The organism is Stutzerimonas stutzeri, from assembly GCF_024448955.1.
In the GTDB taxonomy this organism is placed as follows: Bacteria; Pseudomonadota; Gammaproteobacteria; order Pseudomonadales; family Pseudomonadaceae; genus Stutzerimonas; species Stutzerimonas stutzeri_AQ.
Genome location: NZ_JAMOIH010000006.1, coordinates 172,439 through 229,360 on the forward strand (window position 1 = coordinate 172,439; position 56,922 = coordinate 229,360).

54 protein-coding genes and 3 pseudogenes (2 of these 57 only partly in view) are annotated in these 56,922 nt (G+C 57.8%); 32 read left to right on the plus strand and 25 right to left on the minus strand.

Annotated features, from left to right (window positions below; translation table 11 throughout):
• From NA645_RS08730 to trxA, 4 genes are all read left to right on the plus strand, one after another.
• Window positions 1-78, plus strand: partial view of a YbaY family lipoprotein gene (locus tag NA645_RS08730; RefSeq protein ID WP_423836469.1) — the 3' portion only. 351 nt of this gene lie to the left of the window's left edge; 78 of the gene's 429 nt are visible here — the last part of the coding sequence; its start codon lies beyond the left edge, outside the window; it ends in the stop codon at window positions 76-78.
• Complete coding sequence (locus NA645_RS08735) at window positions 75-740, plus strand: class I SAM-dependent methyltransferase (RefSeq protein WP_256048477.1); 666 nt, start codon at window positions 75-77, stop codon at window positions 738-740. Before NA645_RS08730 ends, NA645_RS08735 begins: the two co-directional genes overlap by 4 nt.
• 84 nt (window positions 741-824) lie before the next feature.
• Window positions 825-1,355, plus strand: a complete 531-nt coding sequence (gene thpR / locus NA645_RS08740; protein ID WP_256048478.1) for an RNA 2',3'-cyclic phosphodiesterase — start codon at window positions 825-827, stop codon at window positions 1,353-1,355.
• An 83-nt stretch (window positions 1,356-1,438) separates the two neighbouring features.
• Window positions 1,439-2,308 (plus strand): thioredoxin, encoded by an 870-nt coding sequence (trxA, locus tag NA645_RS08745; RefSeq protein WP_256048479.1) that lies wholly within the window; start codon window positions 1,439-1,441, stop codon window positions 2,306-2,308.
• Window positions 2,309-2,463: 155 nt separating this feature from the next.
• On the opposite strand, the gene NA645_RS08750 is transcribed toward trxA, so the two are convergent.
• The 3 genes from NA645_RS08750 to NA645_RS08760 all read right to left on the minus strand — a co-directional run bounded on the left by NA645_RS08750 (window position 2,464) and on the right by NA645_RS08760 (window position 4,844).
• Window positions 2,464-3,057: an HAD family hydrolase gene (locus NA645_RS08750; RefSeq protein WP_256048480.1), complete on the minus strand. Its 594-nt coding sequence runs from the start codon at window positions 3,055-3,057 to the stop codon at window positions 2,464-2,466.
• Window positions 3,054-3,923, minus strand: coding sequence for an acyl-CoA thioesterase II (tesB, locus tag NA645_RS08755; protein WP_256048481.1), 870 nt, complete (start codon window positions 3,921-3,923; stop codon window positions 3,054-3,056). The genes NA645_RS08750 and tesB overlap by 4 nt, the downstream gene beginning before the upstream one ends.
• Before the next feature lie 345 nt (window positions 3,924-4,268).
• Window positions 4,269-4,844 (minus strand): GNAT family N-acetyltransferase, encoded by a 576-nt coding sequence (locus tag NA645_RS08760; RefSeq protein ID WP_256048482.1) that lies wholly within the window; start codon window positions 4,842-4,844, stop codon window positions 4,269-4,271.
• Between the two features lie 66 nt (window positions 4,845-4,910).
• On the opposite strand from NA645_RS08760, the gene NA645_RS08765 reads away from it, so the two are divergent.
• Both NA645_RS08765 and NA645_RS08770 read left to right on the plus strand, forming a co-directional pair.
• Window positions 4,911-5,831: a histone deacetylase family protein gene (locus tag NA645_RS08765; protein WP_256048483.1), complete on the plus strand. Its 921-nt coding sequence runs from the start codon at window positions 4,911-4,913 to the stop codon at window positions 5,829-5,831.
• Between the two features lie 107 nt (window positions 5,832-5,938).
• On the plus strand, window positions 5,939-7,204 hold the full coding sequence (locus NA645_RS08770; RefSeq protein ID WP_256048484.1) for a TIGR03862 family flavoprotein: 1,266 nt from the start codon (window positions 5,939-5,941) through the stop codon (window positions 7,202-7,204).
• Between the two features lie 64 nt (window positions 7,205-7,268).
• Here the strand turns inward: NA645_RS08770 and NA645_RS08775 are convergent, their stop codons facing one another.
• Window positions 7,269-8,213, minus strand: a complete 945-nt coding sequence (locus NA645_RS08775; RefSeq protein ID WP_256048485.1) for a helix-turn-helix domain-containing protein — start codon at window positions 8,211-8,213, stop codon at window positions 7,269-7,271.
• 395 nt (window positions 8,214-8,608) lie between these two features.
• Here NA645_RS08775 and NA645_RS08780 point away from each other — a divergent pair, with 395 nt between their 5' ends.
• On the plus strand, window positions 8,609-9,373 hold the full coding sequence (locus NA645_RS08780) for an SDR family NAD(P)-dependent oxidoreductase (RefSeq protein ID WP_256048486.1): 765 nt from the start codon (window positions 8,609-8,611) through the stop codon (window positions 9,371-9,373).
• 254 nt (window positions 9,374-9,627) lie between these two features.
• Here NA645_RS08780 and NA645_RS08785 read toward each other — a convergent pair whose 3' ends face one another.
• The 5 genes from NA645_RS08785 to NA645_RS08805 all read right to left on the minus strand — a co-directional run bounded on the left by NA645_RS08785 (window position 9,628) and on the right by NA645_RS08805 (window position 14,056).
• Window positions 9,628-10,647, minus strand: a complete 1,020-nt coding sequence (locus NA645_RS08785) for a CNNM domain-containing protein (protein ID WP_256048487.1) — start codon at window positions 10,645-10,647, stop codon at window positions 9,628-9,630.
• Window positions 10,648-10,816: 169 nt separating this feature from the next.
• Complete coding sequence (locus NA645_RS08790; protein ID WP_256048521.1) at window positions 10,817-11,131, minus strand: AzlD family protein; 315 nt, start codon at window positions 11,129-11,131, stop codon at window positions 10,817-10,819.
• The gene (locus NA645_RS08795; RefSeq protein WP_256048488.1) at window positions 11,128-11,838 is read right to left on the minus strand and encodes an AzlC family ABC transporter permease; all 711 of its coding nucleotides are present in this window, start codon (window positions 11,836-11,838) and stop codon (window positions 11,128-11,130) included. Before NA645_RS08795 ends, NA645_RS08790 begins: the two co-directional genes overlap by 4 nt.
• A gap of 225 nt (window positions 11,839-12,063) precedes the next feature.
• The gene (locus NA645_RS08800; RefSeq protein WP_256048489.1) at window positions 12,064-13,392 is read right to left on the minus strand and encodes a DEAD/DEAH box helicase; all 1,329 of its coding nucleotides are present in this window, start codon (window positions 13,390-13,392) and stop codon (window positions 12,064-12,066) included.
• 187 nt (window positions 13,393-13,579) lie between these two features.
• Window positions 13,580-14,056 (minus strand): NYN domain-containing protein, encoded by a 477-nt coding sequence (locus NA645_RS08805; protein ID WP_256048490.1) that lies wholly within the window; start codon window positions 14,054-14,056, stop codon window positions 13,580-13,582.
• 274 nt (window positions 14,057-14,330) lie between these two features.
• Here NA645_RS08805 and NA645_RS08810 point away from each other — a divergent pair, with 274 nt between their 5' ends.
• Together NA645_RS08810 and NA645_RS08815 are read left to right on the plus strand one after the other, a co-directional pair.
• On the plus strand, window positions 14,331-15,029 hold the full coding sequence (locus tag NA645_RS08810; RefSeq protein WP_256048491.1) for a YciC family protein: 699 nt from the start codon (window positions 14,331-14,333) through the stop codon (window positions 15,027-15,029).
• Window positions 15,030-15,078: 49 nt separating this feature from the next.
• A complete protein-coding gene (locus NA645_RS08815; protein ID WP_256048492.1) occupies window positions 15,079-15,513 on the plus strand; it encodes a VOC family protein in 435 nt (144 codons plus the stop codon).
• Between the two features lie 217 nt (window positions 15,514-15,730).
• Here NA645_RS08815 and NA645_RS08820 read toward each other — a convergent pair whose 3' ends face one another.
• Entirely contained in the window at window positions 15,731-16,573 is an 843-nt protein-coding gene (locus tag NA645_RS08820) for an SDR family oxidoreductase (protein WP_256048493.1), read from the minus strand.
• Window positions 16,574-16,781: 208 nt separating this feature from the next.
• On the opposite strand from NA645_RS08820, the gene NA645_RS08825 reads away from it, so the two are divergent.
• Window positions 16,782-17,528: a substrate-binding periplasmic protein gene (locus NA645_RS08825; protein WP_256048494.1), complete on the plus strand. Its 747-nt coding sequence runs from the start codon at window positions 16,782-16,784 to the stop codon at window positions 17,526-17,528.
• Between the two features lie 14 nt (window positions 17,529-17,542).
• On the opposite strand, the gene hrpB is transcribed toward NA645_RS08825, so the two are convergent.
• The 5 genes from hrpB to NA645_RS08850 all read right to left on the minus strand — a co-directional run bounded on the left by hrpB (window position 17,543) and on the right by NA645_RS08850 (window position 24,204).
• Window positions 17,543-20,077, minus strand: coding sequence for an ATP-dependent helicase HrpB (gene hrpB / locus NA645_RS08830; RefSeq protein WP_256048495.1), 2,535 nt, complete (start codon window positions 20,075-20,077; stop codon window positions 17,543-17,545).
• Between the two features lie 212 nt (window positions 20,078-20,289).
• Window positions 20,290-20,568 (minus strand): BPSL0761 family protein, encoded by a 279-nt coding sequence (locus NA645_RS08835; protein ID WP_015275580.1) that lies wholly within the window; start codon window positions 20,566-20,568, stop codon window positions 20,290-20,292.
• A 73-nt stretch (window positions 20,569-20,641) separates the two neighbouring features.
• Window positions 20,642-21,826: a UvrD-helicase domain-containing protein gene (locus tag NA645_RS08840; RefSeq protein ID WP_003292679.1), complete on the minus strand. Its 1,185-nt coding sequence runs from the start codon at window positions 21,824-21,826 to the stop codon at window positions 20,642-20,644.
• Entirely contained in the window at window positions 21,819-23,477 is a 1,659-nt protein-coding gene (locus tag NA645_RS08845; RefSeq protein WP_015275579.1) for an ATP-dependent nuclease, read from the minus strand. Before NA645_RS08845 ends, NA645_RS08840 begins: the two co-directional genes overlap by 8 nt.
• Window positions 23,478-23,955: 478 nt before the next feature.
• Complete coding sequence (locus tag NA645_RS08850; RefSeq protein ID WP_101153433.1) at window positions 23,956-24,204, minus strand: hypothetical protein; 249 nt, start codon at window positions 24,202-24,204, stop codon at window positions 23,956-23,958.
• A gap of 63 nt (window positions 24,205-24,267) precedes the next feature.
• Between NA645_RS08850 and NA645_RS08855 the strand changes: the two genes are divergently transcribed.
• Together NA645_RS08855 and tnpC are read left to right on the plus strand one after the other, a co-directional pair.
• Window positions 24,268-24,444 carry a hypothetical protein gene (locus tag NA645_RS08855; protein WP_003292677.1) on the plus strand — a complete coding sequence of 59 codons (177 nt, stop codon included), beginning with the start codon at window positions 24,268-24,270 and terminating at the stop codon, window positions 24,442-24,444.
• Window positions 24,441-24,803, plus strand: a complete 363-nt coding sequence (gene tnpC, locus NA645_RS08860) for a Tn3 family transposase post-transcriptional regulator TnpC (protein WP_003292676.1) — start codon at window positions 24,441-24,443, stop codon at window positions 24,801-24,803. Before NA645_RS08855 ends, tnpC begins: the two co-directional genes overlap by 4 nt.
• Before the next feature lie 25 nt (window positions 24,804-24,828).
• Here tnpC and NA645_RS08865 read toward each other — a convergent pair whose 3' ends face one another.
• Window positions 24,829-25,788, minus strand: a complete 960-nt coding sequence (locus tag NA645_RS08865) for an arsenic resistance protein (RefSeq protein WP_003292675.1) — start codon at window positions 25,786-25,788, stop codon at window positions 24,829-24,831.
• A gap of 209 nt (window positions 25,789-25,997) precedes the next feature.
• Here NA645_RS08865 and NA645_RS08870 point away from each other — a divergent pair, with 209 nt between their 5' ends.
• From NA645_RS08870 to NA645_RS08880, 3 genes are read left to right on the plus strand one after another with little or no spacing between them, the layout of a single operon-like run.
• On the plus strand, window positions 25,998-26,432 hold the full coding sequence (locus NA645_RS08870; RefSeq protein WP_003292674.1) for a disulfide bond formation protein B: 435 nt from the start codon (window positions 25,998-26,000) through the stop codon (window positions 26,430-26,432).
• Complete coding sequence (locus NA645_RS08875) at window positions 26,429-27,109, plus strand: DsbA family protein (RefSeq protein ID WP_008569955.1); 681 nt, start codon at window positions 26,429-26,431, stop codon at window positions 27,107-27,109. Before NA645_RS08870 ends, NA645_RS08875 begins: the two co-directional genes overlap by 4 nt.
• Window positions 27,110-27,113: 4 nt before the next feature.
• A complete protein-coding gene (locus NA645_RS08880) occupies window positions 27,114-27,575 on the plus strand; it encodes a methyltransferase family protein (RefSeq protein ID WP_003292672.1) in 462 nt (153 codons plus the stop codon).
• 214 nt (window positions 27,576-27,789) lie between these two features.
• Here the strand turns inward: NA645_RS08880 and NA645_RS08885 are convergent, their stop codons facing one another.
• The gene (locus NA645_RS08885; RefSeq protein ID WP_008569956.1) at window positions 27,790-28,710 is read right to left on the minus strand and encodes a cation diffusion facilitator family transporter; all 921 of its coding nucleotides are present in this window, start codon (window positions 28,708-28,710) and stop codon (window positions 27,790-27,792) included.
• Between the two features lie 377 nt (window positions 28,711-29,087).
• On the opposite strand from NA645_RS08885, the gene NA645_RS08890 reads away from it, so the two are divergent.
• The gene (locus NA645_RS08890) at window positions 29,088-29,417 is read left to right on the plus strand and encodes a hypothetical protein (RefSeq protein ID WP_023444715.1); all 330 of its coding nucleotides are present in this window, start codon (window positions 29,088-29,090) and stop codon (window positions 29,415-29,417) included.
• Between the two features lie 279 nt (window positions 29,418-29,696).
• Here the strand turns inward: NA645_RS08890 and NA645_RS08895 are convergent, their stop codons facing one another.
• The 4 genes from NA645_RS08895 to NA645_RS08910 form a co-directional block, all read right to left on the minus strand.
• On the minus strand, window positions 29,697-29,822 hold the full coding sequence (locus tag NA645_RS08895; protein ID WP_023444716.1) for a hypothetical protein: 126 nt from the start codon (window positions 29,820-29,822) through the stop codon (window positions 29,697-29,699).
• A 233-nt stretch (window positions 29,823-30,055) separates the two neighbouring features.
• Complete coding sequence (locus NA645_RS08900; protein ID WP_256048496.1) at window positions 30,056-33,226, minus strand: CusA/CzcA family heavy metal efflux RND transporter; 3,171 nt, start codon at window positions 33,224-33,226, stop codon at window positions 30,056-30,058.
• A gap of 17 nt (window positions 33,227-33,243) precedes the next feature.
• Window positions 33,244-34,590: an efflux RND transporter periplasmic adaptor subunit gene (locus tag NA645_RS08905; protein WP_015275575.1), complete on the minus strand. Its 1,347-nt coding sequence runs from the start codon at window positions 34,588-34,590 to the stop codon at window positions 33,244-33,246.
• An 8-nt stretch (window positions 34,591-34,598) separates the two neighbouring features.
• Entirely contained in the window at window positions 34,599-35,906 is a 1,308-nt protein-coding gene (locus NA645_RS08910) for a TolC family protein (protein WP_008569960.1), read from the minus strand.
• 839 nt (window positions 35,907-36,745) lie between these two features.
• Here NA645_RS08910 and NA645_RS08915 point away from each other — a divergent pair.
• The 3 genes from NA645_RS08915 (at window position 36,746) to NA645_RS08925 (ending at window position 40,430) form a co-directional block, all read left to right on the plus strand.
• Window positions 36,746-38,065, plus strand: a complete 1,320-nt coding sequence (locus tag NA645_RS08915; RefSeq protein WP_014822255.1) for an OprD family porin — start codon at window positions 36,746-36,748, stop codon at window positions 38,063-38,065.
• 320 nt (window positions 38,066-38,385) lie between these two features.
• Window positions 38,386-39,060 (plus strand): heavy metal response regulator transcription factor, encoded by a 675-nt coding sequence (locus NA645_RS08920; protein ID WP_008569962.1) that lies wholly within the window; start codon window positions 38,386-38,388, stop codon window positions 39,058-39,060.
• On the plus strand, window positions 39,057-40,430 hold the full coding sequence (locus NA645_RS08925; protein ID WP_003292663.1) for a heavy metal sensor histidine kinase: 1,374 nt from the start codon (window positions 39,057-39,059) through the stop codon (window positions 40,428-40,430). Before NA645_RS08920 ends, NA645_RS08925 begins: the two co-directional genes overlap by 4 nt.
• A 122-nt stretch (window positions 40,431-40,552) precedes the next feature.
• Here NA645_RS08925 and cadR read toward each other — a convergent pair whose 3' ends face one another.
• Entirely contained in the window at window positions 40,553-40,957 is a 405-nt protein-coding gene (gene cadR / locus NA645_RS08930; protein WP_003292662.1) for a Cd(II)/Pb(II)-responsive transcriptional regulator, read from the minus strand.
• A 92-nt stretch (window positions 40,958-41,049) separates the two neighbouring features.
• Between cadR and NA645_RS08935 the strand changes: the two genes are divergently transcribed.
• Window positions 41,050-41,940, plus strand: a complete 891-nt coding sequence (locus NA645_RS08935) for a cation transporter (RefSeq protein ID WP_003292661.1) — start codon at window positions 41,050-41,052, stop codon at window positions 41,938-41,940.
• An 86-nt stretch (window positions 41,941-42,026) separates the two neighbouring features.
• Here the strand turns inward: NA645_RS08935 and NA645_RS08940 are convergent, their stop codons facing one another.
• Together NA645_RS08940 and tcmP are read right to left on the minus strand one after the other, a co-directional pair.
• Window positions 42,027-42,659, minus strand: a complete 633-nt coding sequence (locus tag NA645_RS08940; RefSeq protein ID WP_003292660.1) for an HAD family hydrolase — start codon at window positions 42,657-42,659, stop codon at window positions 42,027-42,029.
• A 57-nt stretch (window positions 42,660-42,716) separates the two neighbouring features.
• Window positions 42,717-43,520 (minus strand): annotated as a pseudogene (gene tcmP / locus NA645_RS08945) (three-Cys-motif partner protein TcmP); the annotation flags it as partial.
• Here tcmP and NA645_RS08950 point away from each other — a divergent pair.
• Window positions 43,518-43,823 (plus strand): annotated as a pseudogene (locus tag NA645_RS08950) (tyrosine-type recombinase/integrase); the annotation flags it as partial. The pseudogenes tcmP and NA645_RS08950 overlap by 3 nt on opposite strands.
• A 613-nt stretch (window positions 43,824-44,436) precedes the next feature.
• Here NA645_RS08950 and NA645_RS08955 read toward each other — a convergent pair.
• Window positions 44,437-45,483 (minus strand): hypothetical protein, encoded by a 1,047-nt coding sequence (locus tag NA645_RS08955; RefSeq protein WP_015275572.1) that lies wholly within the window; start codon window positions 45,481-45,483, stop codon window positions 44,437-44,439.
• Window positions 45,484-45,681: 198 nt separating this feature from the next.
• Here NA645_RS08955 and NA645_RS08960 point away from each other — a divergent pair.
• The 11 genes and pseudogenes from NA645_RS08960 to NA645_RS09010 form a co-directional block, all read left to right on the plus strand.
• A pseudogene (locus NA645_RS08960) lies at window positions 45,682-45,786 on the plus strand (integrase); the annotation flags it as partial.
• Between the two features lie 494 nt (window positions 45,787-46,280).
• A complete protein-coding gene (locus tag NA645_RS08965) occupies window positions 46,281-48,644 on the plus strand; it encodes a heavy metal translocating P-type ATPase (protein ID WP_015275571.1) in 2,364 nt (787 codons plus the stop codon).
• Between the two features lie 86 nt (window positions 48,645-48,730).
• A complete protein-coding gene (locus NA645_RS08970) occupies window positions 48,731-49,111 on the plus strand; it encodes a hypothetical protein (RefSeq protein WP_003292653.1) in 381 nt (126 codons plus the stop codon).
• 92 nt (window positions 49,112-49,203) lie between these two features.
• Entirely contained in the window at window positions 49,204-50,457 is a 1,254-nt protein-coding gene (locus tag NA645_RS08975) for a TolC family protein (protein WP_003292652.1), read from the plus strand.
• Window positions 50,454-51,905 carry an efflux RND transporter periplasmic adaptor subunit gene (locus NA645_RS08980; RefSeq protein WP_015275570.1) on the plus strand — a complete coding sequence of 484 codons (1,452 nt, stop codon included), beginning with the start codon at window positions 50,454-50,456 and terminating at the stop codon, window positions 51,903-51,905. The genes NA645_RS08975 and NA645_RS08980 overlap by 4 nt, the downstream gene beginning before the upstream one ends.
• Window positions 51,902-55,066, plus strand: coding sequence for an efflux RND transporter permease subunit (locus NA645_RS08985; RefSeq protein WP_003292650.1), 3,165 nt, complete (start codon window positions 51,902-51,904; stop codon window positions 55,064-55,066). Before NA645_RS08980 ends, NA645_RS08985 begins: the two co-directional genes overlap by 4 nt.
• The gene (locus NA645_RS08990) at window positions 55,063-55,419 is read left to right on the plus strand and encodes a copper-binding protein (protein ID WP_003298789.1); all 357 of its coding nucleotides are present in this window, start codon (window positions 55,063-55,065) and stop codon (window positions 55,417-55,419) included. The genes NA645_RS08985 and NA645_RS08990 overlap by 4 nt, the downstream gene beginning before the upstream one ends.
• Window positions 55,420-55,561: 142 nt before the next feature.
• Window positions 55,562-55,879: a co-regulatory protein PtrA N-terminal domain-containing protein gene (locus tag NA645_RS08995; RefSeq protein ID WP_003292648.1), complete on the plus strand. Its 318-nt coding sequence runs from the start codon at window positions 55,562-55,564 to the stop codon at window positions 55,877-55,879.
• Between the two features lie 32 nt (window positions 55,880-55,911).
• Complete coding sequence (locus tag NA645_RS09000) at window positions 55,912-56,169, plus strand: DUF2933 domain-containing protein (RefSeq protein ID WP_003292647.1); 258 nt, start codon at window positions 55,912-55,914, stop codon at window positions 56,167-56,169.
• A 23-nt stretch (window positions 56,170-56,192) separates the two neighbouring features.
• On the plus strand, window positions 56,193-56,423 hold the full coding sequence (locus tag NA645_RS09005) for a hypothetical protein (RefSeq protein WP_003292646.1): 231 nt from the start codon (window positions 56,193-56,195) through the stop codon (window positions 56,421-56,423).
• 90 nt (window positions 56,424-56,513) lie between these two features.
• Window positions 56,514-56,922, plus strand: the start of a protein-coding gene (locus tag NA645_RS09010; protein WP_003292645.1) for a heavy metal sensor histidine kinase. Its footprint extends 965 nt past the window's final position; 409 of the gene's 1,374 nt are visible here — the first part of the coding sequence; its start codon is at window positions 56,514-56,516; its stop codon lies beyond the right edge, outside the window.

Sequence of the window (56,922 nt, forward strand, 5' to 3'; positions counted from 1 at the left end):
ATGCGCCTGCCAGCCGTACAGATCAGCAGTCCGGCCAGCCAATCGCTGGGGCCGTTACGCCTGGTTCCAGCGCCTTGACCCCGCCCGCTGCATTGCAGGCGGCATTGGCCGACCTGCTCGGCGACGCGCGTCTGAGCATCGCAAACCTCCCCGATACCGACATCCGTCTTTGGCTGATCGATGCGGCAAATATGGATCGCGCGTTCAGCCCAGAAGAAACCCGGCGGATTCTCGAAGAGCCACCCTACTGGTGTTTCTGCTGGGCCAGCGGCCTGGTGCTGGCGCGCTGGTTGGCGGAGCGCCCCGAGTGGGTGCGCGACAAGCGCGTGCTGGATTTCGGCACGGGTTCGGGCGTTGCGGCGATCGCTGCCGCCAAAGCGGGCGCGGCGGAAGTCGTCGCGTGCGATCTCGACCCGTTGGCGCTGGCTGCCTGCCGGGCTAATGCCGAGCTCAATGACGTCCAGCTGAGCTATTCCGGGGATTTTTTCGCCGAGGCCGACCGCTACGACCTGATCATCGTCGCGGACGTGCTCTACGATCGCGCCAATCTGCCATTGCTGAGCCAGTTCCTGAGCCGAGGCCGCGAAGCGCTGGTTGCGGATTCGCGGGTGCGCGACTTTCAACATCCGTTATACGAGCGCCTGGACATCCTGGACGCCTGCACCTGGCCGGATCTGGCCGAGCCAGCGGAATTCCGTCGAGTCAGCCTCTATCATGCGGTAAGGACGGGAGTCGATTAGAGAGCTGGAAGCTGGGGGCAGGGTCGAAGGCGCAAGCGTATTCAACCCGTCGTGAGCAGCGTGTAATCGGAGGCTGAGGAAGCGATGACGACCGAAAAAGACCTGCGCCTGTTCTTCGCCCTACCCTGCCCTTCGACACTGGCGGACGCGATTTGCAGCTGGCGCGACACGCAAAAGTTCGATGGCAGACCCGTGGCGCAGGCCAACCTGCACCTCACCCTGGCCTTTCTCGGCAGCCAGCCGGCGAGTGCGCTGGAGGAATTGAAGCAGCTCGGCAGCCATCTGCGCGCCGACGCCTTCACGTTGCGGCTGGACCAGCTGCGGACCATCGGTCATGGCTTCGCCTGCCTGATCCCAAGCCAGCTGCCGTCGCCGTTGAGCCAACTGGTGGAGCAACTGCATGCGGGCCTTTCCACGCATGGCTTTGCCCTCGATTCGCGGCCATTTCTGCCTCATGTGACCCTTGCACGCGACGCGCAGACGCCACCGACCGCAACGCCGCCCATGTTCGACTGGCACGTGCAGCGCTTCGGCCTGTTCCTTTCCGAACATACTCCGAGCGGCGTGCACTACCGCGAAATGGCCAATTGGCCGCTGGCGACGCCAAGCGCCTGACTGTCGGCGACTTGCTTCCGAATCGGATCGCCCCCACTTAACATGCATGCCTCATTTCGCATGCGCCAATTTCGAGAGTTCCGATGAGCCAGACTCCCTACATCTTCGACGTCAGTAGCGCCAACTTCGAGCAACTGGTGCTGGAAAACTCCTTTCACAAGCCAGTGCTGGTGGATTTCTGGGCCGAGTGGTGCGCGCCGTGCAAGGCGCTGATGCCGCTGTTGGCGAAGATCACCGAGGACTATCAGGGCGAGTTGCTGCTGGCCAAGGTCAACTGCGATATCGAGCAGGAAGTAGTAGCGCGCTTCGGCGTACGCAGCCTGCCCACCGTCGTGCTGTTCAAGGACGGCCAGCCGGTCGACGGGTTCGCTGGTGCGCAACCTGAATCGGCGGTTCGCGCCATGCTCGAACCTCATGTTCAGTTGCCCGCCGCGCCTGAAGCGGACCAGTTGGAAGCCGCCCAAGCGCTATTCGCCGAAGGGCGCATCGGTGAGGCCGAGCATCTGCTCAAGCAACTGTTGACCGAAGACAACGAAAACGCTGCGGCGCTGATCCTCTACGCACGCTGCCTGGCCGAACGCGGCGAGCTGGGCGAGGCCGAAACGGTGCTCGGTGCGGTCAAGGGCGACGAGCACAAGCAGGCACTCGCTGCCGCACGCGCTCAATTGACTTTTCTCCGGCAAGCCAACGACCTGCCGGAAGTCGCCGACCTCAAAAGCCGTCTGGCGCAAAACGCAGAGGATGACGAGGCGGCCTATCAACTGGCGATCCAGCAGCTGGCACGCCAGCAATACGAAGCCGCACTGGACGGCCTGCTCAAATTATTCGTGCGCAACCGTAACTACGCCGACGGTCAGCCGCACAAGACGCTTTTGCAGGTGTTCGATTTGCTGGGCAACGATCACCCGCTAGTCACGACTTACCGGCGCAAGCTGTATCAGGCGATTTACTGAGCAGTTGAGCGTGCCCATGCTCCTGCGTGGGCACGCCTGAGTGGTTGCGCCGCTGCTGCGAGCGGGTTCCTACAACGACTGTAGGGCCGAATCATTCGGCCACGGTGCCACAAAGGCCGAACAAGTTCGGCCCTACGGGGGCAGGCCCGGCGACCTTACCCACCCAGCATCCGACGCAGCTCCAGGCAATCGCGAGCATGCAATTCGGTCAGTTCGGGCCAGAGATTTTCAGGCAGATTGACCAGCACACCGCGAGCGCCGGCCGCCTTTGCACATTCGAGATCGAAGCGATAGTCGCCGACCATCACCAGCGTCTGGGGCGCGACCTGCCACTTATTCGCCAGATGCAGCAAGCCGCCGGGGTCGGGCTTGGGCGGTGCCTCGTCACGGCCGAGAATGTCGTCAGGCAAAAAGCAGTCACCCATGCCCACGGCCTGCAAGGTCACCAGCGCCAGTTCATGGGCGTTGCGCGTCAGCACGCCGAGCCGGCAACCGCGGTCACGCAATTCATGCAGCAACTCCAGCGCGCCCGGTGCAGGCGCCGCGGCATAGGCCAGCTCGCGTTCATGTTCCAGCAACCACGCGCGCTTGCTTGCCGCCTCATCGGCAGGCAGCGCGGCGAGGTGATGCAGGATGTCGTCTTCCAGCGGGATATCCAGCGCTCGCTTGATCGCCGGGAAATCATGCACGGCGATGGTCAGAGTGCCGTCCATGTCGAACACCCAGTGCCGCGCGTCGGCCAGCTTCACTTCCAGTCCTCACGCACGCGAATCAGGCCTTCCTGCGCCACCGATGCGACCAGTTCGCCGGCGCGGTTGAAGATGCTGCCACGGGCGAAACCACGCGCGTTGCCGGCCCAAGGGCTGTCCATGGAGTAGAGCAGCCAATCGTCCGCGCGCACTTCGCGGTGGAACCAGATGGCATGGTCGAGACTCGCCAGCTGAATGAACTTGCTCCAGGAGCTGACGCCGTGCGGCTGCAGCGCGGTGCCGATGAAGCTGAAATCCGAAGCGTAGGCAACCAGATATTTGTGCAGCGCGGCGTTGTCGGGCAGCGAGCCATCGGCGCGGAACCAGATGTGCCGGATCGGCTCGATCGGTGCGGGATTGATCGGGTCCTGCAGCGTCACGGGGCGGATTTCGATGGGCTTGGGGCGACGCAGCTTTTCAGCCACCCGCGGCGGCACCAGCGGCGTCAGTTTATGCAGCAGCTCCCACTCGCTGAGCAGATTTTCCGGTCCGGCCACCTCGGGCATCGGCAATTGATGCTCGTAACCGGTCTCGTCCGCCTGGAACGAAGCGCTGCAGGTGAAGATGGTTTGCCCTTTCTGGATCGCACTGACCCGCCGGGTGGTGAAGCTGCCGCCGTCACGCACCCGGTCTACGTCGTATACCACCGGCTGATGTGAATCACCGGGTCGCAAGAAATAGCCGTGCATGGAATGCACATGACGCTCAGGCGCCACGGTCTGGCTTGCTGCGGACAATGCCTGACCGACCACCTGGCCACCGAACAACTGCGGAAAGCCCAGATCCTGGCTTGCGCCGCGAAACAGGTTCTCCTCGATTCGCTCCAGCGACAGCAGGTTCACCAGCGTATCCAGGGTGTCGGTCATGATGTTCTTCCTATTTAGGCGGCACGGGCAAGGCGCGCAATATTACGGATTCGGCAGGATTCGCTCTAGGGTCTGTTGCCGTTTCGCTGCGAGCCGCGTTGCTGCGCCAAATGTCGCCAGGCAAGGCGCGGGACGCAAGCAATGGTTGCTCCCTTGCCAAGTCCCGCAACGCCGCATGGCGACATTTGCCGCGCAACCCGAAGGGACGGGCCGGTTTTTGCGCGATACGGCGTTACTCGTCGCTTATTTGGAGCGACCAAACTGCGCGACTCGTGCCTTGTCTCGCGCAAAAAACCGGCTCCGTCGCGGCCGCGACGAAACGGCAACAGACCCTAATAATTGTGCTTATCGTCGGGTAACGACCCGGTTATTCCGCCGCATCCGGTACAGCACATGCGGACGCAGCGGATGCCCTTCGGCCACGCCAGGATGCTCGAAATCTTCCTGCGGCTCATGCTGCATGCCAAGCGCCTCCATCAAACCTCGGGACGGCTCGTTGAGCGCGGCGGTGTAGGCCACCACTTCAGTCAGTTGCAGACGCTCGAAAGCACAGTCCAGAACCGCTTCCGCCGCCTCGCGGGCCAGGCCCTGGCGCAACTGATCGCTGGCGAGTCGCCAACCGGTCTCCACGGCAGGGCAAAACGGCTGTTGCAGGCGGCTCCAGGCCAGACCGGCCATACCGATGAAGCGCCCGTCGTCCTTGCGCTCCAGCGCCCAGAAACCGAAGCCGTGCCGCGCAAAGTGAATACGGCAGCGCGCCATCGCCGCCGCGCATTCGTCGCGCGAGAGCAGCGCCGGGAAATAGCGCATCACCCGTGGGTCGGCGCACATCTGCGCCAACGGTGTGAGGTCGCTGTCTTGCCAGCCGCGCAAGCGCAGGCGCGGTGTCTCCAGTTCGATACGTACTGTCGCTTCTTGCATGCCGCTTCCTTGAGAGGGCCGTTGCCGAATCGGCATACTTCCGGCTGACCACTCGGGCGCCGAACGATGTCTCTACCGTTGATTTTTCATGATGATTACAGCCCGCCGTTACCGTCCGGGCATCGCTTTCCGATGGAAAAGTTTCGGCTGCTGCGTGATCACCTGATTGCGAGCGGTTTGACCACGGATGAAGCACTGTTGCGCCCGGAAATCTGTCCGGCCGATATTCTTGCTCTCGCCCATGATCGCGCTTACGTCGAGCGCTACTGCACGGGAGACATGAGCCGCGAGGAACTGCGCCGCCTCGGCCTGCCTTGGAGCCCACAACTGGCCCAGCGCACCGTTCGCGCGGTGGGCGGCTCGCTGCTGGCCGCCGAGCGCGCCTTGCAGCATGGCCTGGCCTGTCATCTGGCGGGCGGCACCCACCATGCCCATCACGACCACGCCTCGGGCTTTTGCATCTTCAATGACCTGGCGGTGATCGCCCTGTCGCTGCTGGAGAGCGGCCGGGTGGGCCGTGTGCTGATCTTCGACTGCGACGTGCATCAGGGCGACGGCACCGCGCGCATCCTCGAACAGGTGCCCGACGCTGTGACCGTGTCGCTGCATTGCGAGAAGAACTTCCCGGCGCGCAAGGCGCGAAGCGACTGGGACATTGCCCTGGCGCCAGGGCTGGGCGACGCCGATTACCTCAAGACGGTGAACGACACGCTGGATTATCTGCTGCCCCTGTATCAGCCGGATCTGGTGATCTACGACGCCGGTGTCGATGTCCACCGTGACGACGCGCTGGGCCTGCTCAACCTCAGCGATGAGGGATTGGCAATGCGAGACAGCGCGGTCATCGAACATTGCTTGGGGCGCGACATTCCGCTGGTCGGGCTGATCGGCGGCGGTTACGACAGGGACCGCGCCCTGCTCGCCCGGCGCCATGCGAAGCTGCATTTCAGTGCCGCCGCAGCCTGGGAGCGTTACGGGCTGGTTTGACGCCGCATTTGGCTAGCGATTTTTGTATGGGCGGACGCACGATGATGTCGGCAAGTATCGGAACGGCATTCGCTACAATGCCGGCCTCGTACCGCCAGGCCTGAACCATGCTTTCGATTCCTACGCATTCCCGCGTCGCCATCATCGGCGGCGGCCCAGCCGGGCTGATGGCTGCCGAAGTGTTGAGCCAAGCCGGCATCGCGGTCGACCTGTATGACGCCACGCCCTCGGTGGGTCGCAAGTTCCTGCTGGCCGGCGTCGGCGGCATGAACATCACTCACGCCGAGGATTTCGCCGCATTCGTCGAGCGCTACCGCGAACGGGCCGGCGAGCTGCGGCCGCTACTCGAAGCCTTCGATCCAAATGCATTGCGCGAGTGGATTCACGGCCTGGGCATCGATACCTTCGTCGGCAGCTCCGGCCGGGTGTTCCCCACCGACATGAAGGCCGCGCCGCTGCTGCGCGCCTGGCTCAAGCGCCTGCGCGACAGCGGCGTGCAGATTCACACCCGCCGGCGCTGGCTGGGCTGGAGCGGCGATGGCCAGTTGCGTATCGACGGGCCAGAAGGCGAAACGCTGCTGAAACCGGATGCCACCCTACTCGCCCTGGGCGGCGGTAGCTGGGCCCGACTGGGATCGGACGGCGCCTGGGTGCCGCTGCTGCAAGCCCGTGGCGTCGCCATCGCGCCGCTGCAGCCAGCCAATTGCGGTTTCGAGGTGGCGGGCTGGAGTGCACACCTCGTCGAGAAATTCGCCGGCGCGCCGCTGAAGACTATCAGCCTGGCTTTGCCCGGCGCAACACCGCGAAGGGGCGAATTCGTCCTCACCGCGACCGGCATCGAAGGCAGCCTGGTCTATGCGCTGTCAGCGGACGTCCGTGAGCGGATCAACGCAACAGGCTCGGCATCCGTTCTGCTCGACCTGTTGCCGGATCGTTCCCAAGCGCAGATCGCCGCCGCCCTGGCCAAACCGCGCGGCTCGCAGTCCATGGCCAAGCACCTGCATCGTCAGTTGAAGCTGGACGGCGTCAAAGCCGCCCTGCTACGCGAACTCACCGACGCCGAAACCTTCCGTAGCCCGCAAGCGCTGGCCGCAGTGATGAAAGCGCTACCCATTACCCTGCTGCGCCCACGCCCTCTGGACGAAGCCATCAGCAGCGCGGGCGGCGTGCCCTTCGAGGCGCTGGACGACAAGCTGATGCTGCGCCAGCTACCGGGCGTGTTCTGCGCCGGAGAGATGCTCGATTGGGAAGCGCCCACCGGTGGCTACCTACTCACCACGTGCTTCGCGAGCGGCCGCGCCGCGGCCGAGGGCATGCTGCGTTGGCTGTCGGCGAAGCCTGAGCCGAACCCCACCTCCTGTGCGGGCACCTAGGCAATAAATAGGACGCCGTTGATCGGCGCCGCACGCAAGCCCGAGACGTCGACGCAGGCCGAACTCACATCTGGCGATAGGCTCTCGGCGTCACGCCCACCTCACGACGAAAGACTTGGGAAAAGTGGCTGGGGCTCGAGTATCCAACTTCCATGCCGATCTCGATGACGCTCATCTCCGTCTCCAGCAATAGATGGCGTGCGCGTGCCATGCGCAGGCGGATGAAATATTGCGAGGGCGACAGGCCCGTGGCGCGCTTGAACAGCCGGCTGAAGTGGTAGTCGCTGAGGCCGGCGATCTGCCCCAGGTGAGGCAGGCAGAACTCCTCGGCCAGACGCGCCTTCATGGTTTCGATGACGCGACGCAGCTTGTAGGTCTGTAGCGCATTCGCGCCCCTGGCGGCGTTGTGCGGGTCCGGGTAGGTGCGCACCAGGTGTATGGCCAGCGCCAGGGCCAGGCTGTGCACGAATAGCGGGCTGGGCTGACGCTCGCTGAACAGCTCCAGCCGCAGTTGTTCGAGCAGGAAAGTCACGCGCTCATCATGAGCGCCGGAGACATCGAGAAAACTCACCGGGTTGCAGTTGTCACCGTACAGGTCGCGCGCGGCCTGCTCGATCAGCGGCAGGCTGAGATAAAGGTGCATCACCTCGAAACGGGCGTCGCCCTGCACCTGCCAGCGCATCTCGTATGGCTCGCTGGTGCTGGTCAGGAAGAAGTCGCCAGCCCGAACCTCGGTGGCTTGCCATTCGCCATCGAGGGCACGTTCTTCGACCGTAGCCGCGCCGGACAGCACCAGCACCAGCAGCGGCTCCACCACGGCGGGAACCAGGATGGGTTCGGCAAGGCCCTGATAGCTGAACAGCTGCACTACCACATCCTGCACCGGCGGGCGCGGCGGCAAGGACAGCGGCTTACCGGGTAAAAAGTGCGGCATCGCTTCGGCGGTCACGCGCTGGCCGTCCATCACGGGAGGCAGATCAGAATCGGATTGCTGCAAGGATGCCTCCATTGCGAAGTCCACAAAAAAGCGACGCGATCGAAGAGGTTAGCTCAGGCCCGGAATCTGGGATGCGTAACTGGTCGGGCTAATGTGCTGGATGGAAGCCAACCCCTCACCCCAACCCTCTCCCCAAAGGGGCGAGGGGGCGGCTTGGAGCCACTGAATCGCCGGGGTGGGCCTGACACCGGAGCAATCCCCTCTCCCTGCGGGAGAGGGCTAGGGTGAGGGGTAAGCGGTTAGCACCCAACGGCGGACTGACTATTCTCAGCTCCGCGCAAGACTCCAACAGTCCGCGCAAGGCCGCAAAAGCCGTGGTACCGGGTTTACGCGACAGTGAGCCCGGCATCGCTCACAAGCGTCCGGCTGGTGAATCTCTCGCCTGGCCCGTATCGGAGGAAATACGCATGACTGATATCAAACACCGCGTTCCCCAGGAAGTCGAAGGCAAGGTCGTCCTGGTTACCGGAGCCGCCAGCGGCATCGGCAAGGCCATCGCTCAAATGCTGCATGCCCGCGGCGCAAAGGTCGTCGCCGAGGATCTGAGCCCCGACGTAGAGACGTTGGCGCAGCCCGGGCTGGTGCCCCTGGTGGCCGACATCACCGCCGACGGCGCGGCCGAGCGTGCGGTGGGGCTGGCGGTGGAACAGTTCGGACGGCTGGATATTCTGGTCAACAACGCCGGGATCATCATCAACAAGCCGGTCATCGAAATGACCCGCGAGGATTGGGAGCGCATCCAGGCGACCAATGTCACCGCAGCCTTTCTCCATTCGCGCGAAGCGATCAAGGCAATGCTGCCGAACCGCTCGGGCGCCATCGTCAATATCGCCTCTTACGCCTCGTACTTCGCCTTTCCCACCATCGCCGCCTACGCCGCGTCCAAGGGCGCACTGGCACAACTGACGCGCACGCTGGCGCTGGAGGCAATCGAGCATGGCATCCGCGTCAACGCCATCGGCGTGGGCGATGTGGTCACCAACATCCTCAACGAGGTCGTCGACGATGGCCCCGGTTTCCTGGCCAAACACGGCGAAGCCGCACCCATCGGACGCGCCGCACAACCGGAAGAGATCGCCGAGGTGGTGGCCTTTCTGGCCTCCGACCGCGCCAGCTTCATGGTCGGCTCGGTCGTGATGGTCGATGGCGGCATGACCGTGACGGCCGGTTGAGAGCGGAGCCAAATCCCGGCCGTTTCCTTCGAGGCGCTGGACGGCAAGCTGATTCTGCGCCTGCTACCGGGCGTGTTCTGCGCCGGTGAGATGCTCGACTGGAGGCGCAGATCGTGCAGTACGGCCGGCACATGAGCGCGCAATTTCACGATGACTCAAGGCTGTACCGGCCCTCCGGCTCGACCGAAGGGCCGAACATGTTCGCTTTGCAATCTGCGGCCGAATGAATTCGGCCCTACGAGCTGAGCGTCAGCCTAGTCCCGCGACGCCTTGATGCGGTGTTCCCAGCGTCGCTTCGCGAAGCGGCGCATATTTGGAATGTCATCGGTCTCGTCCATGATCGGCTGGCCGATGATGTATTCGATCACGTCTTCCAGCGTCACCAGCCCTTGCCAGCTGCCGAACTCGTCATAGACGAGGCACATGTGCTGCCGCTCACGCATCAGCTGAGTCATCAGGTTTTCTACGCTCGTCAGTTCCGAGGTGATCTTGATGGGCTTCATGATCGAGGCGACGGTGCTGTCATCCGCTGCGGCCAGAATGTCATAACGAAAGACCACGCCCAGCGGATCTTCGTTGTCGCCGATGACCGGATAGCGCGAGAACTGGCTTTCGCTGACCTTCTGCTTGAACGCCGCGATGCTGTCGTCCGGCGAGGCATACTCGCACACGGTCCTTGGGGTCAGGATTGCGCGGAGCTTGATTTCGTGGAGGTCCAGAATATTGCCGATGACGCGCTGCTCGTCCTCATCCAGCTGGTTCGTCTCACGGCCGAGCAAGGCCAGCGCCTTGATCTCCTGGCGAACGTTATGCTCCGGCTCCTTGCCGCCAAACAGCCGCATGATGAGATCGGAAACGACAATGAACGGCTTGAGCAGAACGATCATTCCCTTGAGGAAAGGAGGCAGATACGGCGCCAATTCCCGCCAATACCGCGCACCGATGGTTTTCGGCAGGATCTCCGAGAGAACCAGGATCAGGACGGTCATGATGGCGGACGCAGCACCAAGGTAGCCGCTGCCGAACACGACCGTGACCTGGGCGCCAACGCCCGTCGCGCCGACCGTGTGGGCAACCGTATTCAACGTGAGAATGGCCGCCAACGGCTGGTCGACCTTCTCCTTCAGGTGCTTGAGGCGTTCATAGAGCTTGGGATTCGCCACCTTCTGGTGCGCGATGAAACTCGGGGTAATCGATAGAAGCGCCGCTTCCAGAATCGAACAGATGAAGGAAACGAGGATGGACAGAACAGCGAAAGCAATCAGGAGGGCCATAGGGCGGCAAGGGTGGCTACGTAGTGGGGAATCCGCAATTTACAGGAACCTGCAATGACCTTGCGTTTGCAGCGCATTCATCCTTGCTACATTTCATTTCTACGACTGACCACAGCTCGCGACCCAGGCCGGCTTTGCGCTCACCTGATTTAGAGCAAAGCCGTTCTTATCAACCGGAGAACTGCCTGAACAGCGCGACTGCGATCACCCCAGCAGCGATCGCGGGCAATGGTTTCTTGAGCATCAACATCGTGACAGCCGTAACCAAGAAAGCCAGCCGAGCGCCGTTGTCTCCATTAACCGCCATGGGTGTAAGCAACGCCACCAGCACTGAGCCAGACATAGCGCTGATGAATTGCTCAGTCCTGCGGTTGATGGGCACGAACGACATCACGAACACACCGCCCCAGCGGGTTGCCAAGGTCACCACGGCCATGATCAGGATGATGATCAGCGCGCCAGAGCCTGCCGTTTCCAAAGTCAATTCTGCTTCTCCATCCACAACGCGCCCAATATGCCGCCTGCGAGCGCGCCTGCTACGACATGGCTATTGGCGGGCAGATACCAGTACGCCAACATCGACGAACACCCGGCGACGATCCAGACAATGGCCATCCGCAGGTCTTTCTTGCCGCCAACGACCATCGCCAACAGGAAACACCCCATGACCATGTCCAACCCCAGGCTGACCGGATCATGGATGGCACTGCCGAAATAAAGGCCAAGCCAGGTCCCAAGCACCCAGAACGTCCAGAGCGCGAGACCGCCACCGAACAAGATACCCAGCCCAGGTTCATTGCGACTGAACGCTTGCATGGACATCGCCCAATTGGCGTCCGAGACGACGAACATGACGGCATAGCGCTTCGACGGCGGCAATTGACGCAGCCACGGATACAAGGTCGCGCCCATCAACAGATGCCGGGCATTGACGGCAAATACGGTTACCACCAGCGGGACGAGGGGGACATGGGTGCCCCAGAGTTCCAGCGAGGCAAACTGTGAAGCACCGGCAAAGACCAGGCCGCTCATGAGCATGATGGAATAACTATCTAACCCCGCCTGCGCCGCAGCCAGACCAAAGGCCAGACCAAACACGACGACAAAAAGCGAAATAGGTGTCAGCTGCTTGAAGCCGGCCCATACGTCATGGCGGCTGAGCGCATGAAGTTCTGCATCAGTATTTGCCAAAGGCCACCTCTTTATCTACTTCACTAGCTGGGCCCGCCGAACAAGCGTGCCCCATGCATGGGCTGGTCCCGGTTGAAAGTCGATTCATTCAGACAGGCAACAAACGACGGTCGTCCAGGCTCACGGCAGCATGAACAAGGCGACCATGTTCCGCGCTATCACCGTCACGCAGCAACAAGCCTTTCGCCGAGGACTGTCGCCGCTCGCAACAGGAGAATCGTTTCCTTAACGCTTCTTTCCAGCGGGCTTCGCCCCACCCAGACTCGGTACTTTGCGGATCGCCTTCGCGTTGGGTTTTTCACTTTCATCGAACCAGTTGCCCAGATGGACCCGCCCTTTGGCGGCGTTCTCCTTGGGTTTCTTGGGCTTTTTCGGCTTCTTTATGATCTGCCCACCGGGCTGAGTGGTCGGCACACGGTGATCGGGGACGAAGCCAGGCTCGTCATGGCGCGGCAGTACTTGGTTGATCAGCGTCTCGATGGCGGCGAGCTGGTCGACTTCATCGGCGCTGACCAGTGAAATCGCTTCACCGGCGGCGCCGGCCCGGCCGGTACGGCCAATGCGGTGCACGTAGTCCTCGGCGACGATTGGCAGGTCGAAGTTGACCACCTGCGGCAGGTCATGGATATCCAGCCCGCGCGCGGCCACGTCGGTGGCGACCAGTACTTGCACTTCGCCGGCCTTGAAGCGCTCCAGCGCGCGTAGGCGCGAGGCCTGCGGGCGGTCGCCGTGGATGGCATCGCTGGAAACTCCCTGGGCCTGCAGTTGCTCTACCAGCTCGTCGACGCCTTTTCGCGTCTTGGCGAACACCAGCACCTGGCCCCAGCGGTTTTCTGCCAGCAAATACAGGAAGAGCTCGCTTTTGCGCTTCTTGTCCACCGGCACCAGCCACTGCTTGACGGTTTTGGCGGCGGCGTTGCGCGGGCTGACCTCGATGGACAGCGGGTCGCGCAGCAGCTCACGCGCCATCTGGCGGATGGCATCGGAAAAGGTCGCAGAAAACAGCAGGGTCTGGCGCTTCTTCGGCAACGCGCTGAACAGATCGTCCAGTTCCTGGGCAAAACCCAGATCAAGCATGCGGTCGGCCTCATCCAGCACCAGCGCCTGTACCTGATCGAATTTCACTGCGTTCTGCCGGTACAGATCGAGCAGCCGGCCCGGTGTCGCCACCAGCACATCGACGCCCTTGCGCAGCGCCATCATTTGCGGATTGATGCTGACACCGCCATACACCGCATAAGTGCGCAGCGGCAGGCTCTGACCGTAGGTCCGGAAGCTTTCATGGACTTGCTCGGCCAGCTCGCGGGTCGGCACAAGGACCAGCGCGCGAATCGAGTTGCTCGCCACCTGCGGCCCTTCATGGAGCAAACGCTGCAGCAACGGCAAGGCGAAACCGGCGGTTTTGCCGGTGCCGGTCTGGGCCGCGGCCATCAGGTCGCGCCCCTTGAGCACGGCGGGAATCGCCTTGGCCTGAACCGGGGTCGGCGTGGTGTAGTCGAGGGATTCGAGCGTGCGCAGCAATGGCTCGATCAGGCCCAGGGAGGCGAAAGTCATGGCGGAAACCGAACGATGAAAACGGGGCGTGCAGTTTACTCGCAAACGCTGGCTGGACGAGCAACGCGTCGTGCTGCGTTGTTCTGCACAAGGTGCGCGGAGCGCACCCTACGGACGACACGGCGCCGCCAAGTAGGGTGTGCTCCGCGCACCGTTTCCCGTCCAGCCTCCAGCGCTTTTTCGGCTCTTAACTCTTCAACAACAACTTTCCTTCGATCGGCACATAGAGCGTGGCGGCGCGGATCAATGATTGCGCGGTCAGCCCCGGCACGCCATAGGCGATGGCTTCGGCGCCGCCGGCGCGTACGCGGTCGAGCAGCAGGTCGAAATCGCCATCGCCGGAGGCCAGCGCCACTTCATCGACGCGCGCGGCAGCGTCCAGCACGTCGATGGTGATGCCCACATCCCAGTCGCCCTTGGCCGAGCCGTCGCTGCGCTGGATGTAGGGCTTGAGCTTCACGGTGAAGCCGAGGTTGCGCAGGATCTGCTGAAACTGCTGTTGTTTGGCGTCGCCACGGTCGATGGCGTAGGCATAGGCCTCGACGATCTCGCCGCGCGCGCTGACCTCAGCCCATAGGGCGGTGTAGTTGAAATGGCAACCGTGGGCCTGGCGGACCGTGTAGTAGAGGTTCTGCACATCGGCAAACAGGGCGATCTTCTTCACGCGGCGACCCGAGTCGAGAAAGGCCGGTCAGTATGCAGACTGTGTGAAAACGTAGCGAGCGAAGGTTAGGCGGGGCCGCCCAGGCAAGAACTAGGCTTCCCGCAAAAACAGGCGAGGAAGCGGACTGAGCTCGCATGCGAGCCTGTTTTTAACGCCGCATAACCGAGCGCAGCAGTTTTCAAACAGCCTGCTTGGACGGCAATATCGCGCATGTCGCTGCCCGATTTCTTGGGCTAAAGTGCGCGCCTGTTTTTCCGAGACTGTTCCGACCGCGATGAATGTCCTGACCATCCTCCGTGACGCCTGGTACTTCTATTCCCGAAATCTGGCGTCGATTGCGCGTCTCTGCCTGCCGCTGATCGCTCTGGAGAGCTGCGCCAGGCTGGCCGTCGAGCACTGGTTCGGCAAGGATGCGGTGCCGGCGCAGGAGCTGCTGGTCGGCATGGTGTTCTACCCGTTGTACATCGGCGCGCTGATCCTGTTCCTCGACACCCGCAGCCGTGGCCATGCGCCGCCGCTGCGCGAGGTGCTGGCCCGTGCCGTGCCGCTATGGCCGTCGATGACGGTACTGGCCGGGCTGGGCACCCTGCTGATCATGCTTGGCGCCTCGCTGTTCGTGCTGCCGGGGCTGTGGGTGATGGTCAAGATCGCCTTCGCCGAATATCTGCTGGTCCTGCGTGGCTTGACCCCGTTGGCGGCACTGAAGGAAAGCTTCCTGCAGACGCGTGGCCACTTTCTCCTGGTGTTCGGCTGCATCCTCGCGGTGCTGCTGCCGCTGTGGCTTCTCGAAGCCTGGCTGGCCGCCCAGCTCTGGGCCGGCGAGGCACCGCCCGGACTGATCGCCGCACTGGTCGACAGCGCTGTCGGGATGGTGCAGCTGCTGGCGACCGTGGTGCTGTTCCGCTGCTTCATGCTCTGCAGCCAACCAGCCATCGGCTGCGATGCAAAAAACGAACAGCCGGACGGCGAGTAACGATTCGTCGGTCTAGGCTTGGTTGCTCTCACATTCGGAGCACCACGCCATGACCGACCAGAACCCCAGCATCCTGTCCCACGTTTCCCTGGGCACTAACCGCTTCGAGCAAGCCGCGACCTTCTACGACCAGACACTCGCAACGCTGGGCTGTAAGCGCATCATGAGCCACCCCGGCGCGGTGGCCTGGGGCCGCGAATATCCCGAGTTCTGGCTGCAGACGCCCATCGATGGCCAGCCGGCCAGTCTTGGCAACGGCACGCATGTAGGCTTCTTCGCCGCAGACAAAGCCTCGGTGGACGCCTTCCATCGTGCCGCGCTGGCAGCCGGTGCAACCGATGAAGGCGCGCCGGGACCGCGGCAGGAGTACGGCGAGCCTTACTACGGCTGCTTCGTGCGCGATCTCGACGGCCACAAGATCGAAGCGGCGTACTGGGACATGGAGCTGGTGCAACAGTTATATGGCGATGCCCAGCCGGGCTGACGGCATTTGCTTTCATCGAAGCGACAGGAATCGCGACGAAAACAGCGCAGCCCTGCGCGAAAAAGCAAAGCATCGCGCCGAGGGCGGCCCTCCCACAAAGCCATAGCACGCACCGCACCGCCTTTCGTGGCAGGCGCGCCCTCGCAGCGATAGCAGGCGACAGGTCTGCAGCAATCCAAAAGCATCGCGCCGGGGCCGCCTTCCCGCGAGAGCGGCGTCAGTTGATGCTTCTTGATAACCGATTGCCCGCCAGCCGCGGCAAAAGCAACTGCTCGAACAACCGTGGAAAGCAGCGCGCCACCATCCGCGCGCGCCAGTCGAGATTCGATAGCACCAGCAGCTGCCGCCGTTTCAGCGCGCCCTGGAAGATGGCCTCGGCCACGTCCTGTGGCGATGCCACCCGGCCCACGGCCAGCACCGGCTGTGGGGCGGTAGAGCCGTCGCCGATCAGCACGTTCTTGCGCAGATCGGTCGCGGTATAACCGGGGCAGACCAGCATCACGTTCACGCCGCTGCCGTCCTGCTCGCCGCGCAGGGTCTCGAACAGCCCATGCAAGGCATGCTTGCTGGCGTTATAGGCGCCGCGGTCAGGTACAGGCGCGTATTGCGAGAGTGAACTTAGGACAATGATCTGTCCTCGACGCGCCCTCAGGCTCGGTAAGGCCGCCTGAGTACAATGCAGAGCACCATAGAAATTCACCGCCATGATCCGTTCGAACACCGCCAGGCTGGTATCGGCCACGCGGCTGCGATGGGTGATGCCGGCATTGTTGATCAGCACATCGATGCCGCCGAAGCGTTCCACCACCAGCGCAACGGCCTGCTGCACCGCCGCCGCATCCGACACATCGCAGCGCAGGCCCAGGGCATCTGCGTTGTGATGATCGACCAGATGCTGGACCAGCCCATCGAGCGCGTTCTGCTCCAGATCGAAAATAACCACCCGCGCCCCAGCCTGCGCCATCCGCTCGGCCAGCGCCCGACCGATTCCGGCGCATCCACCTGTGATCAGCACCACCTTGCGATCGAAGACCTTGTTGGCGAACACCTTGCGATACATAGCCCACTCCACCGACGAATGAACGGGCCACCGGCAGGAGCATGGCGACCACATCTTCGGTTTCAGCATAGTCAGCCAGAACCGGCTCCGCCTCGGCGGCTATGAACGCTGTATCCACCATTCGACACCCGGCCCGTCGCCTTTCTGGACACGGAGGCGCCCGGCAACCATGCTTGCACTGTGCAATCACAAGGGTCGGTGAATTACCTTGAAAGCTCTGCTCTGGATCTCGTTTGCAGTATTCCTCGCGGGACCTTGCCTCGCCGCGTCCGAGGCCGAGCCGCTGCGCACCCTGACGGTCGGTTATTACGACTTTCCGCCCGCCATCTACAGCGATCCGCAGGGCCTACCGCAGGGGCCGCTGGTAAGCCTCACTCACCGCATATTCGAACGCGCCGGCTATCGAGCGCAATTTCGCGCATTTCCCAGCGCACGCCTGTATGCGGCCCTGAAAAGCGGCGCCGTCGATCTGTGGCCGGGTGCGCCAGGCAAACCGGAGCTGGCCGCGGACACGCTGGAGGGACGCGCAACCCTGGCGCAGATCAGCCTCAACCTCTATCACCGGTCGGACACACCACCGCCAAAGGTGCCCGAGAGCCTGCGCAAACGTGGCGTCATCATCATCGGTGGCTACAACTACTGGCCGGTGGTGAACCAGATGCTGCACGACCCGCAGCTGGGCATTCGTCTTCATCGCACCAGCAGCCATGCTTCGGCACTTGAAATGCTGCAGCACCGCCGCGCCGACTACCTGCTCGATTATCAGATTCCGGTGAACCAGACACTGCAGCAACTCGGCATACAAGCGCTGCCTTATGTGAACGTCCATAAGGTCCCGATCCGCTTCATCGCGTCGCGTCGGCTGAGCGACAGTCAAGCGGTCCTCGATGCACTGGATCGCGCCTACGCCGAGATGGCGGCTGCAGGCGAGGATCTAAGCCTGCCGGGGGAATAAGGGAAGCTGCTTTTTTACGCTCCACGCGGTTTGGCGCGCGCCGTGGGCTCGGCGACCAGCGGATCGTCCGGCCAATAGTGCTTGGGATAGCGCCCCTTCAGATCTTTTTTCACCTCGCCATAGGTGTTGGCCCAGAAGCTCGCCAAGTCCTGCGTCACCTGCACCGGCCGGCGCGCTGGCGATAGCAGATGCAGCTTCACTGCCTGCCGCCCGCCGGCGATGCGCGGCGTGGCGGCCAAGCCGAACAACTCCTGCAGACGCACCGCTAATACCGGCGGCGATTCGCTGTAATCGAGCCGCACCCGCGAGCCGGAAGGCACGGCGATGGCGACCGGCGCTAATTCATCGAGCCGCTGCGGCAACGGCCACGGCAGCAACGTGGCTAGCATCTCTTTTAAGTCCAGCTGCGCGAAATGGGACAGCCGTGACACTTTGCCCAGATACGGCAGCAGCCAATCCTCCAGGCGATCGAGCAATGCGGCGTCGCTGACGTCCGGCCATTGGCTGGCTGCACCGGCATCCAGATCGATTTGCCGAAGCAAGGCGATGCGCGCCTGCCATTGACGAAGCTCGGGCGTCCAGGGCAGCAACTCCAGCCCCTTGCGGCGGACCAATCCAAGCAGGGCACGGCTGCGCGCTTCATCATCCAGCCCCGGCAAGGGTTCACGGCTGAGTACTAGTTCGCCGATCCGCCGCTGCCGTTCGGCACGCAGCACGCCTTCGCGTTCGTCCCATTCCAGCGCGTCGTGTTGGCCGACCTGCTCGGCCAGCACCTCGTCGAACAGCGTCGGATCCAGTGCCGCGGCGCGATAGATGCGCTCTTCGCGCTGACCTTGATGACTGCCCAGTTCGGCGATCACCAGCCAAGGCTCCTTCATCAGCGCATCCGGCTCGCCAAACACCGCCGCCCGCCCGTTGGCCAGACGGTACTCGCCACCGCCCTCGCGGCGCTGGCGGGCGATTCGATCAGGATAGGCGAAGGCCAGCAGCGCACCCTGCCAGCGCGGGTCATCCGCATCACTCGAAACATCGCCCGCCGGCCCGCGCAACAGACCACGAAACTGCCGGGCCAGCTGACGCACCCGCTGCGCGCCGGCATGCCGCCCCGCGCTTCCGGCGAGCATTCCGAGGCGGGTGGAGATATCGCTGCCGCTGTCGCGCTGGCCGCCGCGCTGGATATCGCGCTCTACCAGCAATGCAGCGAGATCGGCCGCCAGCGGACCAAGCCCCAGCGCCTGCCCGCGCAGCAACATATGGGCGATGCGCGGATGCGCCGGCAATTCAGCCATGGCTTGGCCGTGAGCGGTCAGCTGCCAACCGCCGCGAGCGTTACGGCTGAGTGCGCCGAGGCGCTGCAGCAGATCCTGCGCCTGCCCATAAGCCGCCACAGGCGGCGCATCCAGCCAGGCGAGCTCATCCAGCTCGACGCCCCAGCGCGCCAGTTGCAACGCTACTCCAGCCAGGTCCGCCTGAAGAATTTCCGCGTCGCAATAAGCCGCCAATTGCGCATGCTGATCTTCCGACCACAACCGATAGCAGGCCCCTGGCTCCAGACGTCCGGCGCGGCCGGCCCGCTGCGTCGCCGAGGCGCGTGAGATGCGACGGGTTTCCAGGCGGGTCATGCCACTACCAGGATCGAACCGCGGCACGCGTGCCAAGCCGGCATCGACCACCACCCGCACGCCTTCGATGGTCAGGCTGGTCTCGGCGATGTTGGTCGCCAGCACCACCTTGCGCTTGCCGTCCGGCGCCGGTTCGATGGCCGCACGCTGGGCGCTCAGCTCCAGTTCGCCGTGCAGCGGGCAGAGCAGGATCTCTGACCGGCCAGCGAGGCGCTCGGCCAACTGCTCGGCGACGCGGCGAATCTCCGCCTGGCCGGGGAGGAACACCAGCAGGCTGCCAGGTTCATCGGCCAGGGCCTGGAGCATGGTCTGTACCACCCGGGGTTCGAGCGCCTCGCCGATCTGACTCGGCCGCCCCCAACGCTGCTCCACCGGATACATGCGACCTTCGCTGCGTACCACAGGCGCCTCGTCCAGCAGGCGCGACAGGCGCTCGCCTTCCAGCGTGGCGGACATCAGCAGCACCTTCAGCGGCGGTTCGTCGCGCAACAACTCACGGCCGTTGAGACACAAGGCCAACGCCAGATCGGCATCGAGACTACGCAGATGATACTCATCAAATATGAGCAGCCCAACGCCATCTAGGGCAGGATCGTCTTGAAGCCGACGAGTAAGAATGCCTTCAGTCACTACTTCAATTCGAGTCTGTGGTCCGACCTTACTCTCCAAGCGAATTCGATAGCCGACTGTTTGCCCAACGCTTTCTCCCAGCTCGCTCGCCAGTCGCTCAGCTGCGGCTCTGGCAGCTAGTCGACGTGGTTCGAGCATGACAATAGTCTGGTCGGCCAGCCAAGGCTCTTCCAGCAGCGCTATTGGTACTCGCGTTGTTTTGCCTGCCCCCGGCGCTGCCTCAAGTACAACTTCATTACGTGCAGACAAGGCATCTCTTAAAGCGGGCAAAACAGATTCAATCGGCAACAAACTCATGATGGCTCCTAGCTGAGCCACCAATTATAGATACGAGGGAAGCTGTTACGGCACGGCGGTATGTCAATCACGCCCAGTGCACGGCTCCCTTCGGGCCGCTCAGAGATAAACGGGGCCTATTTAAACGGCATGATGGACATCAAGGCCACAGCCAGCATCTGCCCCTTGAACACCTGACGAGGGGGATCCTCTTGCCAGTGTTGCGCCCCGGCTCAGCTGGCTCCGTGATCCGAAAACATCGGATCATTTAACAGCCAGCTGACTAACACCGGATGTAGAGGTCCATGCTTGTCGGCCAATAGGGAAAGCTCTTGCTTGGATCGCTCTTCCACTCGACCAGCCAACCAGACGGCTTCTGCTGTCGGGTAATGCCGAAGTAGATTATTTGCTTGGTACCGTACGTTTTCAGGAAGGCTCGTGTCCCTAGCCAGCTCCTGTAGGAAGTCCCGTGTTTGAACAACGCTACGGGTGCGCTCATGGGCCATCGTCATGGTATTGCTCCTGAAATGTCCGCGGGGAGAGGCGGCTTCTCGTCACTCAACATGAGTCGTCAGCCTCTCCGCCTCACTTTTCGATCACTGCATTGAGCGCGCCAGAGCCATCCCATATGGGGTAAGGGAGCCCTTTCACCTTCTTATCCTCGACGAGGAAGGCCAGGCTATAGCGCGCGCGGGTAATCGCGACGTATAGCTTGTTTCGCGACTCCTCCGTCTTATCCTTGTCGAACACTTTGGCATTTCCGCCAATGAACTTCAGATGTTTATCTGACGGGATCACAAGCACTCGATCAAAGCCTAAGCCTTTGCAGGAACCGAACGTATAACAGATAAGGTTACCCGGTAGGTATCCAGTGCCGGTGGTGGACGACCAGCGCAGTACTTGAGGCTGAAACGCTGCCAAGTAATCGCTCACCTGAGATTGTTTCACTATGAAGGTGCCATGGTGATGCGATATTTCGTCTGGCACTTTCTCGACACCTGTTACCGTCTTGTCATACAGCCCCAGGTGGATCGTGTCGGAGAGGTCGCAGATTTCTTGTATGCACCTGCGATTCTTCGGCATCGAATGCTTTTCGAACTTCATTTTCCCGACGAAGTAATCGACCTTCTGTTGAGGCGTCTGCGGAGCCTTATGGCCGAACGTCGTTGTGTAGATTGTCTGTCGAAAGTCGCCCACACAACAGATCGAGTCGACCATGACCTTGTTGAGTGATTTGATCACGTCGTAGTCCCAACCGACCAAATCCTGCACTTCATCAAAATAGACCCTTTGATAAATCTCCTTCAACCGCTTGGCAGGGGCATTTTTGGATAGTTTCGCAATGAGGGTCGCAAGCTTTGCCAAAAACCCGGAGTACGCCTTTGTTTTGCAGGGCGTCAGGTAATGCAGTGGATTGATCGTGCCATCTTCCGATTTTTCAGCTCTGCCTTCAATGTAGTAGGTTGTACCTGATATTAAGTGAGGGTTGTTCTCAGTGAACGAGATAGTCGTGATCCGATCTGGAAATACCTCGCTCTGATAGGGACGCACCATATCTTCCAGGTAAAAAGAGAACAGCCCCTTGACGACGAAGTGCTCACTGCTAGCACCGTACAACTCAACAAAACGAGAGCGCAACTCTGCCTGATTATTGGTTGTATAGGTGACTACAAGCACACGTCCACCAGCCTTGATGGTCTCAATGGCTTCAGTAATGATCTTGTGCGTTTTCCCTGATCCGGCGCCTGCGACCCAGAGTTCGTTAGGCAAAATCGAGCACCTCGTCTAGAAAGGCTGGGTACTTGAAGTCCAGTGCGCCATCGAACAGTTTGACCGCAGAGTCGACCTTGCGAGCGCCTTTACCGTTGCCCTTTACGCTCTTGAACCAACGGATCAAATTTTCCCTTCGATCCTCCAGAGAGACCTCTGCGTTGTAGATATTGAAGGTTTCCGTCGACAAGACTTCCTTTGCGAAAGCGTCAAGGGTTTTAATGTCAACTGCGTTGGCATAAATCATCGCTGGCTCAAGCGAAAATTCGGCGTCGTTCATCGACGAGTACAGCTTGATGTTAGGAAACGCAGCGTATTCCAGACGTCCTTGTACAACGTTACCGTTATAGTCGCCGTCATTATCCCTGAGCACATGGATCTTGGTGCCGATCTCTTTACCGACTTCGATGAACGTCTTGAAACCTACACCGCGTACCACGATGATATCTATCCCGTCCTGCTCAGGCAGTCGGTTGTGTTTTCGTTGGTAGATTTTCTTGAGCACCAGTTCGTCCGACGGCCCCTCGACCAGGATGACCTTGCCCGACAGTGCCACCCGCAAGGTGTCGTAGCCAGGAAGACGCTTGAGGGTCTTCACCACTTTAGCGTCTAGCGTGTGCAGCCTTTTGTACCCTGACTGCACAAGGCAAATTTTGTCGATACTCAGCTTGTTCAACACATACGAGCTGTGGGTGGTCAGGAACAGCTGCTTGTCTCCTCGCTGGGTTTCGATGTAGTGCACAAGCTTGTTCAGATTGGTGTGAGATAGATGATTTTCGGGCTCTTCCATCATCACCAGATCGATGTCGTGGGATTTGTTCTGAATGGCCAGTTTAATCTGCACATTGCTCTGTTCACCCTTGCCGATGAGGTGAAAAGGCACATCATCGACCTCAAGCTGTAGGCCGGTCTGGATGGAGCCCGCAGGTAACGTACTTGCTGCAATGGTGAGCTTGCTATCGGTGATAAGGTGACCCGCATCAAGGCTGGCATTGACCGTCCTGACCTCCCCGGAGTTGTTAAACACCTGCAGGTTTTCACGATAATTGAGGGTCAGCTTGACGAGCTCTTCCTTCGCCAATGCGGTGTTGAGAATGCTCGAAATGTACTGGTTCTTCCCCATGGTTGGGTGGATACGTGTGGGGTCGATGTACAGCGCCTTAAACTTCTTAGCGATCGGTTTTATCGGATTCCAACCGAAATCGAGCCATTCCACCTTATAGAATTCGATCGGAATGCTGGTGATGTTCGGCTTGGTCAGCAGGTGGCTCTCGTATACGGCCTCCAACGACGGGTCGAAACAGGCTTGTACCAAGACGCCCTGGGCGTCAGCCTTGAGGCTGTTGTTCGAGCCTCGGTACTCAGGCACACCGTCAATGTAGGCTTCGATGATAAGGCTGGGCAGGTGCTTGGAGCTCAAGTCAGAGGCGAGAAACCGCGTGACGGCATCCTGATTGAAAAGATCAGGGGAGAACTCGCCGTTGAAGGGCCGTCCACGATGATTGTAATTGAGCACAATTTCTAACGCTTCCAAGATTGTGCTTTTACCAGCATTGTTGTCGCCGACGAAAATATTGACGTCGTCGTTGAATTCTAGAAGTTCGTCGCGAAATTTTTTGAAGTTGATCAGCTTGATGGCTTTAACGTGCACTCTAAATCCCTCTAGGCATCGCTTGATAATGGCGTATTACCATGGCAAATGAACCGTACCTTGGGTGGTGTGTGCTGTCCATATGGCTATCAGCTGAAGACGAACGTCTAGAGCAGTTTTGAATCACCTCGAGTGCCGTGGTCACATCTAATGCCTGCTTTTGGCCCAGAGTGTGTAAAAACGCTTCGTCAAAATTGAAGTGCGCGCGTCTACGTGAAATCTGAAATTTTTCGGCACCTCAGCAGATGTGGATTTCGCCCAGATGCGCGATTTCCAGTCCGGTTTTGAGTACCTGTCGCGCTCGAAAACGTTTTTACACAGCCTCGGCCGATTGCAGCCGGTGACGACAGGCACCTGTCGGCCAAAAGCTGCCTGTCGTTGAGTGCAATTTTTGACTCATGGCTGCCAGCAACGGCAGCAGTTAAAATGCTCAGAGACGATCACTCAACGAGCAATAGACCTAGTTTGTTCGACCGAGCTAGATTAGTAAAAGCTCTTTCACTTTTTGCTTGATTTCAGCAGGGCTTTCTTCAAATCCGTATTTACCGGCATTATCTTTAGAAGAGTTATATCCCAAGAAATAACCATTGTATTGAAAGTAGTTAGTGTCAATTTTTCGCCTGCTTGGCTTGCCTTTTTCCAGCATATCCAGAAGCGTTTTTAAGTGTGAGCGTGTTAGCCAGAATTTTAGAAGTAATCCGCTCCCTAGCACTTCAGTGCCGATCATTGGAGCTGCTTGAAAGCCCAAGGCCTAGCTCAGGGCTAGTCGTCTACACCAGTTCCGCTATGTATGCTGAAGGGGGCCCAACCACTCTACCTGACCAGCAACCTCAAGCGCTTCGGCGAATTCAACCTCAAGCTAAACCGGCCACCGGAGCCCTGGATCAAGGACTCGGTGTTCCAACAAGCTGCCGGCTCGCTGCGGGTGATCAGACCTAGCCAGCTAGATACCGAGAAAACGCCATGATCAACATTCCTCCCGCATCCTTCCGCCTTACACCGTACGGCGAAGTGGACGCCGTGGCGTTGGAAAACCTGCGCGACAGCTTCGACACCTCTCAACTGCTCCGGCTGGTTGATCGCTTGGACGTCTGCTTGGTGGAACTGGGTGGAATCACCTCCATTCGCGACGAGCTACTGAGATTGCATGCGATGGCTCTGACGATAGTTGAGGGCATCGCTCTTACGGTGCCTGCCGAGAGTGCTTGTATCTGGACAGAAGCCCAATCTCTACAGATGGATCTTGAGGCACTGGTTTCTTGGGCGCGCTCCGCTCAGCTCATCATTGCGCCGCTGATCAATCTTGCTCCACAGCACGAGGCATGAGCGCTCTCGCCGATTTCGACGAGGCTCAACTGTTTCTGACCATGGCTGGAATCGCCCGTAAGTAGATCAATTCACCAATCAGTTCTACGAGTGTCTGAGTAATCACAGCCGCCGCGGCCAGCGCGCGAATGGACTCCGGGAGCGCTAGGGCCAGGGGAAGCACTACAAGCGAGTTGCGAGTGCCTGAGCTAAAGGCCACTGCCCGTGCGGCAGAAGCCTCCAAGCCAAATAGCCGGGAGCTGAGTACGCCGAGGGCCGGAGCGAGTAGTAGAAACGCTCCGTATACCGGAAGCAACGGCGCCAGGATGTCGAGTTGGTACACGACAGCCGCGATCTGCGAACCCACCACCACGATTAGAACCAGGGCCATTGCAGGCACTGGCAGCCAGGCCCAACCTGCGCTCCATGCGCGAAGCAGCAGAGATCGGCGTCCGCCAAATTCGGTGAGCACAGCCGCTACCAAGGGTAGGACGATCAGTAACAGGAAGGCTTCTGCGAAGGGCCACAGCTCGATCACTGTGCCGGCTTCGGGGCCAAGGATTAGCCGCAAGTAGAGGGGCAGCAGCAGAAGCTGGAGCAACAGCAGCAATGGCGTCGCCGCGAGCACCAGACGAGAGTCCCCTTTGCCCAGGTGGGTGAAGACCACCACGTAATCGATACAAGGCGTCAGCAGGACAAGCAGCGCGCCGACCAACAAGGCCTTGTTCGATGAGAGCGGCCACGTCACCAGCCACACCATCAATGGCACCAATAGGAAGTTGGCCAGCAACAAGGCACCGACGAAGCGGCGGTTGGCAAAAGCTTCTCGCAGCTCCAAAAAAGGAATCTGCAGAAACATGGCATACATCAGCACGGCAATCGCCGGTGTGATGGCCATGGCCGTCAGTCCGGTGAATTGCGCAGAGCTCAGGCCTGCAATGGCAGCGGCCACCACCGCCGCGAAATAAAATGCTATCTGGTGTTCTTCCAGCCAGTCCCGCGACATCTGATATCTTCCCTTGTTGCGCAAGGGCGACATTCTCCCACTGGCATCGGATTTAACCCAGCGTTGAGGCTGGTTGCTTTTCGCTTTGCCGTTGGGCGAAGTCCGCAACGGTCCTAACAAGTCCTGCCGATAAGAGGATGCATGATGTTTCGAAATAACTGGATGGCGGGTCTGAGGCAAGTGCTCGCCATCGCCAGGAGTTAACCGCAATGAATCCTCAACCTTCAGGCATGCCCTGGAACCTGCTGCTGCTAACCTGGCTGGTCGCACTGGTATCGACCCTGTCCGCGCTGTTCATTGGTGAGGTGATGGGCCAGGCACCCTGCGTGTTGTGCTGGTTCCAGCGTGCCTTCATGTTTCCGCTGGCGGTGATCCTGGCCATCGCCTGCTACCGCTCGGATTTCACCGTCTGGCACTATGCCCTGCCGCTGACCGCTATCGGTGCGGCACTGGCATTTGTTCACACGCTGCTCTATGCAGGGCTGATTCCACAGCCGATCCAGCCCTGCACGGCCACTGGTCCATCCTGCTCAGGCGCCGGAATGACCCTCTTCGGCGTGGTGCCCCTGCCGGCACTCGCCTTGTTCGCTTTTATCCTTATCGCCATCCTGCTCATAATCATCCGTCGGAGAACCACCCCATGAATCGCCGTTCCGTGGTCCTGATCGTCAGTGTCGTGATCCTGGCCGTCTTTGCTGCCGCCGCATTCTTCTATTCCCCCTCGCAATCGCCTCAACAGGCCCAGGCTCCCGGTTCGACAGCCCAAGAGACCGCGACACAACCCAAACAGAACGGCGGCCAGTTGGTTCGCTTCCACTCACCAGTGTTCGGCCCGGCGCAAGCGCCAGTGACCATCGTCGAATTCTTTGACCCTTCCTGCGAGGCATGCCGCGCCTTCCACCCCTATGTGAAGCAGATCCTCGCCGAGAACCCGGAAGACGTGCGTTTGGTGCTGCGCTATGTACTGTTCCATCAAGGCTCCGAAGAGGTGGCGCGAATGCTGGAGGCGGCGCGTAAGCAAAATCTCCATGAACAAGTGTTGGGGGCTGTGCTGGAAGCCCAACCCGGTTGGCACGACGACCCCAAGGTAACGCAGGCATGGGCTGCTGCAGAGCGCGTCGGTTTGAACTTGGAACAGGCCCGCCAGGACATGCATACGCCTGGCGTCAACGCCGTGCTGGAAACGGACATGCAGGACGTTAAAGCCGTTGGGGTTCGTGGCACGCCGACTTTTTTTGTCAATGGTCGTGCGCTCAGCGAGTTTGGCCCGGAGCCGCTGCGCCAGTTGGTGAACAGCGAAGTGGCCAAGGCACGAGAATGACACTATGAGCGCGCTGGAAAACCGCGTGCCACCGCTGCTCGTGGCCGGCCTGATCGCTGTGCTGATGGGTTTGTCGGGAACCAAATTGCCGGGTTTCGAACTGGCATGGACCGCGCGCCTGACCTTCGCTTTGCCAATACTGCTCCTGGGGCTCGGCGTGTGCCTCGCCGGCGTCCTGTCGTTTCGCCGCGCGCGTACTACGGTTAATCCATTGCAGCCGCAGCAGGCTTCTGCATTAGTGGAGGCTGGCATCTACCGGTACAGCCGCAACCCCATGTACTTAGGCTTTGCCATTATCCTGGCGGCTTGGGCGCTGGTCTTGGCCTCGCCTCTAACCCTGCTTGGCGTAGTTGCTTTCGTGCTGTACATGAACCGTTTCCAGATCCCAGCCGAAGAGTGGGCGCTGGAAACATTGTTCGGCGAATCATTTGCCCGCTACCGTGCACGAGTCCGCCGCTGGCTCTGAGCGTCCGCGGCGGTAGCGACTGGCGGGGCTTGCTCGTCGCGGCAGCCTGCCGAAGGTGCCACGACCTAGCCTGATCTCCTCGTGACGAGCTGCTTTGGCCACATGCCGCTAGCATGTCTCTGGTCGAAGACATAGCGCCAACGAGTGATGTCGCAAGTTCACTCCGTTGATATCGAGATAACTGTCTAGCAACAGCGGTGAGCGCAAAGCAGGCTTATGCTTCGCTGCGATGACTGTCGGCCTGCCTGGTGTCGATACAAACACTGCCGTCTAGCTCCATTTCAAGTGTCGAGTGGCTGACTTTGAATCGCTCATGAAGTACACGTTTTAAATCAGTCTTCACTCGTTCAATTTCGGGCAGGCTAGCCTTCTTGATGACAACGTGAGCTTCCAATGCAGTTGAATGTTCGGCAATTTCCCAGACATGTACGTGGTGAACACTCACAACGTCGTCCACTTGCTCCATGACATTGATTATATCAGTGATGGAAACTCCTTCTGGTGCGCCCTCCATTAACAAGTGAATGGTTTTAGGTAGCATGCTAAAGCCCTGCCATAGCACGTAACCAGCAATCATCAGCGTCAGTACAGTATCTGTCCAATACCAGTCATACAGAAGGATTAATGTTCCGGCAATAATAACACCGACGGAGGCCAGCGCATCCGACACATTGTGCAAGAATGCCGCCTTTATATTCATGCTATTCTTAGACATTGTGTAGGTGAGCAAGGCCGTGACGACATCTACAATCAAGGCTATTCCCGCCACCACGACCACTGTCCATCCTTCAATGGGCTGTGGGGCAAAAAACCGACCTATAGCTTCGTAGATGAGGTAGAGACCAACGATAATCAGCGTGACCAAGTTAATCAAAGCCGCTATGGTTTCACTGCGTCGGTAGCCGAAGGTTTTAAAAGCATCTGGCGGTTTGCGACCGATTTTACGTGCGATGAGCGCAATAACCAGTGATGCGGCATCGCTCAAGTTATGTAGCGCGTCAGCTATGAGCGATAAACTGCCAGAAAGTATTCCTCCAACAACTTGTGCCAGAGTTAGCACAGTATTAACGCCAATGGCAGCGATTAAACGCTTATCGCCTATGGCTTCGGTGTTATGGTTATGTTCGTGAGCCATTGGTTTTTAACCGTCCTTAAATAACATAAGACAAGGATAGGGAGCCCAAAAAAGTAATAGATAATACTAGCACCAATACCATCTGGCCTTCCAAACCACACTGACAGAAATGCGACCACTCTCAAGCGAGTTCGTGCATTATCGTCTGAAACTTGCCGATAACTGGCCGATCCCTCTCAAACGTTAAACGACGTTGCTCGCTAATGATAGATGATGCGGCGTCAATCCGAAGATGACAAAATTGTAATCTTCCAATCATTCTTTTCGTAGGATAGGCCCTTGCAGATTGGTGCGCCTCGGTGCTGACATGACGAAGCAAGGCGCTCATGTCACCGCGCAATGGAAGCATTACATTTCAATAATGTAATGCTTGGCTCATGCTGCTGTTAACTTCAATCACGCAAAATTCATTCGAACCTGCAGGGCTCAGCGAGAAAGCTCAGCAAGCCACCTTTGAATTTAGCGAGGACTGCCCTATGAATCTGTTGAAAGCTATTGTTGTTGGTTTGGTAATCTGCGGCTCCGCATTGTCTTATGCAGAAGATGGTTACGACCGCTCAATTAAATTTAATGAAAAATTCCGAGCAGATCAAAAACGAATTCACGGAACCGAATCCGCCAAACGAAAAATAGACGAATTACAGATTAAGGATACCCGCCAAGATCAGAACAATACGGAAAGCAAGAAAGAAACCAAAGCTGACTAACCGCTTCATATCTGAACGATATTCGCCTCCTGCAGCTTCCAATCTCCTTTGGAAGCAGTTGCACTCTAAGCGCCCTTCGGGGCGCTTTTTTGTTTCCATAACTTGCCCGCAACATCGCTACCAGCGAATCGCCCGGAATTTATATAAGCCGTTTCGTTTAAGTCAGGCCGCCATTGCCTGATCTGTTGTTATTAGCCTTCGCAAGGATCATGTCCGAGTGAGCTGAACAGACGCTGTGGCGTACAGCGCACCCATGTCTGGGTCGCTATCTCAAAGGCCTCACGGTTCGCCCATGATTGACGGTGTCAGCTCGGCCTTGCACAGCCCGCTGATCGTTCCAGCCAGGGCTTTGTCGTAGCTATCGCCCTTTGCTGCCGACCGGGGCAGGTCAGTCGCTGTTTGCATAATCCTTCGTCAGCTCACCGTGGGTGAAAGCCATCAGGTCAAGGACGCGTATGTAGCGAAAGTCATACGCACTAAGCGCTGAGCAATTTTTTATTTACCGCTTAGATGCATCAGACTGCGCCACAAAGGCTGTGCTGTCCGCTGCGCCGCTAATGAAACTGCGCTCCGATAATTAACGCGCCCCGTTCTCGCTAGCTAGCAAGAACGGGGCGTTGTGTGCCGCCATCCAATCTCTAGCTTGTTCTGTCAGCGGCCAACGCGATTTCTTGCTCCTCCAATTCGTCTTCGCGTCGATGAGCCATCTGGTAGAGCAACGGCAAAACTAATAGCGTTAGCACCGTTGAGGAGAGAATCCCCCCGATCACCACCGTCGCAAGGGGACGTTGTACCTCTGCACCGGTACCCACATTCAAGGCCATTGGAACGAACCCGAGTGAAGCCACTAAGGCTGTCATCAATACCGGTCGTAGCCGGGTAAGGGCACCTTCGCGGATCGCAGTGTCCAGAGGTAAACCTTGCTCCCGTAGGCTACGGATGAAGGAGATCATTACCAGGCCATTTAGAACGGCGACGCCTGACAGAGCAATAAAGCCAACACCTGCTGAAATGGACAATGGGATATCTCTGAGCCACAGCGCAACAATGCCTCCGGTGAGCGCAAATGGAATCCCTGTAAAGACCAACAAACCGTCTTTGACATTGTTGAACATCATGAAAAGCAGAATGAAGACCAGGAGCAGCGCCACGGGGACGACAATCTGCAGCCGCTTCGTTGCCGATTCAAGCTGCTCAAAGGTACCGCCCCAGTCGATCCAATAACCTGCCGGGATATCTACCTGGGCCTGGATTTTCTGTTCTGCCTCAGATACGAATGATCCAATGTCACGACCACGGACGTTTGCACTGACGACAATTCGCCGTTTCCCTTCTTCTCTACTGATCTGATTCGGACCGGGGGCCAAATCCAGGGTGGCCACCTCGCCGAGGGGGATATAACTTATGGTGCTGTTTAATTCCCTTGGAAGGGCAATTGGAAGCCGCTCAATTGCGGCGAGATCGCTGCGTATCTCGTCCGGTAAACGAACCACGATATCGAAACGCCGATCTCCTTGAAACAAGGTGCCTGCCTCTCGGCCACCGATAGCTACTGCAACCGCTTGCTGGACGGTATCTAGACTCAGGCCGTATCGTGCGATCTGATCGCGATCGATATCAATCGTGAGCATGGGAAGGCCAGTCGTCTGCTCGACCGTAACCTCTGAAGCGCCTGGTACTTGTCCTAGCACCTCGGATACTTCCGCCGCCGTGCTGTTAAGAACGTCCATGTCATCACCATAGATTTTCACGGCTACCGCGGCACGAACTCCGGAAATCAGCTCGTTGAAACGCAGCTGAATCGGCTGGGAAAACTCGTAGTTATTGCCCGGCAACTCAGCGGCGGATGCTTGCACCTCGCTTAAGAGCTGATTACGCGACTTGCCTGGATCCGGCCACTGTTCTTGTGGCTTCAGCATGACGTACCCGTCAGAGATATTTGGAGGCATAGCATCCGATGCCACTTCCGCAGTGCCAGTTCGCGCAAATATGCGTTCAATCTCCGGAAACTCATCCATAAGCTTTCGCTCCAGCTGCTGCTGCATCTCTACAGACTGACTAAGACTGGTAGCTGGTACACGAAGGGCTTGGATAGCGAAGTCTCCCTCGTTGAGGCTAGGCACGAATTCACTGCCCATACGTGACCCTACGACGCCAGAAAGTATGACTACAACTACCGCAAAGGTGAGCACTGCTGGCTTGTTGGCCATTACCGCATCGAGCGCAGGTGCGTAGGCCCGTTTAGCATTGCGGATTAGAAAGTTTTCCTTTTCCGTAACCCGCTTACCGATAAAGAGCGCAACGGCCGCCGGGACGAACGTCACCGAAAGGATTATCGCCCCGAATAGCGCTGTCACTACGGTAAACGCCATGGGCGTGAACATCTTACCTTCTACCCCTGTAAGGGCGAATATCGGCAGATACACGATCATAATGATCAGCTGCCCATACAATAGAGGCCGACGCACTTCCTTTGCCGCAGCGAATACTTCATGAAGCCGTTCGGACAGTGTTAATGCCCGTCCGTGATGGGACTGAGCGTGTGCAAGTCGACGCACGCAGTTCTCAACAATCACCACGGCTCCATCGATAATGATGCCGAAATCCAATGCGCCTAGGCTCATCAGGTTGGCGCTGACCTGATTGGCTACCATGCCGGTGAACGTGAAGAGCATAGAAAGCGGTATCACAAGCGCGGTTAGGATCGCCGCCCGGATATTGCCTAAGAAGAGAAAAAGTATAACCACAACAAGAATGGCACCCTCAGTGAGGTTCTTCTTAACGGTGGATATAGCTTTGTCTACGAGTACAGTTCGATCGTAGACAGTAATTGCCTTTACGCCTTCCGGAAGCGAAAGGTTTATCTCTTTCATCTTGTCGTCGACAGCCCTTGAAACTACTCGGCTATTTTCACCGATAAGCATGAAGGCCGTACCTAGTACCACTTCGCGGCCATTCTCGGTGGCTGCGCCAGTGCGGAGCTCCTTTCCAACCTCGACCGTCGCAACGTCGCGGATACGCACTGGGGTACCGTCAACGTTGCTAATAAGGGTATCGCGGATGTCCTCCACAGACTGCATTTGTCCTGGAGCGCGAACAAGATACTGCTCGCCGCGCTTTTCAATATATCCGGCACCTAGATTGTTATTGTTTTGCTCAACCGCCTCGATCAAATCTTGTAGTGTTAGTCCAAACGACCGCAAAGTGTCTGGGTTGGGGGCGATCTGATATTCCTTTGCATATCCTCCGATCGTATTGATCTCAGTAACACCAGGTACATTTCGGACTTGCGGTTTGATGATCCAATCTTGAATCTCACGCAAGTCAGCAGGGGTATACGGCGTACCGTCCGATTTGGTGGCACCTTCCTCAGCTTCAACCGTCCAAAAATAGATTTCGCCAAGCCCAGTGGAAATAGGGCCAAGTGTTGGAGTGACGCCATCTGGGAGCTGATCTTTGGCCCCTCCCAGGCGCTCGTTCACAAGTTGGCGGGCAAAATAGATGTCAGTGCCTTCCTCAAAAATAACTGTGATCTGAGAAAGTCCATATCGAGACAAGGATCGTGTCTGCTCGAGCTTGGGCAGCCCAGCCATTACCGTCTCGAGCGGGTAGGTAATACGCTGCTCCACTTCCAGCGGGGAATAACCTGGCGCCGCAGTGTTGATTTGCACCTGTACGTTGGTGATATCCGGGACAGCATCGATAGGCAGCTTTTGGTAGCTGTAAGCTCCTAACGCTGCCATGCCAAGCACGGCTAGCATAACCAACCAGCGATGCTCGATAGAAAAACGAATGATACGTTCGAACACGATTCTATAACTCCGTATCAGTGAGCATGCGAGGCGCTGGCTTTGCCAAGCTCGGACTTGATGATGAAGCTGTTATCCAAGGCATAGCGCGCTCCGGGCTGGAGGCCTTCCTTGATTTCGACCGCGTCACTATCGCTGCGGCCACTCACGATTGGCTGAGCAGCAAAGCCATGGTCGGTCCGTACAAACACCACCGGCTTTTCTTCCAATGTGTGGATCGCATCAGGACTTACTGCGACTGGCACGGATGCTTCGCCAGCGCCTACCTGCACTTTGACGAACAGGCCGGGGCGCCAAACCCCTTCAGGGTTGGGAAGTGTGACCCGGGCGGTAGCGGCGCGGCTTTGCTGACCAACAAGTGAGCCGACATAAGAAACGGTTCCATTGGCACTGGACTCGAATGCTGTGGCCTCGATAACGGCATTGCTGCCTACTCGTACCGCGCTGAGTGCATTGGCAGGAACGCTGATATCTGCCCACACGGTGGAGAGATCGGAAATGATGAATATCTGGTCATCGGTATTGACTGACTCACCGAGCGTGATGTCCTTCTCAACGATCATCCCATCGAACGGCGCCCTGAGTTCGTAGCGGCTCAATGCGTCTGGCTTGCCAGCATCACTGCCAAGCGCTTGTAGCTGTGCGTTTGCATTCGCAACAGTCAGCTCTGCTTCCCGTAAAGCCTGTTGTGCCTGTAAATAATCCTGTTCCGCAGAAATACGCTCTTCCCATAGCTCCTTTTCGCGTCGATAGGTTTTTTGAGCCAATGCAAGACGTTTTTGCGCCGCGTAGAACTCGCTTCTACGTTCCGACAGGTCTGTACTCGCGATCACAGCAAGTACTTGCCCCTGTTTCACCTGTTCGCCCAAATCGACTTTGACCGCTTCAACGACACCTGAGAGACGAGGCACAACTTGCGCTGTGCGGTCTTGGTTGAATGTAATTTCGCCAGGCAGCTCAATTGCGCTTTTTATCTTTGCGGGCTGAGCAGTTGCCAGTGAGATGCCGGCGGCTAGGATTTGTGTCTCTGAGAGTTCTACCTCTGCTGTTTCAGTATGCTCCGCTCCCTCGGGCTCATCTTCATGCTCATCTTTCTCTGCCGCACCGACCTCGTGATCGCTATCGGCGCCTCCTTCATCATGGCCATGATCTCCTTCGGCTTCTGCATCCTCATCCGAATGCCCTTCATCCTCATGCTCCGATTCGTCACCATGCTCGCTATGTGCGTCGCCCGCATCGGGCACAGCTGGACTACTGCGAAGAAGCAATCCGCCAAGCATAAGTGCCACGCTTAATATGACGACGATCCAAAAAATCTGCTTCTTGTGACCAGCCAAGGAAGATGTATTCGATTTACTTTTCATATGGATTCCTATGGCTGAGTGGCCGAGGTGATAACGGCCGACCCATCTCCGACAATTCGCGAGATTTCTGCCGCCGCCTGGTTAGCTTGTGATAGCGCAGACAGGTACTGAGATCGGGCTTGGAAAAGCGTGCGTTGAGCATCCAGTACGTCAAGGAACGTGAATTTTCCAAGTTCGAACCCCTTGCTGGCAGCTTCATAAGCGCTTTGGGCACTGGGGAGCATATCGTTGCGCAACAGTTCAAACTGCTGGCGAGCAGTGCGCAGCCGCATGTGCGCTTGGGAAAGTTCGCTTTTCAGGCGTATATGGACGGCGTTGAGCTCGTCCTGCGCCTGGTAGGCCCGTTCCTGCGCTGCTCCGATGTTGCCTTGGTTTCGATCAAACAACGGCAGGGGCATCGAGATACTCACCAATCCCAGCGTGCCGTTATATTCATCTGAGCGTTGGGCACCTACGCTAACCGTCACGTTAGAAAAGCGATTCGTCCTTTCCAGCTTTAACGCAGCCCGACGTCTTTCAGCCTCCCGACGCGCGCGGGTTAGTTGGGCGGAATCGTTCAAACGGCTATAAAGCTCAGCTAGCTCGGGAAGAGGAGGCACTGCCTCTGCCGGCTCTTTTACTCGCTCAAAGCGTGGCTGTGGATTTCCCCAGTTGGCCGCCAGCCGAGTGCGCGCAGCTTCGAGTTCAGCTGTGGCCTGGGCAAGCTCTACTTGCACTCCAGTAGCCGCAACCCGCGCCCGGGTTTCCTCTACGGGAGAAACCATGCCGGCCCTCACACGTCGATTGGCCACGTTCACTGCTTGCTTCGCAAGCTTTGAAGCAGCCTGAGCGAGGTCCAGCCGTTCTTGAGCAGTAAGCACATCGTAGTACGCGCCCATCACTGCCCCCCTCAGTCGAGCTTGGGCGTCCTGTAGGTCAGCAGCTGCTACGTCCAAGGCTCGTTGCGCCGCCTCAATACGAGCCGAACGTTTACCACCCAGCTCTATTTCTTGGCTCAGTTCAAGCGTGGTCTCCGGGGCATCGCCCCGGATTCCCTCCTGGCTAGCGGACAATATTGGATTCGGACGTGCTCCGGCTTGGCTAATTAATGCGCGAGAAGCAGCCAGCTCACGTCTTGCAACAGCCAGTTCAGGGCTTGCAGAGCTAGCGAGTTCCAAGGCGCGTAGAAAGCTTATGGATTCGACAGACTCAACGGGGAATGTATTTGACACACCGACAGGTAAGGTCTGTGTGAAGGTCGGCAACTCTAAGGGTTGCGCAAAGGCGAGATTGCACGACAACGTCGTCAACCCCAGCGAGAAAAGAGCTTTTCGCACCGAAATCTCCTAAAAAAAGGGAAGGTTCGGTGAGACGTCAGATACAGATAAATGGCGCTTACTGGTTACTTTGGCGTCCCACCGGTTTTGCACCGATGCGCCAATTAGGTTTCTCAGGACGCCCCGCTTCAGCCGATGCGTAGCTAGCAGAAGGAAACGGTTTCAAGCTCATTGATAATACCGAACCAGGACAGATCCCTTTCGTTATAAGCGGCTTGATATGGTCGCCATGAAAGACACAGTCTCCATCCAGACTGATTTTTTTTGCGGCTTTTGACGATCCTTCCTCGTCAGTACCCAGAGACTCGTGCGGATGTTCGTGATGTCCAAGATGATTTGCTGCCGAACCATCCTCATGACTGCAGCTCGTGCTAACAACTGCCCATGATGATTGCAATGGGAACAAGGCTAGCAACATCAGCAAAACTATTTTTCTCATCCAAGGCAAAACGATGACTTCCTGGTTTAGATGTCGAATCCAATCATAAGAACTACCCCCGCCAAGACGCGAAACACATGCGCCTCTACTGCGATAGTGATTCGCCCTGAATTTAGTAGACAAATACACGAAAGCGTTTTTATCAGCCTTGCCAAGCCGGCGAGATAGCTGATGGCTATGGGGTGGTGACTTTAAATAAGTGTGGATAACGACCTGGTGACCGCAACATTACAAATCTGTAATCGAAGGAGTGCGCGATTGGGCTTCCTCAGATTACAAAATAGTCATTTGCCGCTAATCCTGCCGTCATCTCTAGGGGAAGAACATGGCCAAGCGCTAAAAACAAAAAGGCGAAAGGCGTCATTCGAGCACTGACCTGCCGTACATAAGGAGCATCATCATGAGCAAAAAGGCCGTTTTTTCGCTGACAGCCCTTTCACTGGCATTGGGCAGCGCCCCGGTCTTTGCCCAATCGGAAACAGCCGAGGGCTTCATCGAAGGCAGCACGCTATCGCTGATAAATCGCAACTTCTATTTCAATCGGGATTTTCGCGACGGTGAGAGTGCCGCCGGCAATGGCTACTCCGAGGAATGGGCCCACGGATTGATGGCCTTCTTCGAGTCCGGATATACCCAAGGCTCGGTAGGGATTGGCTTCGACGCTTTCGCCATGCTCGGCCTCAAGCTCGACTCCGGTTCGGGGCGCTCCGGTGTGGGCGGCAGCATCGACCTGCTTCCCCACGACAGCGCTGGCGATCCTGAGGATGACTTCACACGGGTGGGGGGCGCGGTGAAAGCACGCTTGCTGGACACCGAGATCAAGGCCGGCGATGTATTTCCCACTACACCTGTCGTGCACTTCGGCGACTCTCGGCTGCTGCCGGAGTCTTTCAAGGGTGTCACCGTTGTGAACAACTCGCTGGACGACCTCACCCTTCAGGGAGGCCGCTTGCACGCGATGAGCCAGCCCAACACCAGTAACATGAACGAAGACTTCGTCACCTTCTACGGCGGGGGCGTAGACGCGCCTTGGCTCGGCTACGCAGGCGGTGACTACAGCGTGAATGAAAATATCAGTCTTAGCCTGTACACCAGCCGCCTCAAAGATGCCTGGAACCAGCATTACTTCGGTGCGTCGGCCACCTATCCGCTCTCCGATATCGTCGCGCTGCTGGCCAGCTTCAACTATTACAAGGCAACCGACGAAGGCCGTGAGTTGCTGGGCGAGTTCAACAACAACATCTGGAGCTCCAGCCTGGGTGTCGCCTTCGGCGCGCACACCGTCACGGCGTCGTATCAGCGAAACAACGGTAACAACGACTTTGACTACTTGCGCCAGGCGGACTCGATCTACCTGAACAACTCCATTCAGTACAGTGATTTCAACTCACCTAAAGAGCAGTCCTGGATGCTGCGCTACGACCTGAACATGGCGGAGTACGGCATACCCGGGCTTACTTTCATGACCCGCTACGCCCGCGGTTGGGGCGCCGATTACAGCAACGCGAACGAGGTGTACATGCGCCAAGACGATAACGGTGCGCCGCTGACGGGACAGAACCGCTGGGAACGCGACGTCGAAGCCCGCTACGTTGTACAGACTGGCTCTCTCAAGGATTTGTCTCTGCGGGTGCGCCAGGCTACCACGCGGGCGACTGCTTTCGAGTCCGACCTCGATGAGGTCCGATTCATCGCCGAGTACCCTCTCTCGATCTTGTGAAACACCATGAGCAACACCACATCTTCTTTAGTTTTGCTCCCTTGGTTTGAAGATGTGTTTCAGGCGCCCATCAGGGCGCCTTTTTTCGTTTGGTGCACCCGCTCGCGCTGCGGGTCAACCAAATGACCGGTAGATTACAAATTCGCAAGATAGCCCTCACAGGGCTTTTACCGCGTTAAAGTGCTTCCCGCTTCCCTGGGCAGATCTTTTCGCCTCTGCCTTTCACGCTAGAGCCAAGCCGCTTTCGTCTTGACCTAGTTACTACATGGATTTTTTTGGTTCCGCTTACCGCGCACCTCCTTGCCGAGTTACCTCAAAACATGCGCATCCTGGTTGTCGAAGACGAGATCAAAGCTGCGGAATACTTGCAGCAGGGTCTTATCGAATGTGGTTACTTGGTCGATTGCGTAAGTGATGGCCTCGATGGGTTTCACCTGGCACTGCAGAACGACTATGACATCGTGCTGCTAGATGTGAATCTGCCAACCATGGATGGGTGGGAGGTTCTCGAACTCATCAGGCGGCGTAAGCAGACACGCGTCATCATGCTGACTGCCAATGGCCGCTTAGAGCAAAAAGTCCGCGGCTTGGAATCGGGCGCCGACGACTATCTGGTCAAGCCGTTCCAGTTCCCCGAGCTGCTTGCCCGTATCCGGACACTGTTGCGGCGAGGCGAGGCAGTCACACTTCCGAGCAACCTGCGTGTAGCCGACCTCGAACTGGACCCGGCCCGGCATAGGGCTTACCGGAGCGGTCAGCGTATCGACCTCACCAGCAAAGAATTTGCGTTATTGCATCTGCTCATGCGCCGGACTGGCGAAGTCCTCACGCGTACGGAAATAACTGCCATGGTGTGGGACATCAATTTCGACTGCGATACCAATGTGGTGGATGTTGCGATTCGTCGCCTGCGGATGAAAGTGGACGAACCCTTCGGCGATCGCCTGATACACACCATCCGGGGTGTGGGCTACGTGCTGGAGGCGCGGCCTTGAAGCCACTCAGCCTCGCATCGCGTCTCGCGCTTCAAATCACACTGACCGGCGCCGCTTTGGTCGCGCTGCTGATTGCACTGAGCTACTGGGTACTGGTGCGCCAACTGGAACTGCGCGCCCAGGAGGAAGTGACGGCCAAGCTCTCTCAGATCGATCATGGACTCCTCGAAGACACCAAAGCCCGTATGGGCCGCTCCTGGCAACACGCATTGAGCGATACCGTACTCGGCCATGACAACCTTTCGATTACGGTCATCGGCGATACAGCGAAATCACCCATTTTCAGTATCGGCCGATTCGCCAATGCGCCGCAGCAGCTGGATCTCGTGAGCAGGGACGGCGACTATCTTGGCTGGACAACGAAAGATGGCGTGCAGATGCTAACCGGGCGCAAGCAAATCCAAGTCCCGGGACTGGCTCCAATGACGCTTTTACTTTCGCAAGATCGCAGTGCCGATCAACGGCTGGTGGCTGCATTCCTGCGCTCGGCCTTAGTGACCGTGCCGATGCTACTGATATTGATCGGATTGGCTGGATGGCTAATCGCCCAAAATGGCTTGCGGCCGCTTCGCAAGTTCCGGGCCTTGGCGACTAAGGTATCTACACAGGATCTATCACCTCGAATCCGCACCGATCGGCTTCCGCAAGAGCTCCAGGCATTGGCGCACAGCCTCAACGTAATGCTTCATCGACTCGATGACGGCGTTCAGCAACTGTCACAATTCTCGGACGATGTGGCTCATGAGTTAAAAACTCCGCTGAACAACCTGATAGGCAAGGCGCAGGTGACTTTGGTGCGTGAGCGAAGCAAGGAGCATTATCGGGAGGTGATCGAGTCGTCGGTTGAAGAACTCGAACGCATGGATCGAATCGTGTCAGACATGCTGTTTCTCGCCCAGGCCAGCCACGCCAGCCCAGCACTGAAGCTCGAACAATTATCTTTAGGAAGCGAGGCGAGGCGCGTATGTGAATACTTCGAAGTCCTTGCCGAAGAAGCGGGAGTCGCTACGACAGTAACGGGCGATGCCATGATTTTGGGAAATCGACTTATGGTCCAGCGGGCCATTTCCAACCTGCTATCCAACGCGCTGCGGCATTCAAATACTGGCAGTACGGTCGAACTTAAGATCCTTGAGGAGGACGTAGACATCGTCTCGCTGGCTGTCACCAATCATGGCGCGACTATCGAATCGGATCATCTCCCACATCTGTTCGACCGCTTTTACCGCGTTAACGGCATACAACCTCGCGGGGCAGGATTGGGGCTAGCGATTGTCCGCTCAGTGATGAACCTCCACAAAGGCCACGTGGCCGTCGCCAGCAAAGACGGTCGGACCACGTTTGAACTCACGTTTCCTCGGCAGGCCTGACTCAAAGTGATACCGCACGGAGACAGCCATCACTACGAAGGGGCAAAAACCACAGGGACAAACAACCATTTCGAGGGCATGCGCGTTGGCCGGGTAACCAGGCCCGCAAGCCCCAACGCCGTTCATTTAATGCATGCGTCCTCGCTAATTCCGGCGAGAATGCCGCAAGCCTCAACTTCCCGCCCATCGTTGCAATTAGCCCGCAGTGAAACGAGTTGTCGTTCGAGTGATTGCAGAGCGGTTATCTGGGATCTGACTTGAGAAATGTGATCATCGAGTAAGGCATTGACGGCCGTACAAGGCTGGCGAGGGTCATCCTGGTAGCTTTGGAGTGCGTGAATCTCTGGAAGTGACAGATTCAAGATTCGGCAGCGCCGGATGAAAGCTAGCCGCTCGCCATGCTTCTCGGTGTAGACACGATAGCCGTTCGCCTGGCGATCAGGCGGTGGCAACAAGCCCTGCTGCTCATAGAAGCGGATCGTCTGTGTATCAATCCCTATTAGCCTTGCTAACTGACCAATGCGCATCGTGTGAATCCTCATCGGCTCTGCGTTATTGACCTTATAGTAGCTATAAGGCTTTTAATGATCCCATCTTCGATTTCAAGTGGAGCCGTATCATGAGCAAGTCCGATGGTCCCTGCGGCTGCGATGCGACACCAGCCGCTGATGCCGATATGCAAAACCCTTCCGATACGACGGGGCAATGGGTCAGTGTTTACGCCGTGCCCAAGATGGATTGTCCATCAGAAGAGCGAATGATCCGCTTGGCGCTGAATGGTTTGGACGGAGTTCGGAAGCTGACTTTTGATCTGTCGGACCGTCGGTTAGATGTCATGCATGACAGTGCCGTTGAGCCCATAACCAAAAAGCTGGCGACGTTAGGGCTAGGCGCCACTCTTCAGAAAACTGTCGCGGCAGACCCTGAGATGATCAAAGCCGCCGAGAATCCGGCGAACTCTACACAGGAATCCCGCTCCCTACGTTTACTGTTAGGCATCAACGCCTTCATGTTCGTGGTAGAGATGACTGCTGGCCTGATTGCCAGGTCCGCGGGTCTGATTGCCGATTCGCTCGACATGTTCGCTGACGCGGCAGTGTACGGCCTGGCCCTTTATGCGGTTGGGCGCAGCGTCAATCTGCAGGTGCGTGCTGCACACCTTGCTGGTGTGCTCCAGCTGATTTTGGCCCTCGGCGTGCTCGTAGAGGTGATCAGACGCTTTATATTCGGCAGCGAGCCCGAGTCGCTGATAATGATGGCCGTCGCGTTCCTGGCATTGCTCGCCAACACGGGTTGTTTGCTGCTGATTTCCAAACACCGGGAAGGTGGTGCTCACATGAAAGCGAGCTGGATATTCTCCGCCAATGATGTGGTCATCAACATGGGCGTCATAGTCGCCGGAGCGCTCGTCGCTTGGACTGGGTCCAACTACCCAGACCTGATTATCGGTACCGTCGTGGGATTCATCGTTCTCAACGGCGCTCGGCGTATTCTGGCGCTCAAGGGTTGAAGGAGCTCCCGTTACAGAAAAAGGGTGTCTTCATGCCTGTAAGCCATCCGGGTCTAGCGGCGTCAGCTAAAACTGGCGACGCCGCTTTAGCCGTTGGCGGATGGTGGGTATTGCAGAACGTGGGCTGCAAAGTCCATCAGCGAGACGAAGCCGCACTGATCGGCTTTTCCTTCACGCTGTAGGTGGTAGCCCCGCATGCCTTGCCCAATTGGACCAAGCATATCGGCTTGCAACGTGTCACCGATCATTGCGATAGCGGAGGCTTCGCAGCCAAGCTGTTCGATCATCTGACGATAGATTGCGGGCTCAGGCTTTATTGTCCCAACCTCAAAGCTCCATCCGTAAACATCGAACGACGGCAGTAACAGTTTGGCCGGAATCGCATATGGGGCTGCGAGATTGGAGCACAACGCGAGATTCAGGCCGGCGTCCTTTAGCTGATTTAGCGACTCCAACGCATCATCGAAAAGGCGAACGCTGGCCAGCTCGGTGAAAAGGTCGCTTTCAAGGCTAGCTAACTCAGAGTTGCTCAACTGCGCACCGAAATAATCGGCAGCTCCAGCCAAGCCCAGATTTCGAGTCATCAGAGTCCGTGCGTCATCCGGCCTTGGTGTTTTGCCCTGAAGCCGCAGGTTCTGCATCAGTTGGCGGAAAGGATGGCGGCGCTCACCTATCTGGAGAAGCGTGCCAAACACATCGAAAACTACTGCTTGTATCATGCCGGTACCTCTACCGTTGGAGGCGAACCGCCCACCCGAAGAGCGATGCCGCCCCTCTCAGTTTTCTGAACTGGATTTCTTCAGAGGTGGCACGAAGAAGATGGGTCTTTGCGGGGGCGCTATCAGGATATCTGTCGACTTGATGCTTGTGCCTTTTCGACGCCTTGTTTTGCCGTTCTTGTCGACCGCCAGCAGATCACCGGTCGCGACAGCAATGTCGAGTGCCTGCTTTACGCGAAGCTCGTCAGCCATGGTGTAGTTGGTCAATCCGCTCATCAGGCCCAAAAAAGGTTGCCGTTCTACCTCGTAGACCTGTTTGGGCAAGAGCTCCGAAAGTTCTCCTCGGATGCGGTCATTGGTAGCATCGTCGAAATAATGCTCATCCAACAGCAAATCGTGCTGACCTGTCACGGCGATATCCCGATTGGCGTCGTAGCTGAAAAAGCTGGAAGGCGACAGCATATGGGAAAAGTTGTTGCCGTATTTCCAGTGGATCTTCTTCATCACATCGTTAGCGCGGTAGTTGTTCGCCAGATGGATAAACCAATAGGCCATCGGGTTGCTGCCGGCCGGACGAATGAAGAAGACGGTCATGTACTGGGCACCGCTTTCCTGCTTGATCCCCTCGGACAGATAGCGCTGGATCAGGTATTGCCAGCTCCGTGGCTGATGCGCCTTCAGCTGTTTAAGCATGTCCCATGGCACATGCTGATCCAAGCCGATATTTGCAATGGCTTTCCGGTTCGCTTGGCGGTCGGCTAGATACGTAACCAAAAAATCGACATTGAAGGTCAGCAGGACCTCGGCTTTGTTGAGATTCTGGAAAATCCATTTGATCTTAGGGAACGGCACATCGCCATACATCATGCCCAGCCCCGCAGCGAGGATTGCCTTTTTCCGAGCCGGCTGCATATCTCAGACCATCTATCCACTCGTCAATACGCTCGTATCGTCAAAGGTTGGGTGAAAGCCATTGGCCCTGATCCAGCCCTGTATGGCATTCACACAATAAGACGTACGAAGGCATCGCTGATCTATCGCAGGACGAAGAACCTGCGGGCAGTTCAACTGTTGCTCGGCCATACGAAGCTGGAGAGCACCGTTCGATATCTGGGGATTGAGGTCGATGATGCCCTAGAGATGGCGGAACAGACCGAGGTTTGACCATGCATAGCGACGGTCGAAGCCAGGCCGTCGCTAACCGGCCAATAGCCGCCCTAGTCTGCCCACCAGTTCGGTATGACAGATGCTAGGCCGGTCAGGGCGCCGACTACCCCAATCATGATGCTACTCCAGAAGGTTACCGGCTCGCGGCGCTGCCTACGCTCCTCGCGGATGTCTGCCCTGACAATGCGAATGCCAGCATCTGTGAGATACCTGGGCTCCCGCGGGTCGCTATCAAATTCGACTCGCCCCCAGAAAGTCCTGTCATCGCGATCAGGCAGTGGGACACCGAGGCGGTCTGCCTCTATCATCCAGTACTCGGTCAAGATCAGCAGCCGCCATTCGTACAGACTGTCCGACTTCTGAATATAGTCCTGAAGCTGTCCATCCTGTTCCGGTTGGACGGTGTGGGGCGGGTGCATCTTCTCCAGTTCGGACCTGGCTTTTTCGCACTTGGCCAACTCAGATCGCATCACTCGGTAATGCTTTGTCCACATCGCTCGCCCCTCCCTTGGAAGAGCGCGACGCTACCTGACTGCAAATCTGAATACCACCTTGCCCGGCCGAATCCTTGCCCGATGCGCGGCCGGCGGGCGTGCCGTGGAGTATAGGGCTAGCCCAAAATAATAGGGGATGGAAGAATCGATTGAGCATTCGGCTGAACGTATCGTCGGGATAATAGGCATTTAGTAAAATTCAATGCCAATGCTTCGGAATCAGTGGTAACTCCCGGCTGTAACATGCTACCGCGCCCTTCGACAAGAATGGCTGCAAACGACAATAAGCTAATTAAATTAAAAAGCCGCAAGAAATTACTCGGTGTTGCGTAGCCTTTAAAGAATCCATGCGCAATCCCATGCCGATTTAAAACAAAGTGCGATGGTAACGACTCTGTATGACCGTAAAAACACCCACGGAAGTACATTTCCATGCTCTCCAGCATCTGCACTCGCTCATGATATCGACTTAAATAGTTTATCGTTAATTCCTTGTCTGGATACCAATCATAACCTGCGACCAGTCGTTTCAACTCACCTTGCTTTATTCGATGAAAAACCTTTAGAAGCGTCTCTATATTCACGGCATCCTTAACTGGAAGAGAGACGTGCTTTCCAAGCTCTCTTAGGAACCCTTCTATGCAAGGCAGAATTCCAACAATTGCCACGCCGTACAGACCCAGACAGTATGCCTTTACAGCCTCAATCAGCTGTTCTTGATACTGAGCAAAAGTGATGCGCTGAGACCATGCCCCACAAATCAGGTCGGCCATTCGTGGGGGCGTGTACATTTCCAACAGCATATTATTCGCGTGAGCGTACCTTTCCTCTTCACTGTTGCTTTTCGAGATTTTTCCGCCGTATTCAGATAGAAATCCAAAGCTATGATATGGGGGGAGTACTATCTCAGTAGTCGCAAACGTATCTCTGTACCAAGCTAGCCCAGAGCCCACTTTGATTTCCGAAAGATCTCTTGGAAAAAATGCACACTCACCAGATGAAACAATTTTATATCCGCGAATATCCCGAAAACAGCTCAGCTTCGCTTCCTGCAAACTATCAAACTCATGCTTCCCTCGATGTAAGCAAGCTTCTACTGCTTTTATTCCTCGCCCCAGCGCCATCGATTTTCTGCACTGCTTGTAAGCCTTAGCGAAGTCCATAGCTGCCCTTGTTATTCGACCCACTGATTCGATCGAACCTACCTGACAACACCTAGCCACGCAAACCATCTGCCGGCGCAGCCCGGCGGTAATGACTGACACGCAATTATTAGACGAATTTGAACGTCAGCTTCTGGCCGGTTAGCGACCATTGCTCTGGCTAGCCATCCTTGTCCTCCCACACGTGGAGGACTTGCCATGAACATCATCGCTACCTGGAGCCGTCAGCCCTGGAACAAAGGGAAATTGGTCGGGCAGAAAATCCCGCTCCGACTGAGAGATATCTGGGCGATCCGAGTAAGGGGTCATGCCGAGATATAAGTAAAATTCACTCACTTCGCACGTAACGTGTTGATGCCAAGAGAATTTACCAAATCGACCGCACAGCCTCTGATCGTGGACTATCTTTTCTGACTCCTCAGAAAAGGAGTTCCTATGGCTTCATTAGAGCGTACGGCGTATCCCACTCTGCCAAAGGCGTATTCAAAAGCAGAGTACCTGCGCTTAGGCTTTTGCACGGTTCGGTATTCATCAAAATGAAGCGGCCGAGCATCGAACAATGGAGGCATAGGCTAGGCCAGCAGGCGGTATCTGCGCGAGCTACTTTTCCAGCAGCTCGCTTCAACATACATACGACCTGACATACCAGAGAACCTGACAGAAATGTAATGGTTACTTCAGCCTTTGGTCAGGACGCTTTGCATATATTGGCTGTCAGACGCTGCAAGCATTGAAAAACCGCAAATGTCCCTGCAATAGGCCAAGTTCGTCGCTAACCAATCCATAAGGTGCCCCGTATGTCCTCTCAGCAGTGCCATCACCAGCCCGACCAAACGAAAGGTACTGCAGCACTCACAGACCCCGTCTGCGGGATGAAGGTGGAAGAGGATAGCGAGCATCAAGAGCATTATCAGGGAAGCACTTACCGCTTCTGCAGCCAGGGTTGCCAGACCAAGTTTCGTTCCGACCCTGCTCGATATCTCGCTGCACCGCAGGCTCATGGAACCTCCTCTCGGGCATCTACCCCACCCGCACAGAAACCACCCGCCGGTGATGCAACGACAGAGTACACCTGCCCGATGCACCCTGAGATCCGCCAAATGGGTCCAGGTGATTGCCCTATCTGTGGGATGTCATTGGAACCTCTGATCCCTGAACTCGACGAGGAGGAGAATCCCGAACTCAAGGACTTCTCGAAGCGATTCTGGTGGTCTCTGCCCCTGACCGTAGCAGTAACCCTGTTGGCAATGGCGGGACATGCGATACCGCTGTTTCACGGGGCTAGCCAGAACTGGGTTGAACTGGCCCTCACGACCCCGGTTGTCTTGTGGGCAGGCTGGCCATTTTTCGCGCGCGGTCTCGCCTCGGTCAAACATCGCAGCCCAAACATGTGGACCTTGATCGGGCTTGGCACGGGGGCTGCCTATATTTACAGCGTCGTAGCAACCCTCTTACCGAGCATGTTTCCAGAGTCATTCACAGTAGGCGGCCGGATAGGCGTTTATTACGAAGCCGCCGCGGTGATCATTTCATTGACTCTGCTGGGCCAGTTGCTGGAATTGAAGGCCCGCTCGCAGACGTCCTCGGCAATTAAGTCCCTGCTTGGCTTATCACCTAAAACCGCTCGCCGTATCGCCAAAGATGGTTCAGAGGAGGACATCCCGCTCACACATGTTCATGAGGGCGACCATCTGCGCGTTCGTCCTGGTGAAAAGGTACCCGTTGATGGAGAGGTATTGGAGGGCGAGAGCGCCGTCGATGAATCCATGCTAACGGGCGAGCCGGTTCCGGTGACGAAGCGGACAGGCGATTCGCTTATCGGCGCGACGATGAACACGAGCGGCTCGCTTGTCATGCGAGCCACCAGGGTTGGCTCCGGGACTATGCTTTCACAAATCGTCCAGATGGTTGCGAATGCACAACGCTCCAAAGCACCCATGCAGCGAATGGCAGACACGGTTGCAGGTTATTTCGTGCTGACGGTCATCGGTATCGCCTTGCTGACATTCTTTGCATGGGGCCTGTTCGGGCCTGACCAGGGCTGGGTATTCGGCCTGATCAATGCAGTTGCGGTTTTGATCATTGCTTGCCCTTGCGCACTTGGCCTGGCAACGCCTATGTCGATCATGGTTGCCACAGGCAAAGCGGCTGGAAGTGGAGTGCTTTTCAGAGACGCAGGCGCCATCGAAAATGTCCGTAAGGTAGACACGCTGATTGTCGATAAAACAGGAACCTTGACCGAGGGCCGACCTGTCTTCGATCGGGCCATAGGCGTCACGCCGTTTGACTCGCAGGAAGTCATCCGTTTGTCTGCCAGCTTGGATCAAGGTAGTGAGCATCCCCTAGCCCACGCGATCGTAGACCATGCCAGAAGCGAAGGTCTCCAGCTGGCGAAGCCAGAGACCTTCGAGTCAGGGTCAGGGATCGGAGTCCGTGGTCTGGTGGAAGGCAAGCAGCTACAGCTAGGCAACACCGCGCTTATGGAAGATGCGGGTGTGAGCGTCGAGCCGTTGAAATATCAGGCAGAAAAAATGCGCGAGAGCGGTACCAGCATTGTGTACCTGGCTGTTGATGGGGCACTTGCCGGCTTGCTGGCCGTATCGGACCCAATCAAACCGACTTCCAAGGAAGCTGTAGCGCGGCTCCAAGCGGAGGGCGTGCAAGTCATCATGGCCACCGGCGACGGGCTTACCACTGCCCGCGCGGTGGCTCGTGAGCTATCGCTCGATGAGGTGCATGGCGAAGTGAAGCCGCAGGACAAGGAGGCGCTGGTGGTTAAGCTACAAGCCCTAGGTAAAGTAGTCGCCATGGCAGGCGACGGAATAAATGATGCGCCGGCGCTCGCCAGGGCTGATGTCGGCATAGCGATGGGCACGGGCACTGACGTCGCCATGAACAGCGCCCAAGTTACGCTCGTTAAAGGTGACCTGATGGGGATACTGCGCGCGCGCACGCTTTCGGTGGCGACGGTTCGCAATATGCGTCAGAACCTTCTGTTTGCCTTTATGTACAACGGGTTGAGCATCCCGATTGCCGCAGGTCTGCTCTATCCGTTCTTCGGACTGTTGCTGTCTCCGATGATTGCTGCCCTGGCCATGAGCCTCAGCTCAGCATCGGTTGTGTTCAACGCACTCCGGCTCCGTCAAACGCGTGTAGTTTGAAGCCTGTCGGCTTAGGCTTAGGCTTCGGTTGCGAAGCGACCGATTGCCTCATTGATTGCTCATGAATTGCCCCGTAAGCTGGAAATATGACGTCCTACATGCGCTCCTTCCTTATCCTGCTGCTAGTGCTTGCGCTTCAGATCAATGGGATAGCGGAAATGCTCATGACGGTTGGATCGTCCGGGCATCACATGATGTCCGATATGGAAGGTGTGGGCGCCATGACGACCGACCACGCTTCGATGGTTGGCGCCGATGACGGTGCTGAACACGAGTGCTGTGAAGCGAATGAGCATGGAACGGCGACCGTCTGCAAGACGGGCCAAGAATGCAAAACTGCAAGTATCCTTCAGCTTGTCTCAATAAAAGCCCAGCTGATGCCTGCTGCTAAACCCGTGACCACTCCCTATAACGGCCTGATCCCCTCTAGCCTTTTAGACGCCGTCTGGCGTCCACCCCGCGTCTAATTCCGATCAAATTATAGGAACCGCCCGAGTGAGCATTCGGGCCGGCTACTGCGCGCCTTTGGCTCGCATGAAAGATCAGGAATCCTTCGCAAATGAAACCCCGTATTTATTGGGCGCCGCCGTACGTGGCCGCCTTGATCATGGGCGCGCTCTCGTTTCCAGGGTTAGCGTCCGCTTTGACCTTAGAACAAGCTCTGAGCGTGGCCGAGCAAGACGCGCCTTCGCTGCATGCGCAAGCCGCCAACCTGGTGGCCGCACGCAGCGCTGCAATCCCTGCCGGCGAGCTTCCTGACCCTAAACTTAAGCTTGGACTGCAAAGCGTGCCCATCGAAGGTGACGCTCGCTGGCAGTTGGAGCAAGAGGCCATGACCATGCAAATGGTTGGGGTCATGCAAGATGTGCCAAACCGAGCGAAAAGGCGCGCTCGTGTCGAGGCCGCGCAGGCTAGTGTTGCGCTCGCAAACGCCCAGCAAACGGTTGAACGTCTCGGTGTGCGCCAAGCAACCGCCGAGGCATGGATCGCTAGCTTCGCGGTCGAGCAGAAGCTAAGCCTTTTCAAGCAGCTTTACAGCGAGAATCAGCTCCTTTCGCGGGCTGTTCAGGCCCGCATTGCTGGCGGCAGCGGACAAACCGCAGACAGCGTACTTCCGAGGCAAGAGGCAGCATTGCTGGCTGAACAAGAGGATGAGCTGCTGCGTAACCAGGCTGTTGCGCGGGCCGGCCTCCGGCGCTGGATAGGCGAGCTAGCAGGCCAGCCGCTTACAGGTGACTGGCCGCAATGGCTTGCCGCCGTTGATAACTATCAGCACAACCTGAACCGGCACCCGGCGTTACTCGCCTTCGACCCGATGACTCGTGAAGCGGAGGCAAAGGTTCACCAGGCCATCGCAGAGAAAACACCGGATTGGAGTTGGGGGATCGACTACCTGCGACGTGGCCGTGAGTACGGCGACATGGTGAACCTCAGCGTCAGCTTCGACCTGCCGCTGTTTACCAGCTCTCGGCAGGATCCGAAGATCGCGGCCGAACGAGCTCGCCTTGCCCAGATCGAGGCTCAGCGCCAAGCGACCTTGCGCCTGTACAACCAAGAGCTGAGTACTGACCTCGCTGAGTATCAGCGTCTGGACCGCGCACTCATCCGCCTCGACAAAACCTTACTACCCCTCGCTGAAGAGAAGGTCCGCCTTGCCATGGCCGATTACCGCTCCGGAAGCGGTGAGCTGACCGCTGTGATCGAAGCGCGACGACAGCTTGTGGAGACCCGGCTACGGCGTATTGACGTCGCCCGCGATCGATCGTTGAGCAATGCCCGCCTGCATTTCGCCTTTGGAGATACCCGACCATGACATTCCAACACAAGCGGCTGGTACTCGCCTTCAGTCTGCCTCTGATGATTAGCGCTGCAGCGCTAATCGGTCTGCCTACCGCAGCCTTCGGACAATCGCCTGCAGAAGAAGACAAGGAAGTGCTCTATTGGTATGACCCTATGGTCCCCCAGCAAAAGTTCGATAAGCCGGGCAAGTCGCCATTCATGGATATGGAATTGATTCCACGCTATGCAGATGAGGGAAGCGACGGGGCATCGATCAGTATCGACCCGAGCGTGACGCAGAATCTCGGCGTGCGCTTTGCAACCGTAACGCGTGAATCGATCAGCCAGTCGCTCGAAGCGACAGGCGCATTGATGTTCGACGAGCGAGACGTGGCGGTTGTGCAGGCGCGTGCCGGTGGCTTTGTCGAGCGCGTTTACGACCGAGCACCGGAGGATGTCATCGAAAAAGGCGCGCCGTTAGCCGATCTGCTGGTTCCCGAATGGGTTGCCGCACAGGAAGAGTACCTGGCGCTCAAAGGGATTGGCGAACCCCAGCTGCTCGCAGCGGCTCGCCAGCGGTTGCGCCTTGCTGGCATGCCGCCAGAAGTCATAGTGCAGCTAGAACGAACTGGTAAAGCGCGCCCTGTTTGGACAGTGAGGAGTCCAATAGGCGGCGTGCTGAACAGCCTCGACGTTCGCGAGGGCATGACCGTATCCACTGGTGCGTCTCTGGCACGTGTTAATGGGCTGGAAAAGGTATGGTTAGAGGTTGCGGTGCCTGAGGCGCAGGTTGCAAATGTGGCGCCTGGGCAGCTGGTCAACGCGCGCCTCCCGGCCTTTGCAGGTGAAGTTCTGGAAGGGACGATCCAGGCCGTACTACCACAAGCCAACTTGGATAGCCGTACTGTGCGCGTCCGGGTTGAACTGCCTAATCCGCAACAACGGCTTCGTCCCGGCATGACGGCCGAGGTGACGTTGAGTCGCAACGTCGAAGATGTCTTGGTCATCCCGTCCGAGGCGGTCATTCGCACCGGTCGGCGCGCATTGGTGATGCTGGCCGAGGATCAAGGCCGTTACCGCCCGATTGAGGTTCGCACAGGCCGGGAATTCGATGACCAGACAGAGGTGCTTGAAGGGCTGGAAGCCGGTCAGAAGGTCGTGGCGTCCGGTCAGTTTCTCCTGGATTCAGAGGCGAGCCTACGCGGGCTGACCGCTCAGGGTTTGGAGGAGCCTGCAACTTCTACAGAACCTGCGCTGCACGAGGCTGAAGGTACGATCGTCAGCCTGGAAGATGGCATGGTTGGCCTGTCGCATGGGCCGTTCAAGACGCTGAACATGCCTGGGATGACAATGTCCTTTCCGGTTGCAGATCAATCGCTCCTAACAAAGTTGCAGACCGGCGATCACGTCCGTGTCGGCGCGCGTGAAAGCGAAGAGGGCCTGGTCATTGAGCACATCGAGAAGCTGGGGGGCCAGCGATGATCGCAGCCATAATTCGCTGGTCAGTGGCCAACCGCTTTCTGATCCTGCTGGCTACTGTGTTCGCGGTGGCTTGGGGTGTCTGGTCGGTCAAAAACACCGCTGTTGATGCATTGCCAGACCTTTCCGACGTTCAGGTCATCATCCGCACGCCATACCCCGGGCAGGCGCCCCGGATCGTTGAGAATCAGGTCACCTACCCACTGACGACGACCATGCTGTCTGTCCCCGGCGCAAAGACGGTCCGCGGCTACTCCTTCTTCGGGGATAGCTACGTGTACGTCCTGTTTGAGGACGGCACCGACCTCTATTGGGCCCGTTCTCGGGTGCTGGAGTACCTGAGTCAGGTGCAGAGTCGGCTTCCCGCCGCCGCCAAACCCGCTTTGGGCCCTGACGCCACAGGTGTCGGCTGGATCTACCAATATGCTTTGGTAGACCGAACGGGCAAACATGACCTCTCGCAGCTGCGCTCTTTGCAAGATTGGTTCCTGCGCTATGAGCTCAAGACACTGCCCAACGTGGCGGAAGTCGCGCCCATAGGCGGGATGGTCAAGCAGTATCAGGTCGTACTGGATCCCGTGCGCATGGCAAGCAGGGGCGTGACGCAGCAGCAGATTGCAAAGGCGATCGATGAAGCCAACCGTGAAACCGGCGGGAGTGTTCTGGAACTCGCAGAAACCGAGTTCATGGTCCGTGCGACCGGGTATCTCAAGACACTCAAAGACTTTCGAGCCATTCCTTTGCGTCTCGACGGCGGCGTGCCTGTGACGCTAGGGGACGTTGCGCATATCCAGCTCGGCCCGGAAATGCGCCGGGGCATCAGCGAGCTTGACGGTGAAGGTGAGGTAGTCGGCGGCGTGGTGATCCTGCGGAGCGGCAAGAACGCTCGGGAAACCATCGCTGCCGTTCAGACCAAACTGGATGAGCTGAAAGCGAGCCTGCCCCAAGGCGTCGAAATCGTCACGACGTACGACCGTAGCAAGCTGATCGACAGTGCCGTTGAAAACCTCACGCACAAGCTCATCGAGGAGTTCATTGTCGTTGCGTTGGTTTGCGCGATTTTTCTGTGGCATCTGCGCTCGTCGTTGGTCGCCATCGTGTCGTTGCCGATCGGCATCCTGATTGCTTTTGTGATCATGCAGCGGCAAGGCATCAACGCCAACATCATGTCGTTGGGTGGCATCGCGATCGCCATCGGAGCGATGGTCGATGCAGCAATCGTCATGATCGAAAACGCCCACAAGCACATTGAGGCCTGGCACAAGCGGCATCCTGACTCCACCTTGAAGGGCCAGGAGCACTGGAAGGTCATTACTGACGCGGCTGTTGAAGTGGGGCCGGCACTGTTCTTCAGCCTGCTGATCATCACGCTGTCGTTCATACCAGTGTTCACCCTGGAGGCGCAGGAAGGCCGGCTGTTCGGTCCACTGGCGTTCACCAAAACCTATGCAATGGCAGCCGCCGCGGGCCTGTCTGTCACGCTGGTTCCGGTGCTCATGGGGTATTGGATCAGGGGCAAAATCCCTGACGAACACCGTAATCCACTCAACCGTGGCCTCATCTGGATCTACAAGCCGGCCCTGGACGCGGTACTGCGCTGGCCCAAGATGACTCTGCTGGTGGCTGTTCTGGTCTTCCTGACAGGCTTGTGGCCGGCCTCTCGCCTTGGTGGGGAGTTCTTGCCCCCGCTGGATGAAGGTGACCTCCTTTATATGCCCACTGCGCTTCCAGGCCTCTCCGCTCAGAAGGCTTCTGAGCTACTGCAGCAGACGGACCGGCTCATAAAAACGGTTCCAGAAGTTGCACACGTGTTCGGTAAGGCTGGTCGAGCCGACACCGCTACAGATCCCGCCCCGCTGGAAATGTTCGAGACGACCATTCAGTTCAAGCCGAAGGATCAATGGCGCCCTGGGATGACGCCTGACAAGCTGGTTGAGGAGTTGGATCGCACCGTACAGGTACCTGGATTAGCCAATCTGTGGATCCCGCCGATTCGAAACCGTATCGATATGCTGGCGACGGGTATCAAGAGCCCGATCGGGGTGAAAGTGTATGGCACTGACTTGGCACAGATCGACAAAGCCACCCAGGCAGTGGAAAAAATCGCCAAAACGGTGCCTGGGGTCAGTTCGGCACTTGCTGAGAGACTGACCGGCGGCAGGTATATCGATGTGGATATCGATCGTGTCGCCGCCGCACGCTACGGCCTGAATATCGCGGACGTGCAATCGATCGTGGCCGGTGCCATCGGTGGTCAAACCATTGGTGAAACCGTGGAAGGGCTCGCCAGGTATCCGATCAACCTCCGCTATGGCCGCGAGTGGCGCGACTCGATATCCGATCTGCGCAACCTACCGATCTACACGCCGCAAGGCAGCCAGATCACGTTGGGGACCGTGGCCAAAGTACAGGTGACAGACGGACCGCCCATGCTTAAAAGCGAAAACGCAAGGCTGTCGGGCTGGGTTTACGTCGATGTTCGTGGCCGCGACATGGCGGCTGTGGTGGGCGATCTGAGGGAAAAGATCAGCAAAGGGGTCCAGCTCGAATCCGGCATGAGCATCAGCTATTCCGGCCAATTCGAATTCATGGAGCGAGCTAACGCGAAGCTGAAGCTCGTCGTGCCGGCTACCTTGCTCATCATTTTTGTCTTGCTCTACCTCACGTTTGGGCGCTTTGGGGAGGCGTTGCTGATCATGGCCACGCTGCCATTCGCCCTAACCGGTGGCGTCTGGTTCCTCTATTTGCTCGGGTACAACCTATCCGTAGCGACAGGAATCGGTTTCATCGCACTGGCAGGCGTTTCTGCTGAGTTCGGCGTCATTATGCTGCTGTATTTGAAGAACGCATGGACAGATCGGGTTAACGCTGGAGCCCATGGCGAAGGCGTACTGCTCGACGCAATCCGCGAAGGCGCTGTGCAGCGGGTGCGCCCCAAGGCCATGACCGTAGCAGTGATTATCGCCGGTCTGCTGCCCATCCTCTGGGGTAGCGGAACCGGCAGCGAAATCATGAGCCGCATCGCCGCGCCCATGGTGGGCGGGATGATCACCGCCCCTTTGCTCTCCCTGTTCGTTCTGCCGGCAGCTTACCTGCTGATGCGCCGCCGGCAATTGCGAGTTACCACCCAGCAAGCAACCAACCCCACTGGAGAACATCCATGAACATTAAGCACATCACCCTTGCCTCACTCTTCCTGGTGCCAGTCGCCTATGCCGCCGACAAGGAGCCAATGGACGGCATGCCGATGGATCACAAAGGCATGAACATGCCAATGGACCAGAAGTCGGCGGGACAGACCGCTACAGCCACAGGTACGGTCAAGAAAGTAAACACCGAGAGCGGAACCGTCACCATTGCCCACGGCCCGGTCGAAGCGTTGGGCTGGCCGTCGATGACGATGGGCTTCAAAGCAAAGCCTGATCAGCTCCAAACGCTGAAAGAAGGGGACCAGGTCGAATTCGAGTTCTCCTCGAAAGGTATGGATTCCACCATTACGCGCATCGAAAAGCAGTAAAGAGCAGAAAGCGACCGCCGCAGGCGCGGCGGTCGTACCAACACGAGAATGAAGCGATTACCGCTTTGTAACCTTGGCAACAGCTTCTTGTAAGTAGCAAGCCTTTAATCTACAGGCATCAACTAACCAAGAGGTGCAAACCATGAACCGCATAACCAAAGTAATCGTTCCTTTTATTCTGACCGTTGCTTCCTCGCTTGCAATGGCCGAAGGCGGAAGCGAACGTACGCTGAATCGCTTAAATGACTCGGCAGGAGCAAAGCCCACCCTTAAGGAGCTTGTCAAAGAGGGTCAAGTGCTGAGCATCGCACCTGCAGGGGCGACCGGCACGACTCGAATGATTCAAAACTATAGAACTAGTGCCCAAGTCCAGACGTATGAGATGAAGGTCAAGACCCCCGACGGGAAGATCCATACGGTAGAGTTCCTGAGCACCCCAGTTGGCGTGAACAATGGCTAATCTGCCAAGCTTAATATCCGAGGGATAGTTAGATGAGCAGCATAATATCCAAGATTAAAAGCGTACTGCAGCGCAATCCGGTCGTAACGGGGTTAACCGCAGCTGTGGTTGGCTACATGCTACTGAACCAAAGCACTGCGGCGTTGGCAACAACGCTGCCAAGCCTGCTCTTTCTCTTGCCCTGCTTGTTGATGATGGTCGTATGCATGAAGCATATGTCTAGCGGTAAGTGCGACAAGCCCAAGGAGCCCAACGTTGGCGAAAACACCTTGTTAAGCAAAAGCGAATAACCCACTGAACTTAGAGATTTAACATGCGAAAGGCCATCACCGTTACAGCAATCGCAATCACCTTGGCGAGCGGACTGAGTTTCGCAGCGGCAGATAAAGCGGACCAAAGCCATTCAGAAACCGGCATGATGAGCGGCGACAAGCATATGGAAATGATGGGTGACATGCGTGGAATGATGAAAGAGTGTCGTGAGATGATGGGGGCCGCCAAAGCCGACCACTCGCAAAATGGCGAAAATCCAGACGCAGCATAGGATATGAGGGTGTGAGTAACAATGATCGAAGCAGGTGGGGGGTGCCCCACCTGCTTTTTTGTGCTTGATGGCCTAACCAGGACCGTACTGATGGGAAAAGTGTCACTGACGAGCAGAATGGCGATAGCTTTCATGCTCGTGGTTACGGTTGTGCTGCTGGCGGCCGCAATCAGCTTTAATTATTTTTGTCAGCTCCATTTCGAACGCAAAGATGCACAAGTGCTTAATGAAAAGGCCGCTGCAGTAGAGCGTACGCTACTCAACAGCTCAGCATTCGGGCCTGAGACCGCTTCAAGGATCGATGCCGTTATTGAGCACTCCTTTGGCTTCGCGACTGCGGTTGTAGTAGACGGTAAGACGGTTTACTCCCATCACAATCTGTCTGAGAGCTTGCTACCTCTTGTCACAGACATCCAAGAGGAACGCTGGACGGTAAGTTTCGGTGGCCACCAGTACAGCGGAATTACCAGAAAAGTAAATCGGTGGGTAGAAGGGCAGG

Excerpts from the sequence above, each read along its gene's own strand:
- thpR (WP_256048478.1), top strand. The coding sequence starts at position 825 with ATGACGACCGAAAAAGACCTGCGCCTGTTCTTCGCCCTACCCTGCCCT.
- trxA (WP_256048479.1), top strand. The coding sequence starts at position 1,439 with ATGAGCCAGACTCCCTACATCTTCGACGTCAGTAGCGCCAACTTCGAG.
- tesB (WP_256048481.1), bottom strand. The coding sequence starts at position 3,923 with ATGACCGACACCCTGGATACGCTGGTGAACCTGCTGTCGCTGGAGCGA.
- NA645_RS08760 (WP_256048482.1), bottom strand. The coding sequence starts at position 4,844 with ATGCAAGAAGCGACAGTACGTATCGAACTGGAGACACCGCGCCTGCGC.
- NA645_RS08765 (WP_256048483.1), top strand. The coding sequence starts at position 4,911 with ATGTCTCTACCGTTGATTTTTCATGATGATTACAGCCCGCCGTTACCG.
- NA645_RS08770 (WP_256048484.1), top strand. The coding sequence starts at position 5,939 with ATGCTTTCGATTCCTACGCATTCCCGCGTCGCCATCATCGGCGGCGGC.
- NA645_RS08775 (WP_256048485.1), bottom strand. The coding sequence starts at position 8,213 with ATGGAGGCATCCTTGCAGCAATCCGATTCTGATCTGCCTCCCGTGATG.
- NA645_RS08780 (WP_256048486.1), top strand. The coding sequence starts at position 8,609 with ATGACTGATATCAAACACCGCGTTCCCCAGGAAGTCGAAGGCAAGGTC.
- NA645_RS08785 (WP_256048487.1), bottom strand. The coding sequence starts at position 10,647 with ATGGCCCTCCTGATTGCTTTCGCTGTTCTGTCCATCCTCGTTTCCTTC.
- NA645_RS08800 (WP_256048489.1), bottom strand. The coding sequence starts at position 13,392 with ATGACTTTCGCCTCCCTGGGCCTGATCGAGCCATTGCTGCGCACGCTC.
- NA645_RS08810 (WP_256048491.1), top strand. The coding sequence starts at position 14,331 with ATGAATGTCCTGACCATCCTCCGTGACGCCTGGTACTTCTATTCCCGA.
- NA645_RS08815 (WP_256048492.1), top strand. The coding sequence starts at position 15,079 with ATGACCGACCAGAACCCCAGCATCCTGTCCCACGTTTCCCTGGGCACT.
- NA645_RS08820 (WP_256048493.1), bottom strand. The coding sequence starts at position 16,573 with ATGTATCGCAAGGTGTTCGCCAACAAGGTCTTCGATCGCAAGGTGGTG.
- hrpB (WP_256048495.1), bottom strand. The coding sequence starts at position 20,077 with ATGAGTTTGTTGCCGATTGAATCTGTTTTGCCCGCTTTAAGAGATGCC.
- NA645_RS08835 (WP_015275580.1), bottom strand. The coding sequence starts at position 20,568 with ATGACGATGGCCCATGAGCGCACCCGTAGCGTTGTTCAAACACGGGAC.
- NA645_RS08850 (WP_101153433.1), bottom strand. The coding sequence starts at position 24,204 with ATGATCGGCACTGAAGTGCTAGGGAGCGGATTACTTCTAAAATTCTGG.
- NA645_RS08855 (WP_003292677.1), top strand. The coding sequence starts at position 24,268 with ATGCTGAAGGGGGCCCAACCACTCTACCTGACCAGCAACCTCAAGCGC.
- tnpC (WP_003292676.1), top strand. The coding sequence starts at position 24,441 with ATGATCAACATTCCTCCCGCATCCTTCCGCCTTACACCGTACGGCGAA.
- NA645_RS08865 (WP_003292675.1), bottom strand. The coding sequence starts at position 25,788 with ATGTCGCGGGACTGGCTGGAAGAACACCAGATAGCATTTTATTTCGCG.
- NA645_RS08870 (WP_003292674.1), top strand. The coding sequence starts at position 25,998 with ATGAATCCTCAACCTTCAGGCATGCCCTGGAACCTGCTGCTGCTAACC.
- NA645_RS08875 (WP_008569955.1), top strand. The coding sequence starts at position 26,429 with ATGAATCGCCGTTCCGTGGTCCTGATCGTCAGTGTCGTGATCCTGGCC.
- NA645_RS08880 (WP_003292672.1), top strand. The coding sequence starts at position 27,114 with ATGAGCGCGCTGGAAAACCGCGTGCCACCGCTGCTCGTGGCCGGCCTG.
- NA645_RS08885 (WP_008569956.1), bottom strand. The coding sequence starts at position 28,710 with ATGGCTCACGAACATAACCATAACACCGAAGCCATAGGCGATAAGCGT.
- NA645_RS08890 (WP_023444715.1), top strand. The coding sequence starts at position 29,088 with ATGCTGCTGTTAACTTCAATCACGCAAAATTCATTCGAACCTGCAGGG.
- NA645_RS08895 (WP_023444716.1), bottom strand. The coding sequence starts at position 29,822 with ATGCAAACAGCGACTGACCTGCCCCGGTCGGCAGCAAAGGGCGATAGC.
- NA645_RS08905 (WP_015275575.1), bottom strand. The coding sequence starts at position 34,590 with ATGAAAAGTAAATCGAATACATCTTCCTTGGCTGGTCACAAGAAGCAG.
- NA645_RS08915 (WP_014822255.1), top strand. The coding sequence starts at position 36,746 with ATGAGCAAAAAGGCCGTTTTTTCGCTGACAGCCCTTTCACTGGCATTG.
- NA645_RS08920 (WP_008569962.1), top strand. The coding sequence starts at position 38,386 with ATGCGCATCCTGGTTGTCGAAGACGAGATCAAAGCTGCGGAATACTTG.
- cadR (WP_003292662.1), bottom strand. The coding sequence starts at position 40,957 with ATGCGCATTGGTCAGTTAGCAAGGCTAATAGGGATTGATACACAGACG.
- NA645_RS08935 (WP_003292661.1), top strand. The coding sequence starts at position 41,050 with ATGAGCAAGTCCGATGGTCCCTGCGGCTGCGATGCGACACCAGCCGCT.
- NA645_RS08940 (WP_003292660.1), bottom strand. The coding sequence starts at position 42,659 with ATGATACAAGCAGTAGTTTTCGATGTGTTTGGCACGCTTCTCCAGATA.
- NA645_RS08955 (WP_015275572.1), bottom strand. The coding sequence starts at position 45,483 with ATGGACTTCGCTAAGGCTTACAAGCAGTGCAGAAAATCGATGGCGCTG.
- NA645_RS08965 (WP_015275571.1), top strand. The coding sequence starts at position 46,281 with ATGTCCTCTCAGCAGTGCCATCACCAGCCCGACCAAACGAAAGGTACT.
- NA645_RS08970 (WP_003292653.1), top strand. The coding sequence starts at position 48,731 with ATGACGTCCTACATGCGCTCCTTCCTTATCCTGCTGCTAGTGCTTGCG.
- NA645_RS08975 (WP_003292652.1), top strand. The coding sequence starts at position 49,204 with ATGAAACCCCGTATTTATTGGGCGCCGCCGTACGTGGCCGCCTTGATC.
- NA645_RS08980 (WP_015275570.1), top strand. The coding sequence starts at position 50,454 with ATGACATTCCAACACAAGCGGCTGGTACTCGCCTTCAGTCTGCCTCTG.
- NA645_RS08985 (WP_003292650.1), top strand. The coding sequence starts at position 51,902 with ATGATCGCAGCCATAATTCGCTGGTCAGTGGCCAACCGCTTTCTGATC.
- NA645_RS08990 (WP_003298789.1), top strand. The coding sequence starts at position 55,063 with ATGAACATTAAGCACATCACCCTTGCCTCACTCTTCCTGGTGCCAGTC.
- NA645_RS08995 (WP_003292648.1), top strand. The coding sequence starts at position 55,562 with ATGAACCGCATAACCAAAGTAATCGTTCCTTTTATTCTGACCGTTGCT.
- NA645_RS09000 (WP_003292647.1), top strand. The coding sequence starts at position 55,912 with ATGAGCAGCATAATATCCAAGATTAAAAGCGTACTGCAGCGCAATCCG.
- NA645_RS09005 (WP_003292646.1), top strand. The coding sequence starts at position 56,193 with ATGCGAAAGGCCATCACCGTTACAGCAATCGCAATCACCTTGGCGAGC.